Here is a 56,648-nt window from a genome sequence, read left to right on the forward strand (position 1 = left end):
CGCGCTGACCTTTGCCGCGCAGGAGCTCAACCGCTACCAGCACCTGGCTACCCAGGGCGCTGGCACCCTGCAGAACGCCCAGCAGGCGCGCTCGCGCGTCGACTCGGCGAAAGCCGTTCTAGAGAAGAACAAGGCCGCCGCGCTGGCTGCCCGCAAGCAGCTCGACGTGTTGCTGGCCCAGCAGGCCGAGGCTCTCGGCGCACTGAAGCGCGGCCAGGCGCAGTTGCAGCAGGCGCAACTGAACCTGTCGTACACCGAGATCCGCGCGCCCTTCGACGGCATGGTCGGCCGCCGCGCCGTGCGTGTCGGTGCCTACACCACGCCGGGCAATGCGCTCCTCGCGGTAGTGCCGCTGCAGAACGCCTACGTGGTCGGCAACTTCCAGGAAACCCAGCTGACCGACGTACAACCTGGCCAGGCCGTGGAGATCAGCATCGACACCTTCCCCGGCGAAAAACTGCGCGGCCACGTCGACAGCATCGCCCCGGCCACCGGCCTGAGCTTCGCGCCCATCGCCCCGGACAACGCCACCGGCAACTTCACCAAGATCGTCCAGCGCATCCCGGTGAAGATCGTCCTCGACGCCGACCAGCCGCTGCGCGACAAACTGCGCGTGGGCATGTCGGTGATCGCGCGGATCGACACCGGCAAGCACGCCAGCAATGAGCAGAAGGTGGCCGTGCAATGAACGCCGCCCGCACGCCCCCGTTCCCACTGGCGGGCCTTGCCCTGCTCGCGCTCGGCGCCTGCAGTGTCGGCCCGGATTTCCAACGCCCTGGCGATGCAGACGCGGTGAACTGGTCCACCCAGCGCGGCCAGGCGCCTAGCCAGGCGCTCAACGCGCCCATGGAAGCGCAATGGTGGACGCTGCTCGGCGACCCACAGCTGGATGACCTGCAACGCCGCGTGGCCGCCGCCAACCTCGACCTGCGCGAAGCCGACGCACGCCTGCAGCAGAGCCGGGCGATCCGCCAGGCGCTGGGCGGAGATGCCGTGCCCAATGTCGGCGCGGACCTGGGCTACCAGCGCAAGCGCAACAGCGAAGTGGGCCTGAACGACCCCTCGGGCGAAGCCGGCAAGGACAGTTTCAACCAGCTCGACGGCGGCTTCGACCTGTCCTGGGAGCTGGACTTCTGGGGCCGCGTACGCCGTGAACTGGAGGCCGCCGATGCGAACGTCCAGGCCACCGAGGAAAGCCGCCGCGACGTGCTGGTCTCGGTGCTCGCCGAGACCGCGCGCAACTACCTGCAACTGCGCGCCGAACAGGACCTGGAAGCCATTATCCGCAGCAACCTGGAGATCGCCCGGCGCAGCCTGGAGCTGACCCGCCTGCGCCGCGCCGATGGTGTCGCCACCGAGCTGGATGTCGCCGAAGCCCTGACCCAGGTCGCCAGCATCGAAGCGCGCCTGCCCGACAGCCAGAAGCACCAGGCACGGCTGATCAACGCCCTGGGCTATCTGCTTGGCGAGGCTCCCGGCGCGCTGCAGGCCGAACTCGCCCAGGCCAGGCCCGTGCCGCAGCCGCCGCGTGGCGTGCCGGTCGGACTGCCTTCGGAGCTGGCCCAGCGCCGCCCGGATATCCGTCGCGCCGAAGCCACGCTGCACGCTGCCACCGCCAGCATCGGCGTGGCCACGGCAGACTTCTACCCGCGCATCAGCCTCAACGGCAGCTTCGGCTTCCAGGCGCTGCAACTGTCCAACTTTGGCGACTGGAACAGCCGTACCTTCGGTATCGGTCCGAGCCTGTCGCTGCCGATCTTCGAAGGTGGCCGCCTGAAAGGCATGCTCGCCCTGCGCGAAGCGCAGCAACAGGAATCGGCCATCGCCTACCGCCGCACGGTGCTCAACGCCTGGCGCGAGGTGGACGATGCGCTCACCGACTACGCCGCCGACCAGCGCCGCCTGGCCAGCCTCGACACCGCCGCCGAGCATGGCCGCACCGCCCTGGCCAACGCCCGCGAGCAGTACAAGGCCGGCGCCGTGGACTTCCTCAACGTGCTCAGTGCCCAGCGCGAACTGCTGGCTACCGAGGAGCAACAGGTGCGCGGCCGCGAAGCCGTGGCGACCACGCTGGTGCTGCTCTACAAATCTCTGGGTGGAGGCTGGCAGCAAACCCCGAATTCCACAGCCTCCCTGTAGGAGCGAGCTTGCTCGCGAACCCGCATCACGCCGGAGCCTCAAGGTATAAAGCGTTCGCGAGCAAGGACTGGGCGTCCCCCTCGCTCCTACAAAAGGCGGTCGGTGCTGAAACGAAAAAGCCCCGCAGATGCGGGGCTTTTTTCTGGCTCGGCGATCAGGCCGCCGAGTCGGCGTCCGCCTTGCTGCGGCGCGGCTTCTTCTTGCCGGCCAGCAGATGCGAGAACACCGCGTGCAGGTCGCCGGAGGCGCCGTCCACGTCCAGGTTCAGCTTGTCGTCGATATGCGCCATGTGGTGCATCATCAAGGTCACGGCCTTTTCCTTGTCACCCTTCTCGATGGCGTCGAGGATCTCGTTGTGCTCGTCGAACGAGCAGTGCGAGCGACCGCCGCTTTCGTACTGGGCGATGATCAGCGAGGTCTGCGAGACCAGGCTGCGCTGGAATACCACCAGCGGAGCGTTCTTCGCCATCTCGGCAAGCTTCAGGTGGAACTCGCCGGAGAGGCGGATGCCCGCGCCGCGGTCGCCACGGGCGAAGCTGGATTGCTCCTGCTTCACCATGTCGCGTAGTTCGGCGAGGGTATCGCTGCTGGCGTTGTCCACCGCCAGCTCGGTGATCGCGCGCTCGACGGTGCGGCGGGCGAAGAGAATCTGCCGGGCTTCGTCGATACTCGGGCTGGCCACCACGGCGCCACGATTGGGACGCAGCAGGACGACCTGCTCGTGGGCCAGGCGCGACAGGGCGCGGCGGATGATGGTGCGGCTGACGCCGAAGATTTCGCCGAGGGCTTCTTCGCTCAGCTTGGTACCGGGCGCCAGGCGCTGCTCGAGGATGGCGTCGAAGATGTGCGCGTAGACGATCTCGTCCTGCGTGCCGCTGCGGGCCTTGCCATTGCGCGGCTGCTTCCTGATCTGTTGCAACTGGTCGGTCATCGGAGTCGAACCCTGCTCAGCCGGTGCGAACCGGCACGAAATCCGTGGGGGGCTGAAGTGAAACTGGCCGCGGGCCAGGCATGGGGCACAGTGTACACAAAGTGGCCACTATCGTGCAGCCGTCACGAACGACTCTCGATCGCTGCCAATGCCGCGCCATGCGTGGGATGAATCGTTTCCATCCTGCGACCATTCCGAGCCTTTTCTTGTAAAAATCTTTCATCCAGGCACTAAACATTATTTGAACTTTTTGTACACAACTGCATAATCGCGGCGTGACTTCCTGACCCAAAGGTCAACATTCACACCCTCACAACTCTTTCCGTTAGCGCAAGGGACGCAGGTGAACCAGCCGACGGCAAGGGACCAACAACAAGAGCGTTGAGGAGTACCGCTGTGGAAAGCACCAAACAAGAACAACAAGCCTTTGCATCCAGTCCCCCCGCCACCGGCCTGCTCGAACGCCTGTTCAAGCTCAGCCAGCATGGCACCACCGTGAAGACCGAACTCGCCGCGGGTCTCACGACCTTCATCACCATGGCGTACATCATCTTCGTCAACCCCAACATCATGGCCGACGCCGGTATCGACCATGGCGCCGCCTTCGTCGCGACGTGCCTGGCCGCGGCGCTCGGCTGCTTCCTGATGGGCCTGTATGCGAACTGGCCGGTGGGCCTGGCGCCGGGCATGGGCCTCAACGCCTTCTTCACCTACACCGTGGTCAAGACCATGAACTACAGCTGGGAGATCGCGCTGGGCGCGGTGTTCATCTCCGGCATCGCCTTCATGATCCTGACCTTCTCGCGCATTCGCGAATGGCTGCTCAACAGCATCCCGGTCAGCCTGCGCTTCGCCATGGGCGCCGGCGTCGGCCTGTTCCTCGGGCTGATCGGCCTGAAGACCGCCGGCATCGTGGTCGCCAGCCCCGCCACCCTGGTCCACCTGGGTGACCTGACCAGCCCCGGCCCGCTGCTTGCCGCGATCTGCTTCCTGATGATCGCGGTGCTGGAATACCGTCGTGTGTTCGGCGGCATCCTGATCAGCATCCTCACCGTCACCGTGGCCGGCATCGCCCTGGGTATCGTCCAGTTCGGCGGCGTGTTCTCCATGCCGCCGAGCCTGGCGCCGACCTTCCTGGCGATGGATATTTCCGGCGCGTTCAACGTGACCATGATCAGCGTGATCCTGGCCTTCCTCTTCGTGCACATGTTCGACACCGCCGGCACCCTGATGGGCGTCGCGCAACGTGCTCACCTGGTGCGTGAAGACGGCCGCATCGAGAACCTGTCGAAGGCGATGAAGGCCGACAGCACCTCCAGCGCTTTCGGCGCGGTGCTGGGCGTTCCGCCGGTAACCAGCTACGTGGAAAGTGCCGCGGGTGTCGCCGCGGGTGGCCGCACCGGCCTGACTGCCGTAGTGGTGGGCGTTCTGTTCGTCGCGGCGATGTTCTTCGCCCCGCTGGCCGGTATGATCCCCGCCTACGCCACCGCCGGCGCGCTGATCTACGTCGCCATGCTGATGATGGGCGGCATGGCCCACATCGACTGGAACGAGCACACCGAAACCATCCCGGCCATCGTCACCGTGATCATGATGCCGCTGACCTTCTCGGTCGCCGACGGCATTGCCCTGGGCTTCGTGACCTACGTGGCGATGAAGGTCTTCACCGGCCGCCACAAGGATGTGACCATCAGCCTCTATGCGCTGTGCGCGATCTTCGTGGCGAAGTTCATCTTCCTGTAAGACCCGCCCCTGCCCCATGAAGAAGGCCCCGATCAAGGGGCCTTTTTCATGGGGCAGGGATTTTCATGGGGCAGCGATCGTCGCTAGTGCGCGGAAGCAGGCAACGAGATCTGCACATTGAACTCCGAGCCCACGCCAGGCTGGCTCTTCACATCAATCTGCCCGCCCATCAATTCCACCAGGCTGCGGCACAATGCCAGGCCCAGGCCGGTACCTCCGCTGCGTACACGCTCGTCCTCCAATGGGAAGGAAAACGGCTCGAACAGGTGCTGCTGATCCTCAACCGAGATTCCCGACCCGGTATCGACGACATCGATCTCGACGTTGACCATCGCCGCTCCCTGCCCCCGCGCGCGCAACCGCACCAGCACCGTCCCGACCTCGGTGTGCTTCACGGCGTTATCCAGCAGGTTGAACATCACCCGGCGCAGTCGCTGCGGGTCGCCCCAGACGCGCGTCTGCAAGGCCAGGCCAAAATCGGTCTCCAGGCGGATTCCCTTGGCCCGGGCAGAATCTCCGATGAGCTCCAGTTGTCGTTCGAGCAATGTACGTACATCGATGTCCTCGGGCGCCAGCGGCAAGCGCCGGGACTTGGCGCGACTGAGCAACTGCAGGTCATCCAGCAGCGACAACAGGTTGCCGGTCAGCTTCAGCGCTACCGCCAGGGGTTCGTCACGCCGTGCCGAATCACTCTGGTTTCGCGCCAGTTCCAGCATCGCCAGGACATTCTGCAAAGGCCCCTGCAATTCGCTGCCCATGCCAGCCAGGAACTGGCTCTTGCCGCGGCTGATTGCATCGACCCGCGCGTTCGCGCTGCGCAGTTCGCGCACCAGTTCGTCGCGCCCGGTGACATTGATCGAGCCACACAACGCGCCCATCAGATTTCCCTCGCTGTCGCGGTAAGGCCGGACCCAATGCTGGTAGACCTCGCGCCCGTTCTGCGAGCGAAACTCCACATCCGCGTCAAAGGGCTCGCCACGACTGATCGCGTCCCGCAGTTGCCGGCCCAGCAGTTCTGCCTCGTGAGGGCTGGCGAACAATCCCAGGTCACCCACCATCTTGCCCACCACATCCTCCAACTGCAGCCCGAGCAGCTCCAGCGTATGGCGATTGCAGAACAGGATACGGCCATCGAGCCCCCGGACAGTCATGGGATGGGGCTGTGCATCGAGCATATTGCGCAGCAGCGCCAGCTCCTTCGCCTGCGCCGCCGACATGGGAGCCGGCTCCGCCATTGCGTCGGACGCATCGCCCTCCACCAACCCATGTCGGCGCCCGATATCCACCAGCTCGACCAGCGACTTGGCATGCAGCTTCTGCATCAGGCGCACTTTGTAGGTGCTCACCGTCTTGTCGCTGATCGACAACTGATCGGCAATGGCCACGTTGCTCAGCCCACCCGCCAGCAACTGCAGCACAGTCAACTCGCGGACCGATAGCTCCTTGAGCAAATCGCCATGGCCTACCTCCTCCGCCATAGCGACACTTCCCAGCGCATGACTGGGGAAATAGCTGTGCCCCTGGGCGATCGCCCGCACTGCCTCGCGCACTGCCTGGGGGTTCTCCTGCTTGCTGACGAAGCCAGCCGCACCCGCCGCCAGGCAACGACCGGCGAAATACTCCGAGTCACGCGAGGTCAGCACCAGGACCTTCACTGTCGCACCTTGCGCCACCAAGCGCTGGATGACCTCCAGACCACCGAGCCGGGGAATCGACAGCTCCAGAATCATCAGGTCGGGACGACAGGCACGCACCTGCTGCAATGCTTCAGGCCCATTGTCGGCCTCACCCACGACCTCATGCCGATCAGCCTCCATCATCAGCCGCAAGGCATGGCGTGTTACCGGCTGCTCGTCGACGATCAGAATCCTGCTCATGACATCCCTCGAAATAATAACTCCCTGATTTCTAGTTCAAATCCTCGAGTCGCGCCTGCCTGCGCGCTGGTAAAGCAGAGTTGCGCGCAAAAAAAAGCCCGCAGTGTGGGCGGGCTGAGGAAGACTCCACGAAGAGTCCGGGGGAAGACCGGGGCGGGGACTAGCTGCCCCGGTAAGTCGAATAGCTGTAGGGGGAGATCAGCAGCGGCACGTGGTAGTGGTCGCTTTCCGAAGCAATGCCGAAGCGCAGCACGACCTGGTCGAGAAACGCCGGCTGGGGCAGCTCGACACCACGGGCACGGTAGTAATCACCGGCATTGAACAACAGCTGGTAGACGCCGGCGCGGAAGTCGTCGCCCTGCAGAAGCGGCTCGTCGCAGCGACCGTCATCGTTGGTCACACGGGTGGCGATCAGCTCCAGCTGCTGGCCTTCGACGCGATACAGCTCGATCTTGATGCCGTGGCCGGGGCAACCGTGGGCGGAATCCAGTACGTGGGTGGTCAGGCGTCCCATGGGCTTATCGGTGTCTGCGGCGCAGCCGTCCGACACCTTCCTCCTCTGTCTTGTTGATGCGGATCGGCGGGTCACCTGGATGGCAGCCCGCGCGGTGTTTGGTTGCAGCGAATATACCCAGCAGCACGATTAATTGTATACAAAAAAGTGATTAAACTCTGCAAAAATGCCCTACCACCCCCTTTGGAACCCTGGCCTCCAAAGGCCGAAACCACTGCCCAGGCGCTTCCGAACTCAGCACACCGCGCGTCCGGAGCCCATCGAACGCTGACGAACGGAATGAAACGACCGTTGCGCAGATTGTATTTACAGACCGCCTAACATTTTGTATACAATGCAGCCATCAACGGCAGCGCACAGTCCACCGACCCGGCGCCGACCGCCAACCACAAGAAGGAACACTGCAGTGAGCGCTGACTACCCACGCGACCTGATCGGTTACGGCAACAACATCCCCCACCCGCACTGGCCGAACGATGCGCGCATCGCCCTGTCCTTCGTCCTCAACTACGAGGAAGGCGGCGAACGCAACATCCTGCACGGTGACGCCGAATCCGAAGCCTTCCTCTCCGAAATGGTCGCCGCCCAGCCGCTCAAGGGCGAGCGCAACATGTGCATGGAATCGCTGTACGAATACGGCAGCCGTGCCGGCGTGTGGCGCCTGCTCAAGCTCTTCAAGAAGTACGACCTGCCGCTGACCGTGTTCGCCGTGGCCATGGCCGCCCAGCGCCATCCCGAGGCGATCCGTCAAATGGTCGCCGACGGCCACGAAATCTGCAGCCACGGCTACCGCTGGATCGACTACCAGTACATGGATGAGGCGCAGGAACGCGAGCACATGTTCGAGGCCGTGCGCATCCTCACCGAGCTGACCGGCCAACGCCCGCAGGGCTGGTACACCGGCCGCCTGGGCCCGAACACCCGCCGCATCGTCCGCGAAGACGGCAACTTCCTCTACGACTCCGACACCTACGACGACGACCTGCCCTATTGGGACCCGGCGAGCACCGCCGAGAAACCGCACCTAGTGATCCCCTACACCCTGGACACCAACGACATGCGTTTCACCCAGGTGCAGGGTTTCAACAAGGGCGACGACTTCTTCGAATACCTCAAGGATGCCTTCGACGTGCTCTACGCCGAGGGCGCCGAGGGCGCACCGAAGATGCTCTCCATCGGCATGCACTGCCGCCTGCTGGGCCGTCCGGCGCGCATGGCCTCGCTGGAGCGCTTCATCCAGTATGTTAAAGGTCATGAAAAGGTGTGGATCGCCCGTCGCGTAGAGATCGCCAAGCACTGGCACGAGAAACACCCGTTCAAAGCGCAGGAGAACCAGGCATGAGCCGCTTCCAGACACTGACCCCGGCCAACCTCGACCGCGCCGCCTTCATCAACGCCTTCGCCGACATCTACGAGCACTCCCCGTGGGTCGCCGAGAAAACCTATGACCTGGGCGTCGATGACAGCCTGAACGACATCGAACTGCTACAGCAGCGCATGGCCGACATCCTTCTGTCCGCCAGCCACGACGCGCAACTGGCACTGATCAACGCGCACCCGGACCTCGCCGGCAAAGCTGCCGTGCGTGGCGAGCTGACCGCCTCCAGCACCGCCGAACAGGCCGGCGCCGGCATCCAGGATTGCACCGCGGAGGAGTTCGCCCGCTTCACCGAACTCAATGACGCCTACAAGGCCAAGTTCGGCTTCCCCTTCATCAAGGCGGTGAAGGGCAGCAACCGCCACCAGATCCTGGCCGCGTTCGAAGAGCGCATCCACAACACGCCGGAGCAGGAGTTCCAGACCGCCCTGGCGGAAATCAACAAGATCGCGATGTTCCGCCTGCAGCAGCTCTGAGCGAGCGGACCTTCACTCCCCTTCTCTCTGGAAGGGGTCCATGCGAACAACGAAATAAGAAGACCAGCCATGCGTACCCTGAAGATCGAGCCGTTGACCAAGGAAGCCTTCGCCCAGTTCGGTGATGTCATCGAGACCGAAGGCAGTGATTTCTTCATGATCAACAACGGCTCCACCCGCCGTTATCACAAGCTCGCCACCGTCGAAACGGCGCAGCCCGATGACAAGGCAATCATCAGCATCTTCAGCGCCGAATCCCTGGAGATGCCCTTGCGCATCCGCATGCTGGAGCGTCATCCGCAGGGCAGCCAGGCGTTCATCCCGCTGCTCGGCAATCAATTTCTGATCGTGGTCGCGCCAGTTGGCGATGTACCTGTATCGGGTCTCGCCCGCGCTTTCCTGTCCAACGGCAAGCAGGGCGTCAATTACCACCGCGGCGTCTGGCACCACCCGGTGCTGACGATCGAAAAGCGGGATGACTTCCTGGTGGTCGATCGCAGCGGTTCTGGCAACAACTGCGACGAGCATTTCTTCACCGAGGACGAACAGCTCCTCCTCGACCCCCAAGCAAACTAATAAGAGAGGCCCGCACACCGCGACGGCGGTATCCGGGCAAGAGGTAAAAAACTGTGGAAGCACATCTCATCGAATGGCTGAACCTGCTGGTCCGCTGGGTCCACATGATTGTGGGCATCGCCTGGATCGGCGCCTCGTTCTACTTTGTCTGGCTGGAGAACAACCTCAACCGCGCCAACCCGCGCGAGGGACTTTCCGGTGACCTCTGGGCGATCCACGGTGGCGGCATCTACCACCTGGAGAAATACAAGCTCGCCCCGCCGAAAATGCCGGACAACCTTCACTGGTTCAAATGGGAGGCCTACTCCACCTGGATGTCGGGTGTCTGCCTGCTGACCATCGTGTTCTACCTGAACCCGACCCTGTACCTGATCGCCCCGGGCAGCGACCTGGCTCCGGCCGCCGCCGTCGCTATCGGCATCGGCTCGCTGATCGCCGGCTGGTTCGTCTACAGCACCCTGTGCGACTCGCCGCTGGGCAAGAAGCCCGCCCTGCTCGGCGCCATCCTGTTCGGCCTGCTGGTGCTCGCCGCCTACCTGCTCAGCCAGGTGTTCAGCGGTCGCGGTGCTTACCTGCACGTGGGCGCCATCATCGGCACCATCATGGTGGGTAACGTGTTCCGCGTGATCATGCCGGCCCAGCGCGCGCTGGTTAAGGCCATCGAGGAAGGCCGCGAGCCCGACCCGGTACTGCCGGCCAAAGGCCTGCTGCGTTCGCGCCACAACAACTACTTCACCCTGCCGGTGCTGTTCATCATGATCAGCAACCACTTCCCGAGCACCTACGGCAGCCACTACAACTGGCTGATCCTGACCTGCATCGCGGCGTTGGCGGTGATCGTGCGTCACTACTTCAACACCCGCCACGAAGGCAACGGCATGGCCTGGGCCCTGCCTGCCGGCGCCGTCGGCATGATCGCCCTGGCCTTCGTCACCGGCCCGAACTGGCCGAGCAGCGATGCTTCTTCCAGCACCGCTCAGGCGCCGAAGGTCGAGTACCAGCCGCTGCCGGAAACCGCCATCGGCGGCAAGACCCCGGCCGAACGCGCCAAGGACGAGGAAGCCGCCAAGGCCGCCGCTGCCCAGCAGGCTCAGGCCGCCCCGGCCCAGGCATCCACCGCAGGTTCGACCGAAGGCTTCGACAAGGTCCATCACGTCATCCAGGAACGCTGCGCCGTGTGCCACTCGGCCAAGCCGACCAGCAACCTGTTCAGCACCGCGCCGGCCGGCGTGATGTTCGACACCCCGCAGCAGATCCAGCAGCTCGCCCCGCGCATCCAGGCGCAGGCCGTGGCCTCGCAGGTAATGCCGCTGGGCAACATCACCCAGATGACCCCGGAAGAGCGCAAGCTCGTCGGAGACTGGATCTCCAAGGGCGCCCAGGTTAATTGAGCCTGCGGCACGGCCAGGAAAACCGCACCTTCGGGTGCGGTTTTTTTATGCCCACGAAATGCCCGACACGCACCTCCTGTAGGAGCGAGCTTGCTCGCGAACACAACATCCCGACGCACCGGAACGACAGGAAGCACATCCATTCGCGGGCAAGCTCGCTCCTACGAAAAGCGCCCCCCCTGAAACAAAAAATGTAGTCCACTCGACCAATGGCTACAAAAACACCAAAGCCAGAGAACACGCGCCCTAGAGCCCTGCAGCACCATAGAGACGAAACGTGACCAGCGAGTTGTATACAAAAATCGATTGAACGTAATACACATCGCGTTTATAAAGTCCCGCACCGCTTCACCCGCTCGGCCCCGGGGGTGAGATCGGCCAGTACTTCCCGGTTGTCGTGCCCGTCCGGCAACCAGCGACTGACAACAATAAAAACCGAGGTGTTGCATGTCCGTGGTAACTGAGCGCTCCCATACCGGCTCGCCTGTCGACCAGCGTTTGCCCTTGCTGCAGCTGCTGCTGGTCGGCTTCCAGCACGTTCTCCTGATGTATGGCGGCGCCGTCGCCGTCCCGCTGATCGTCGGCCAGGCCGCCGGTCTGTCCCGCGAGGAAATCGCCTTCCTGATCAACGCCGACCTGCTGGTCGCCGGCATCGCCACGCTCGTGCAATCGCTCGGCATCGGCCCGGTGGGCATCCGCATGCCGGTGATGATGGGCGCCAGTTTCGCCGCCGTCGGCAGCATGGTCGCCATGGCCGGGATGCCCGGCGTGGGCATGACCGGCATCTTCGGCGCCACCATCGCTGCCGGCTTCTTCGGCATGGTCATTGCGCCGTTCATGAGCCGCATCGTGCGCTTCTTCCCGCCACTGGTGACCGGTACCGTCATCACCTCCATCGGCATGTGCCTGTTCCCGGTGGCCATCAACTGGGCCGGCGGCGGCAAGGCGGCAGCCAACTTTGGCGCCATCGAATACCTCGCCCTGTCATCCTTCGTGCTGGCGGTGATCCTGCTGATCAACCGCTTCCTGAAAGGTTTCTGGGTCAACGTCTCGGTGCTGATCGGCATGCTGCTGGGCTACATCATCGGCGCCAGCATGGGCATGGTCAGCCTCGACGGCATCGAGCAGCGCCCCTGGTTCGACGTGGTCACCCCGCTGCACTTCGGCGCCCCGGAATTCCACCTCGCGCCGGTGCTGTCCATGTGCCTGGTGGTGGTGATCATCTTCGTCGAGTCCACCGGCATGTTCCTCGCCCTGGGCAAGATCACCGAGACCGAAATCTGCCCCAACCGCCTGCGCCGCGGCCTGCTGTGCGATGCCGGCGCGTCCTTCATCGCCGGTTTCATGAACACCTTCACCCACTCCTCCTTCGCCCAGAACATCGGCCTGGTACAGATGACCGGCGTGCGCAGCCGCTACGTCACCGCCGCTGCCGCGCTGTTCCTGATCGCCCTGTCGCTGCTGCCCAAGGCCGCCTTCCTGGTCGCCTCGATTCCGCCGGCGGTGCTCGGCGGTGCCGGCATCGCCATGTTCGGCATGGTCGCCGCCAGCGGCATCCGCATCCTCCACGAAGCGGACATCGTCGACCGCCGCAACCAGTTGCTGGTGGCGGTGAGCATCGGTATGGGGATGGTGCCGGTAGTGCGTCCGGACTTCTTCGCCGCCCTGCCCCAATGGATGGAGCCGATCACCCACAGCGGCATTGCGATGACTGCGATCTGGGCCGTGGTGCTGAACATTCTGTTCAACATCCTCGGCGAGCAAGGCCGCGACGCCCTCTGCGGGCATCACTGAAACCCTTTCGCGGGCGTCTCCCGGACGCCCGCACCAAGCCGCGTCCTACTCCTTCGCGGCTTTTTTATTTCGGCGGCGCAAAGTAGGAACAAGCTTGCTCGCGAACCAAACTCCGCGGCGAGGCTGTTCGCGAGCAAGCTCGCTCCTACAGGATGGCATGTATCCGAGCACTCAGGCTTCCGGACGGTAGCCCAGGCGCAAGCCGCCCCATTGGCGCCCACGCACGTAGATCGGCACCGAAAGGTCGTGCATCAGCTCGCCGGTATCACGGCAGTAGGTCTGCAACAGCATCGGCTGGTTATGGCTGCCACAGCGCACGCCAGTACGGTCGTTGAACAGGCGCTTGCTGCGACTCTTGAGCATGTCCACCTGCAGATCGCCGCAAGGCGGATGGCTGAACGCCTGGTTGTGCGTTGGCACGTAACCTTCAGCGGTGCAGGCGATGGCGAAAACCAGCCCTTCATGGCGTTGCAGCAGGTCTTCCTGGATACGCGGCAGCACCTCGTCGGTGTAGCGGTCGAAGCGTGTGCGGAACTTCTGCGGGCGGGTGCCGGGCAGCGGTTGGTAATCGCGGTCGAACAGGTCCTCGGAGCCGATCCGCCCGGTGTCGATATCCGTCTCGAAACGCGCGCCGATAGCCTGCGCACCCGCGCGGGCGAGGTCATAGATGCGCTGGTGATAATCATCCAGCGCGACTTCGGCCAGCCGCTCGCTGATCATCTCCGCCTGGGTTTCCAACTGCACCGCCGCGTCCGCCAGCCGGTGCGTCTGCTCGTCGCTGGCGCGCAAGTCACCGCGCACCTGCTCGACGGCGGCAAACAGGCTGTCCAACTGGTTGCGATTGATCTCCGCGCCTTCGGCGATCTCGGTGATCTGGGTTTCCACGGTAGCGGCCAGCCCGGCGATGTCCTGCAACTGACGCCCCGTGCTCTCCACCTGGCTGACACCCAGGCCCAGGTCATCGGTGAGCTGGCGGATCTGCTCCACCACTTCGCCAGTCTGGCGCTGGATATCCTCGACCATCTGCCCGACCTCGTCGGTGGCCTCGGCGGTGCGCCCAGCCAGCCCGCGGACCTCCTCGGCCACCACGGCAAAACCACGGCCATGCTCGCCCGCCCGCGCCGCCTCGATGGCCGCGTTGAGCGCCAGCAGGTTGGTCTGGCTGGCAATGGACTGGATCACCTGGGTGACGCGCTGGATCTCCTCGCTGCGGGCATTCAGCGTCTCGATCAGCGCGCGACTGGCGCTGGCACGCTGGCTCAACTGGTGCATGCGCTGGATGGCCGCCTGCAGCTCTCCACGCCCGGCATCGCTGCCGGCGCGCGCCAGGGTTGCGGCCTCTTTCGCCTGGCGCGCCAGGTTCGACGTGGCGCGCTCGGTGTGGATCATCACCTCGGCGCTGCCGACGATCTGCTCGGCGGCCACTACCTGGGATTCCAGCTTCTCCACCAGGCGCTGCACCGAGTAGGAAACACCGGCGGCGGACAGAGCATTGCGGCTGGTCCCCTGGGACAGCTCGCGGGTCAGCTCGGCGACATCCGGCAACACCGCCAGCGCACCGGCGGCCGCGGTCTTTTCGCGAATGAACCAGGGCCCCCAGAGCAGCCCCGCCGCGAGCAGCAGGCACAACGACAGCGGCCAGCCGCCCAGAGCCTGGGCAATGAACAGCAGCACCAGGCCGCAAGTCTGCAGGGTAAGGATGAGGACGATACGCGGACGCGCGATATCCATGGCGGCAGCTCTCTTCTGGCGGGCCCGACCGCAGAGCAGCAGGCATGCTGCCGGGGAGCCCGATTATTCTTGTCAGAGCCATTAGGCCGCCTGCTTCTCGCGACGGCTATCGTTCCTTAGTGGTAGATACGACGCTGCTTGAGTCGCTACAGACAGCTGCGAGCCGCCTGCGTAATCGCATCGTCCGGGCTCGGCGCGTTGCGGCGATACAGCGCCACGTCGCTGCCTTTGTCTGCCGCTGTCGTCTCCAACAGCACCTCGGCGGTATCGCCCGCGGTGGCCGGCACCAACAGCCGATAGCCGAAACGGATTTCCTTCACCGTCGCCGAGGCGCGAATTGTCTGCCACTTCGGCAGCAGGCAGGTCATATAGACCGAAGGCGACTTTCCGCTCTCCAGCCGCAATGCCGGCGCCTCCTCCTTCAGCTTGCCCGGCGAGGTACAGGCGGCCAGCAGGATCAACGGAAGCGTCAGCAATAGGGGTTTCATCGGGTGAAATCCTTCTGTCAGGAACCCAGAGGGTAGCAGCTGAGCTGGCACTGACCGCCCTGTCAGATCAATCCCGACCTCGACCGCCTGCCGGTTTCCGTGCGCTGGGCGGGCAACCCCGGTAAAATCTCCGCCCTTTCCGCCGGCGCGAGCGATTTCGCGCTCCTTGCGAAGCCAGATACGACGTACCGATGACCATTGCCGCACCGACCGCCACCAACCGCCCCGAGCCCTCCCGCCGCTTCAGCGTGGCGCCGATGATGGATTGGACTGACAGACATTGTCGGTATTTCCTACGCCAGCTTTCCAGCCACGCACTGCTCTACACGGAGATGGTCACCACCGGTGCCATCTTGCACGGCGATGCTGCGCGCTTCCTGCGCCACGACGAGAGCGAGCATCCGCTGGCGCTGCAACTGGGCGGTAGCAATCCGGCAGAACTGGCTGCCGCGGCGAAGATGGCCGAGGCGGCCGGCTACGACGAGGTGAACCTGAACGTCGGCTGCCCCAGCGACCGCGTGCAGAACAACATGATTGGCGCCTGCCTGATGGGCCATCCGGCGCTGGTGGCGGACTGCGTGAAGGCCATGCGCGACGCCGTGTCGATCCCGGTGACGGTCAAGCACCGCATCGGCATCAACGGCCGCGACAGCTACGAAGAGTTGTGCGACTTCGTCGGCCAGGTCCGCGATGCCGGCTGCCGCAGCTTCACCGTGCACGCACGCATTGCCATCCTCGAAGGCCTGTCGCCCAAGGAAAACCGCGAAATTCCGCCGTTGCGCTACGACATCGCCGCGCAACTCAAGCGCGACTTCTCGGAACTCGAGATCGTCCTCAATGGCGGTATCAAGACCCTGGAGGAATGCCGCGAGCACCTGCAGGTGTTCGATGGCGTGATGCTCGGCCGCGAGGCGTACCACAACCCCTACCTGCTCGCCCAGGTGGACGCCGCGTTGTATGGCTCGCAGGAACCGGCCATCACCCGCGCCGAGGCCCTGGCGCGGATGCGCCCGTACATCAAGCGGCACATCGCCGAGGGCGGCGCGATGCACCACGTGACCCGCCATGTCCTGGGCCTTGCCCAGGGTTTCCCGGGCGCGCGGCGCTTCCGCCAGTTGCTCTCGGTGGACGTTCACAAGACCAAGGATTCCCTCGGACTGCTCGATCAGGCCGGAGAACTTCTCGCCGGTCATTGAGTCCCGTTGAGCGTTGCATCGCCCTCGGGTAAGGTCGATGCACTCTCTATGGAAGACGCGCCATGACCTCCAAGCTGGAACAACTCAAGCAGTACACCACGGTTGTCGCCGATACCGGCGATTTCGACGCCATTGCCCGCCTGAAGCCGGTGGATGCCACCACCAACCCGTCCCTGCTGCTGAAGGCCGCCGCCCTGCCCCGCTATACCGAGCACCTTGCCCGCGCCACAGAGGGCGCGCAGGGTGACGCGGGCCTCGCCTGCGACCGCTTCGCCGTCGCCGTAGGCAAGGACATCCTGGGTGTGATTCCGGGGCGCATCTCCACCGAAGTGGACGCCCGCCTGTCCTTCGATACCGAAGCCACTCTGCAGCGCGCCCACCGCCTGATCGACCTGTATGACCAGCACGGTATCGGCCGCGACCGCGTGCTGATAAAGATCGCTTCCACCTGGGAAGGCATCCGCGCCGCCGAGCAACTGGAGCGCGAAGGCATCCAGACCAACCTGACCCTGCTGTTCTCCTTCGCCCAGGCGGCAGCCTGTGCCGATGCCGGCGTATTCCTGATCTCGCCCTTCGTCGGGCGCATCTACGACTGGTACAAGAAGGCCAACAACCGCGATTACGTAGGCGCGGAAGACCCGGGCGTACAGTCCGTCTCGCGCATCTACCGCTACTACAAGGCCAACGGCTACGAGACGGTGGTGATGGGCGCCAGCTTCCGCAATCTCGGCCAGATCGAACAACTCGCCGGCTGCGACCGCCTGACCATCAGTCCGGACCTGCTGCAACAGCTGGCCGATGCCCAGGGCGAACTGCCGCGCGCGCTGCAACCCGGCGGAGGCGAAGCGCGCCAGGTGCTGGACGAGAGCGCCTTCCGCTGGCAGATGAACGAAGACGCCATGGGCACCGAGAAGCTGGCCGAAGGCATCCGCCTGTTTGCCCGCGACCAGGAAAAGCTCGAGGCACTGCTCGCCGACCGTTGAAAACTGCGGACGAGCAAATGCAAACCGGCGCCCCAGGGCGCCGGTTTGCATTGGGGCTCATCGAATCAGTGGCGCTCTAGCGCGCTCACCAGGTCGTGGAAGGCCTCGCGGTTGGTCTCGTTCAGGCCCATCAGGATACGGTGGGCTTCAAGCACCTTGCCGCGCACCACCTCCTCGGACTGGTCCTGGGGAGGCAGATCGGTCAGGCAATCCGAGCACGGAATCGGGCGATCGACGATGTTGAACACCTGATCGAAGCCCATCGACTGCAGCAGCCGGGTGATGTCCGCGTTGGTGGTGACCAGCGTGGGCAACAGACCGACCTTCTGCCGCGAGAGAATCGACAACTTCGCCAGGAGGCCCAGCGTGGTGCTGTCGATGCTTTGGGTTTCCGTGAGATCGATGATGATCGCCGAGAAATTCAACGCGGCGAAGATTTTTTCAATGGTGGCATCCAGCGCCGAACACAGGGTCAGTCGGACTTCGCCCACGAACTTCAGGACAAATGAGCCATCCTGCTCGGCGAACTGGATTTTACCGGTACTCATGCAAGGTTCCTGCTCAACACCAGCAAGGCAATATCATCCGGCATCTCGGACAACTTGGCCAGTCCGAAGACTTGACGCAGGCCATCCAGAGTTCCGCCGGCGGCGACGACCTGCTCGGGCAGGGCCGTCTCCTTTTCCTTCAGCGTAGCCCCCGGAAGGACGTCGAGAATTCCGTCCGAGAACAGGGAAAGGCTGAAGGACTTGGGTAGATCGAGGACATGATCCTCGTAAGTCGCTTCGTCAAACAGCCCCACCGGCAGGCCGCGGCCATCCAGGTAACGGGCTTCGCCATCGACGTAGAGCACCGGCAACGGCAGGTGACCGCCGATACTGTAGGTCAGACGATCGGTCTCCAGGTCGATCACGCCGCCGAGCATGGTCACGTGCTTGCCCAGGTTGCAGTTGATCAACCCGCGGTTGATGTGACCGAGGACGTCCGACGGCTTGAATTCCGGCAACATGTCGTTGCGCTTGGATTCGTAGAGCAGCCGGGTGGTCATGAACTTCAGCAGCACGGTCACGAAGGCGGACGAAGCGCCGTGGCCGGAGACGTCGGCCAGGTAGAAGCCGATGCGCCGGGCATCCACGCGGAAGTAGTCAACGAAATCCCCGGAGAGGTACAGCGACGGGATGATCTGGTGAGAAAACACCAGCCCTTCTGACTCCCACGGGGTTTCCGGCAACATGTTCATCTGCACCTGGCGACCGGCATTCTGGTCTTCCTGGAGCAGGTTCAGGCTGGCCTGCAACTCGCGGTTGGCGGTTTCCAGCTTCTCGCGGTAGCGGCGGTTTTCCGAGCGCAGGAAGGCGCGGTCCAGGGCCCGGCGGACCGAATGCTCCAGGACGGCGAGGTCTTCCAGCGGCTTGATCAGGTAGTCGGCGGCGCCCAGGCGCAAGGCCTCGACGGCATCGCTCATGACGCCGGCACCGGACAGCACGATCACCGGGGTTTCCACCGCCATCTCGCTGACGCGACGGATCAGCTCGAGGCCGTCCATCTGCGGCATGCGCAGATCGCAGATCACCAGGTCAGGGAGTTCGTGCTCGAAGACTTTCAGGCCTTCCAGGCCGTTGGTGGCCTGTGTGACCTTGAATCCGCTGTCTTCCAGGTAGGCGGCGAGGCTTTCGCGGACGACGTCGTCGTCATCGATAATCAGCAGCGAGGCACTGGCTTTGTGCATGGGTCATCCAGGCAAACGGCGCCGGGGTTGTGGTTTGGCGCTCATTCTAGGGAACAGCGGCGCGGGTCGGTCGCGACAAGGCGCAGACACTACTCCCATCCGCTCAAGGGTTCAAGCAGGCGCCGCCCGCGCCACGAATGGCGCGGGCTGGAGGACAGGAATGGCCTGCGCGCAAGGCGGATCAGAAGTCGTCTTCGACCTCGCCGTCCTTGACCTTGAACTCGCGGTTCTGCAGGTAGGCGTTGCGGATGAAGGTGTATTTGTCGCCGCTGATCAGCTTCTCGGACTTGAGCAGGTCGGCACGGGTATCGACCACGTTGACGCCGCGCAGGCTGTTACGCACCGATACATTATCGATGTAGGGGTACGGGCCGGTGTAGGCGTCCGGGATCAGCGAAGGGGCATCGCGCAGGGTGCTCGGGCCCAGCAGCGGCAGCATCACATAGGGGCCGCTGCCCACGCCGTAATGGCCGAGGGTCTGGCCGAAATCTTCGTCGTTGCGGCGCAGGCCCATGTGGGTGGCGACGTCGATGAAGCCAGCCAGGCCAAAGGTGGTGTTGAACAGCAGGCGGCTGGTGTCGACGCCGGCGTCGCGGAATTTCAGCTGCAGCAGGTCGTTGACCAGGTTCTTCACGTCACCGATGTTGCCGAAGAAGTTGTGCACGCCATCCTGCACGACATTCGGGGTGACGTACTGGTAACCCTGGGCCAGCGGCTTCAGTGCGTAGGTGTCCAAGGTGTCGTTGAAGGTGAAGATCGGGCGGTTGACGCTTTCCCACGGGTCGTCTTCGCTGGCGGCCTGGGCCAGGAACGGGATCGTGGCAAGGCCGGCGGCGGCGAGCAGGCTGAAGCAGCGTTTCGTCCATTGGACGCCTAGTGGGCGCATCGGGAATTCTCCAGTGAATGTCTTTCGGGCCAGCCATGGCGGCCCCGCTATGCGGGCAGAGTATATAGAGGCGCAACGGTTTTGCAGACCCGGCGCGATCTCGCAGGATTTCGATTCGAGATCACGACCTGCCGTTTCGCTTGGTCCCAGTTGAAAGCATAGTGCCAGTTCAGTCCGGATACCGTGCGTCGATGACAATTTCCAATGCATCGGAACGCCAGAACTCCTGATCCCACTCCACCAGCCGGCCGTCCTCGATATAGCTGGCGCGCTCGACGTACAGGCCTGGCGAGCCCGGCGTCAGTTGCAGCGGCGTCGCGCGCGCTTCCACCAGCGCCGTGGAATGCATGGCCAGCTCGGACCGCGACAGGCTCAGGCCCAGTTGTTCGCGCATGACGCGGGTGAGCGAGGTATCCAGGCCATGGTCGAGCAAGCCCGGGCACCAACTCGCATCCAGGCTGATTTCCTCCAGCATTACCGGGCGCTCGTCGACCCAGCGACGGCGCAGGATGTGGATCACCTCGGCCTCTTCGTCCAAGCCCATGCGGCGCGCCAGGACTGGCCCTGCCATCCGACGCTCGGCGGTAAGCACCTCGGTGCGCGGCACGCGCCCCTGGGCCTGGACGTAGTCCATGAAGCCCGTCGTGCGGGTCGGGTTGTAACGGATACGCGGTGGCGAGACGAACCAGCCACGGCGGTTCTCGCGGTACAGCACGCCTTCGGTCTCCAACTGCTGCAAGGCCTCGCGCAGGGTTACGCGGGTGCAGTTGAAGCGCTCGGCCAGCTCGCGCTCCGCGGGCAGGCGTCCAGTCAGGGCGGCGCTGGCGATGTCCTGCGCGAGCTGGTCGCGAATGCGCAGGTAATGAGGCATGAGGTCGACCGGCATGGGCATCTTCCGCAGAAAGGCGCGGCGATTATAGCGAGACGGCGGCGGACTTCATCGGACCGTCACATTGCCCCGCTAGTCTGGCCTAGACCAATTATCAGAAAAGCCCACCATGCCTGCGACCGCCGACCTTCCGCGCTTCACGACCCTGCTGTTCGGACTCACGGGCGATCTGGTGGACTTCGGCGCAAGGACGCTGCCGGTAGCCCTGCAACGCACGTGCCCCGATTGTCCGCCGGAACGCTTGGCCAGCGCTCTCGCCCTGCCCCCGCAGGAGGCCCTGGAGCTAGCCCTGGGCCGCCGCGCCGAGCCCCAGGAACGCAGCCGCTTCCAGGCTGCGCTGGACGACGCAGCGCAGGTTCACGCCGAGGCCACACCCGGCGCCCTGGACGCCCTGCAGGCGCTGCACCAGCGCGGCGTGCCCTGCGCCTGGCTCGATGAGCTGCCCACTGCCACGGCTCAACATCTGGCTGCCGCACTGCACGACCACCTCGCCACCGGACTGGAGGTAGCCGGCCGCCAATGGCCCGCGCCGGACTCCTGCTGGCAGGCGCTGATGCAACTGGACAGTCCGCACCTGGACGGCTGCGTGCTGGTCAGCGGCCAGCCGCGCCTGCTCCAGGCGGGCCTCAATGCCGGCCTGTGGACCATTGGACTGGGCGCCAGCGGCCCGCTGTGCGGCCATGCACCGGGAGACTGGGATGCCCTTGGCAACCTGGACCGCGACCGCCTGCGCGCCCAGGCGACGCTGGGCCTGTACCGCCTCGGCGTGCACTCGGTCATCGATCATCTGGGCGAGCTGGACTCCTGCCTGCAGGACATCGCCGGCCGCCGCCTGAAAGGAGAAAAACCATGAAGCACGAGCGCCATCGCTTCCTCGACGAACTGGCCGAGCGCTTCGCCAGCCACGGCGCCGAGCCTTACGGCGAGGCCGTCAGCCAGGCCGAGCATGCGCTGCAGTGCGCCACCCTGGCCGAACGCGCAGGCTGTTCCGACAGCCTGGTGATCGCCGCCCTGCTCCACGACATCGGCCACCTCTACGAGGACCCGGAACTGATCGAGGAACAGGACCTGCGCCATGAAGAGTTCGGCGCCAGCCTGCTGCGCGAGCTGCTGCCCGAATCCGTCTGGCAGCCGATCCGCCTGCACGTTGCCGCCAAGCGCTACCTCTGCGCGGTCGATCCGGCGTACCACGCCGGCCTGTCCTGGGCCTCGCGGCAGAGCCTGGCGCTGCAGGGCGGGCCGTTCGACGAGCGCGGCGCCAGCGCCTTCCTCAACGCGCCCTTCTCCCAGGACGCACTGACCTTGCGCCGCCTGGACGACCTGGGCAAGGACCCGGCCATGCGCACGCCGGAGCTGGAACACTTCTTCCCGCTGCTCGAACGCCTCCTGCGAGTTGATCGGCATCAGGCAAGGGTGCGCGCGGCGAGTTAAGCTCAAAGGCATGGCGATGGACCTTTTCCCTGTCGGGCGAGGTCCATCTTTGGGTACGTACCGCAGAAGGACACCACCATGCCGACACAACGCCTCCAGGAAGAACTCCAGGCCCTGCGCGACCAGCTGGAACGTCAGCCGCCGCTGAACGCGGAAGAGCGCGAATCGCTGCAAGCCCTGATCAAGGACATCGAACTGCAGCTGGCCAACGAAGAGGCGCTGGCCGACGAGACCCTGATGGACAACGTCAACCTGGCTGTGGAGCGCTTCGAGGCAAGCCATCCGACACTGGCCGGCACGCTCCGCTCCATCGTGCAAAGCCTGGCGAACATGGGGATCTGAGCCCGGCTTTTGCGCCCAGCAGACATGAAAAACCCGGCTTCGGCCGGGTTTTTCGTATCTGCGTTTTACTGCCACCTTACTGACGCACCAGGCGGCGATTATCCGGCTGCACGGCGTCACTGCTGCGGTAGGGGTTGATGTCCAGCCCGCCGCGGCGCACATAGCGTGCGTAGACGGTCAGGCGGGTCGGCTGCAGCAGACGCTGCAGGTCGAGGTAGATGCGCTCGACGCACTGCTCGTGGAAGTCCTGGTGCTGGCGGAACGAAACCACGTAGGCCAGCAGGCTCGCGGCATCCAGCGCCGGGCCGGTGTACTCCACGACCAAGGTGCCCCAATCCGGCTGGCCGGTGACCGGGCAGTTGGATTTGAGCAGATGGCTGTAGAGCACTTCGTCGGCGCGACGGGTGTCGTCGCAGCGCAGCAGTTCCGGGCGCGGGTGGTCGTAGCTGTCCACGGCAAGGTCCAGGTCGTCGATGCAGGTACCCTCGACCACGGCCACACCCTCGCTCGCCACGTCGTCCAGGCTACGCACGCGCACGCCGACTGGCGCCCCGGCGGCGGCGGACAGGTCGCGCTCCATCACCGCGCGCACGGCCTCGAAGCTGTCGAAGGCGGTCTGGTTCAGCGAGTTGAGATAGAGCTTGAAGGACTTGGATTCGATGATATTCGGCGACTGCGCGGGAATGGCGAATTCGCCGATGGCCACCACCGGCTTGCCCGAGGCGGTCAGCCAGGACAGCTCGTAGCAGTTCCACAGGTCCACGCCCTGGTAGGGCAGCGTTTCGGCGGTCAGGCCCAGCTCCGCCCACTTGGTGGTGCGGGAGATCGGGAACAGCAATTCCGGCGCGTAGGTGGAGACGTATTCGCTGGATTTGCCCAGGGGCGAGTGTTCGGCGGGATGCTGCATGGAAAGACCTGCTGGATCGGCGATGCGGACGGTGGCGCGAGGCGGCGAGTGTATACAAATCCGCCTCGTCTTTCAGCAGCCGGCGGACGAGCCGGCCGCCGCACCCCGGCGTGTTCGCTGATTCCCCGTAGGAGCGAGCTTGCTCGCGAACCACCCAGGGACCGAGCCCACCGGGACGTTCATTCGCGAGCAAGCTCGCTCCTACGAAAAGCGTCAGAACCACATCCGCACACCCGCGACCCAGTAGCCCTCCTCGTCATCCTCGCCCTCGGCGCGGGCAATATCGCCGCTGCGGCCGTAGGTCTTGCTCCAGACGTAGCCGAAGTACGGCGCGAATTCCCGGCGCACCTCGTAGCGCAGGCGCAACCCGGCCTCCAATTCGCTACCGCCGGCGCCCACGCCAATGTCGCGATCATCGGCCAGCGCCAGGTTGTATTCCAGCGAAGGCTCGAGGATCAGGCGCTGGGTCAGCAGCAGTTCGTACTCGGTTTCCAGGCGCAGTGACGGATCGCCGCGTTCGCTGAGGAACAGGTTGGCGTCCACCTCGAACCACTGCGGCGCCAGCCCCTGGATGCCCAATACCGCATACGTGCGCGACGGCCCCGGCTGGTCGTCATGGCGCACACCCACCTGCCAGTCCCAGAAGTCCGCGACCATGCGCTGATAGAGCAGTTGCACCTCGTTGTCGGTGGTCGGGCCGCCGGCGTCGCGCTCGCCTTCCAGCTTGAGGCGCAGCTTCTGATAATCGCTGCCGTACCAGCCCTGGGCTTCCCAACCCAGCGCCTGGTCGTTGCCGTGGAAGCGGCTTTCCAGGCGCTGGATCAGCAGCGAGCCCATGGGCATGTCGTCCATCTCGGCACTTTCGGCGGGCAAGGCCAGGCCCAGGGTCGCCGCGCAGGCCACCGTTGCTATGCGTTTCATGGCGGTTCCTCAGAGGCTGGCGCTGGCGGGAGCCGGCTCGACTATGACCTTGCGCATCATGCCGGCGGCCATGTGGTAGATCAGATGGCAGTGGAAGGCCCATTCGCCCAGGGCATCGGCGGGCACGTCGACGTCCAGGGTGCTGCCCGGCGCCACGCTGACCACATGCTTGAGCGGGTTGAAGCGGCCGTTGCCCTTGTCCAGTTGCATCCACATGCCATGCAGGTGCATGGGGTGGGTCATCATGGTGTCGTTGACGAAGCGGATGCGTACGCGCTCGCCGTAGGTCAGGCGGACAGGTTCAGCCTCGGAGTACTTCCTGCCGTCGATGGACCAGAAGTAGCGTTCCATGTTGCCGGTCAGGCGGAACTCGATGGTGCGGTCCGGCGCGCGGTAGTCGGCATAGGGGCGCATGGCCTTGAGGTCCGAGTAGACCAGCAGGCGATTGCCCGGCTCGGCCGGTTGCGGCGTCAGGCCACTGCCCGGTGCGTAGTCGGATTTCGGCGCGGCCATGCTCGAGTGATCCATGCCGGCCATCTGCGAATGATCCATACCAGCCATGCTGGAGTGATCCATTGCCGCCATGTCCGTGCCTTTCGACTCAGCCATCGCCATGCCGCTGTGGTCCATTCCTTCATGGTTCATACCCATGTCGGCCATGCTCAGCAGCGGTCGTTCGCGCAGCGCGGGCACCGCGGCCACCAGACCTTCGCGGGGTGTGAGGGTGGCGCGAGCGTATCCGCTGCGGTCCATCGCCTCGGCGAAGAAGGTGTAGGCGCGGTCCTCCTTCGGCTGGACTATCACGTCATAGGTCTCCGCCACGGCGATACGCAGTTCGTCCACGCTAACCGGCTGCACATCGTTGCCGTCGGCCTGCACTACGGTCATTTTCAGGCCGGGAATGCGCAGGTCGAAGTAGCTCATGCCCGAGCCGTTGATGATGCGCAGGCGCACGCGCTCGCCGGGCTTGAACAGGCCGGTCCAGTTCTGCTCGGCGTCCTGGCCATTGACCAGGAAACGGAAGCCGGTGATGTCGGCGATGTCCGTTGGCGTCATGCGCATGCCGCCCCAGTCCAGGCGGTCGCGCAGGGTCGCCATGAAGCCATTGGCGCTGGATTCGGCGATGAAATCACCCAGCGTGCGCTGGTTGCGGTTGTAGTAGTCGCTCTGTTTCTTCAGGTTGGCGAACACGGTTTCCGGCCGGGTGTCGTGCCAGTCGGCCAGCAGCAGGGTGTACTCGCGGTCGTAGCGGTATGGCTCGCGCGCTTTTGGCTCGATCACCAGCGGGCCGTACAGCCCCTCGATCTCCTGGAAGTCGCTGTGGGCGTGGTACCAGTATGTGCCGGACTGTTTCACGGTGAAGCGATAGGTGAAGGTTTCGCCGGGCTTGATGCCGGGGAAGCTGATCCCCGGCACGCCGTCCTGGGTGTAGGGCAGAATCAGCCCGTGCCAGTGCAGCGAGGTATCGCGGTCGAGGCTGTTGGTGACGCGCAGCTCGACGTCCTCGCCTTCCTTGAAGCGCAGTTCGGGCGCGGGCGTCTGCCCGTTTACCGTGAGCGCCTTGCGAGCGCCGTCGGACAGCTTCAGCTCGCCCTCGCCAATCGTCAGGTCATACACGCCCGCCTGCACCATCAACGGTGCCAGCAGCAGCGCCCCCAGAGCCCATTCCCTTGCGCGGATCATCGCAGCGCTCCCGCTCAGGGCTTGACGGTCAGTTTGCCGACCATGCCGGCCTGGTAGTGCCCCGGGATGTTGCAGGCGAACTCCAGGCTGGTGGCCTTGCTGAAGGTCCAGGTCAGCTCGGCGGTCTTGCCGGGCTCGACCAGCACGCTGTTGGGGTCGTCGTGCTTCATCATCGGCATATCGCCATGGCCCATCTTGCTATGGTCCATCTTGCTATGGCCCATGGAGCCGGGGTCCATCTTGCTCATGTCGTGCATGCCGGTGGGGGTGAGCATCCCCGAGTCCATCATCTGCTGCATTTCCTTCTGGTGACCGGCGTGCATGGCGGCGCTGCCCAGGTTGAACTCGTGCAGCAAGCTGCCAGTGTTGTGGATGACGAAACGCACGGTCTCGCCCGGCTTCACGTCGATGCTTTCCGGCTCGAAGAACATCTCGCCCAGCTTGATCTCCACGGTGCGGGTGGCCTGGGTAGCCTTGGCCGGCTTGCCGAAGTCATAGTCGTGCCCGGCATCGGCCAGGGCCGGCAGGCTGATGGCGGCGGCAAGGCCGAGGGCGGAAACTTGGAGCAGATGGCGCAGGGACATGGCGAATCTCCTTTCTGGAATGTTGGCCATGGTCGCTGTCGGCGGCTGAGGGTTACCTGTCGGGAAGATTACAACTCTGTCAGCTTGGCGCTCACCCGCCTGGCACGGGGTATAAAGAGGGCGAAAAAAAGCCCGCCGAAGGGCGGGCAAGGGGCAGCACGATGAATCGGATTCAGCAGGCCTGGCGCGCCGTGGCGGCCTGTTCCTGCATGCGCTGGAAGGTGATGTCCCCTCCTCCGTCGGCCAGGACCGGCGTAGCGGGGAAGAACAGCACGGCAAACAGCGTGGAGATGATCAGGTGCATGGTGGGCTCCTCGATGGCGCTGGAGAATGAACACATCGCCAGTGTGCAATGCCGACCCTGTCAGTTCGCTGACCGCCCCATTACCCTGATGACAGCCGCGCCCCAAAGCACCTGAATGGATATCCGGATGAAACTCCTCATCGTCGAAGACGAACCCCGCATCGGCCAATACCTGCGCCAGGGCCTCAGCGAGGCCGGCTTTGCCGTCGACCTGAGCGCGGACGGTGACGAAGGCCTGCAACTGGCCCTGGCCGGTGAACATGACCTGCTGATCCTCGATGTGATGCTGCCCGGCCGCGACGGCTGGCAGATCCTCCAGGCAGTTCGCCAGACCGGCAGCGCCGTACCCGTGTTGTTCCTCACCGCCCGCGATGCCGTGGAGGACCGCGTGCGCGGCCTGGAGCTGGGTGCTGACGATTACCTGGTGAAGCCCTTCGCCTTCGTCGAACTGCTCGCCCGCGTGCGTACTCTGCTGCGCCGCGGCGGCCAGCAGTTGCAGGAAACCACCCTGCAACTGGCCGACCTCGAACTGGACCTGCTGCGCCGCCGCGTGCAGCGCGCCGGCAAGCGCATCGACCTGACCGCCAAGGAGTTCGCCCTGCTGGAACTGCTGCTGAGGCGCCGCGGCGAGGTGCTGCCCAAGTCGCTGATCGCCTCCCAGGTGTGGGACATGAATTTCGACAGCGATACCAACGTCATCGAAGTCGCCATCCGCCGCCTGCGCGCCAAGGTCGACGACGACTTCCCGCAGCGCCTGATCCACACCGTGCGCGGCATGGGCTACGTGCTGGAAGAGCGTGAAGCATGAGCGCCCGCCTGTCCCTCGGCCTGCGCTTGAGCCTGCTGTTCGCCGCCTGCACCGCCGCCGTGTCGCTGATGGCGGGCATTGTTTTCAGCCGCGCCAGCGAGGCGCATTTCATCGAGCTGGATCAGCAACTGCTGAGCGGCAAACTGGCGATCTTCCGCGATGTCCTGAAGGATGTCGGCAGCGCCGACGAACTTGCCCCGCACAACGCCGAACTGCGCCGCGAACTGGAACGCCATCCCGACCTCGGCCTGCGCCTGCAAGGCGCTGACGGGCAACGCTGGTTCTGGCAACTGCCGACGATGAACATGGCCAGCGACGAACCTCCTGCCTACCGCGAACTGCAAGCGCCATTGAATGCCGAGCGATCCGACGGCCCGCAACTGACGCTGATCCTCGACATCACCCACCACCAGCATTTCCTGCAGCGCATGCAGCGGCTGATCTGGATGACCATGGGCTTCTCCGCCCTGGCCACCGCGCTGCTCGGCGCCTGGGCCGCCCGCGCCAGCCTGAAGCCTCTGCGGCGCATGAGTGAAGTGGCGGCACAGGTCAGCGCGCACTCGCTGACCACTCGCCTGGATGCCGGGCAGATGCCGCAGGAACTGCGCGGTCTGGCCGGCGAGCTGAACGCCATGCTGGCGCGGTTGGAAGAAGCCTTCCAGCGCCTGTCAGCCTTCTCCGCCGACATCGCCCACGAGCTGCGCACGCCGCTCACCGGGCTGCTGACCCAGACACAGGTGGTGCTGTCGCGCACGCGCAGCCTGGAGGAATACCGCGAGGCGCTGCACGGCAACCTGGAAGAGCTGGAGCGGCTCACCGCGATGGTCAACGACATGCTGTTTCTGGCCAAGGCCGACCACGGCCTGCTCACGCCCAATAGCCAGCCGCTGGCGCTAGCCGGCGAGGTGGACGAGTTGCTGGAGTTCTACGGGCCATTGGCGGAGGAGAAGTCGATTCGCCTGGAGCGTGATGGAGAGCTGTCCGTACAGGGCGACCGTGCCTTGCTGCGCCGGGTGCTGGCCAACCTGCTGGACAACGCGCTGCGCTTCACCCCGGACGGCGGGCAGATTCGCGTGCGCCTGGAACCGGACCGCCTGAGCGTGGAGAACCCTGGCCGGGAAATTCCCGCCGAGCGCCTGCCGCGCTTGTTCGATCGCTTCTACCGCGCCGACCCTGCTCGCCGCGAAGGCCAGGGCGAACATGCCGGATTGGGGTTGGCTATCTGCCGGTCCATCGTGCGGGCCCATGGCGGGGAGATTCGCTGTGAGTCGGCCGACGGGTGGACGCGGTTCGTTATCGAGTTTCCGAAAAGCCACTCCCTGTAGGAGCGAGCTTGCTCGCGAACAGGTTCACCGGCAGCTCTCGCGCTGGGCGGTTCGCGAGCAAGCTCGCTCCTGCAAGAGCCGGGTCCCGCTGGGGAATCAGATTTGCCTACCCCAAAAAGAAAAAAAAGGCCCCAACCGGGGCCTTTTTCATCAGCGCAACGAGCCGCTCACTGGCGCATGCCGCGCCCACTCACCAGCAGGCGCACGCAGAAGACGTACAGCAGCACGGTCGCCACCAGCATGAAGATCACCGCCGTGCCGATGCGGATGTCGGACACGCCGAGGATGCCGTAGCGGAAGGCGTTGACCATGTGCAGGATCGGATTGGCCAGCGACACCGTCTGCCAGAACGGCGGCAGCAGCGTGATCGAGTAGAACACCCCGCCCAGGTAGGTTAGCGGCGTCAGCACGAAGGTCGGGATGATCGAGATGTCGTCGAAGTTGCGAGCGAACACCGCATTGACGAAGCCGCCCATGGAGAAGATCGCCGCTGTCAGCACCACCACCAGCACGGTGATGCCCAGGTGGTGGATCTGCAGGTCGGTGAAGAACAGCGACAGGATGGTGACGATCACGCCCACCGCCAGGCCGCGCAGCACGCCGCCGCAGACGAAGCCCAGGAGGATAGTGTGCGGCGATACCGGCGAGACCAGCAGCTCCTCGATGTTGCGCTGGAACTTGCTGCCGAAGAAGCTCGACACCACGTTGCCGTAGGAGTTGGTGATCACCGACATCATGATCAGCCCCGGCACGATGTACTGCATGTAGGTGAAGCCGCCCATGTCGCCGATCTGCCGGCCGATCAAATTGCCGAAGATGACGAAGTACAGAACCATGGTGATCGCTGGTGGCAGCAGGGTCTGCGGCCAGATGCGCAGGAAGCGGCGGACTTCGCGGTAGACGATGGTGTTCAGGGCGACCCAGTTGGCGCGCAGTTCGTGACTCATACCGCCACCTTCGACAGATTCTTCTCCACCAGCGACACGAACAGTTCCTCCAGGCGGTTGCTCTTGTTGCGCAGGCTCAGCACCTGATGGCCCTGGGCATTGAGCTGCACGAACAGGCCGTTGATGCCCAGCGACTTGTCCACCTGCACTTCCAGGGTGTGGTCATCCACCAGGCGCACCGGATAGCCATCGAGCTTCGGCGCCTCGCTCAGGGTGCCTTGCAGGTCGAGGTAGAAGGTCTCCACGTGCAGTTTGCTCAGCAGCTTGCGCATGCTGGTGTTCTCCACGATGGTGCCGTGGTCGATGATCGCGATGTTGCGGCACAACTGCTCGGCTTCCTCCAGATAGTGCGTGGTGAGGATGATGCTGATGCCTTCGCCATTGAGCTCGGTGAGGAAGTTCCACATCGAGCGGCGCAGTTCGATGTCCACGCCGGCGGTGGGTTCGTCGAGGATCAACAGGCGCGGCTCGTGTACCAGTGCCCGGGCGATCATCAGACGGCGCTTCATGCCGCCGGAGAGTTCGCGGGAAGCGGAGTTGCGCTTGTCCCACAGGCCCAGCTGGGTCAGGTATTTCTCGGCGCGGCCCTTGGCCACGCTCATCGGGATGCCGTAGTAGCCGGCCTGGGTGACGACGATGTCGAACACCTTCTCGAACTGGTTGAAGTTGAACTCCTGGGGCACTACGCCCAGGCAGCGCTTCAAACCGTACGGGTCCTTGTCCAGGTCATGGCCGAACACGTTCACTGTGCCGCTGGTCTTGTTCACCAGGGTGGAAAGGATGCCGATGGTGGTGGATTTGCCGGCGCCGTTGGGGCCCAGCAAGGCAAAGAAATCGCCCTCGGCGACGTCCAGATCGATGCCCTTGAGGGCCTGGAAGCCGTTGCCGTAGGTCTTCGTCAGTTGACGGATGGACAGCGCGGAACTCATGGTTTTTCCCGTTGAAAGTCGGTGGAAAGACGCATGTCTTTGGAAAAAGGCCTGCTTGATAAGGGTACGCCGCGAGGATTGCAACCTCTGCGGCACGCGCAGGCATTCAGGTCAGATCGGTCATCACTGCGTCACGGTAGGCCGGGCGCGCCTTCAGGCGCTCGTACCAGGCCGCGAGATGCGGCTGTGCCGGGCGCTCGATGGGCATTTCGAACCAAGCATAGATGAAGCAGCCCAGCGGAATGTCACCGATACCGAATTGTTCGCCGGTGAGGTACGGCTGTTTCGCCAGGGTCGCTTCGGGAATGGCCAGCAGGTTGGCGCAGATGTCGATGGCGGCCTGGATGGCGGCCACGTCGCGCTGCTCCGGCGGCGTGCGCACGGTTCCCCAGAACACGGTGCGGAACGGCGTGGCGAGGGACGAGGTGGTCCAGTCCATCCATTTCTCGGCGCTGGCGCGCTGCTGCAGGTCCTGCGGATACAGGTCCGGGGCGTAGCGCGCGGCAAGGTAGCGGACGATGGTGTTGGACTCCCAGAGCACGAAGCCGTCGTCGTCCAGGGTCGGCACCACACCGTTGGGGTTCAGCGAGCGGTAGGGCTCGTCGTTGACCAGGCCGAAAGCGCCGCCAGCGTCGATCCGTTCATAGGCCAGACCGGCCTCTTCCGCGCACCAGAGCGCCTTGCGCACGTTGGAGGAATTCTTCCGGCCCCAGATCTTGAGCATGCTGCGCCTCTCTTGTTGTCGTCATCGGATGAAGCCACGGCTTGAAGACGTGACTTCGGATGACGGCACCCTACCGGCAACGGCGCGAGGAAAAAAGACACAGCTACTGATGGTCACTATCGATTGCGTTCATGCTTTAGCGGCTTCGCTGCGCATGTCGCCCTGCAGCGGCGCGTCCTCGCCCATGAACAGGTGCGGGTAGCATTGCTTGAGGTAGCCGAAGAAGAATTCCTCGGGTACGTCGGGGAACTGGCCGTGGTCGCGCAGGTACTCCATGTGCCGCTCACCGTCGCGGTTGAACGGGTGGAAGACGCTGTCGGTGCGCCCGTCGAACTCCAGCGGCAGCACGCCGAAGGCCTCGCACAGGCCGATGTCGAAGGCCGGCGTAGCCTTGACCCAGCGCCCCTCGAGGAACAGCTCGGTGTAGCCGTGCATCGCGAACACTTCGCTGCGCAGCAGTTCCAGCAGGCGCGGCGTAGCCAGGTGGTTCTTCACGTCGGCCAGTCCGATGCGCGCGGGGATGCCGCAATAGCGGGCGCAGGCCGCCAGCAGCGTGGCCTTGGGCACGCAGTAGGACTGCCCGGTTTCCAGCGCATGGCTGGCCTTGAGCGTCTGCGGGTCGCGGCTGAACACGTACGGGTTGTAGCGAACCTTGTCGCGCACCGCGTAATACAGCGCCACCGCCTGCTCCAGCGGGGTGCCGCCGTCGCCACGGTGATTTAGAGCGAACTCGATCACCCCCGGGTGGTCACTATCCACGAAGCGGCTGGGCTTGAGGTATTGCTGCATGGCGCTGTCTCCGGGCTGGTCGTCCTTGATGTCGCCACCAGTCTAACCAGCCGGATCGGCTACCCGACAAGGCGATCCGGCCAAGCTGTCCGGCCATGCGGCCATCGGTCCGATTCGCCCAGCTAAGCTTCCGTTGCAAGGTGGAGGGGCCCCGACCGGGAACACCTGCCGCCATGTTCGCGCACTCTCGTCACCAAGCCCGCCACGGCCTGCGGTTGCCGGAGCTGGCTGTCATGGAGGAATCCGCATGCTGCTCGTCTGGTTACTCGTCCTGATCCTCGGCGTTGCCTGGCTCGCGCACCGCCGCGCCGCGCCCCTGAAGGCACTTGGCATCGTCGCCGTGTACCTTGCATTGATGAGCCTGTTCAGCCACGCCCACGGCTGGATGGTGCCGTTGTGGCTGCTCTGGGCGGTGGTCGCGGTGACCATTCTCGCCACCGACCTGCGCCGCAGCCTGTTCACCTCGCGGCTGTTCGCCTGGTTCAAGAAGACCCTGCCGCCGATGTCCGAGACCGAACGCGAGGCCATCGAGGCCGGTACCGTCTGGTGGGATGGCCAGCTGTTCAGCGGCCGCCCGGACTGGCACACCCTGCTGGCCTACCCCCGTGCGCAACTGACCGAGGAGGAGCAGGCGTTCGTCGACGGTCCCACCGAGCAGCTCTGCGCGATGATCAACGATTACCAGGTCGGCAAGGACATGGACCTGCCGCCCGAAGCCTGGGCCTACATCAAGAGCCAGGGCTTCTTCGGCCTGATCATTCCCAAGGAATATGGCGGCAAGGGCTTCTCCGCCTTCGCCCACTCCCAGGTGGTGATGAAGCTCGCCACCCGCAGCGGCGACCTTGCCTCTACGGTGATGGTGCCCAACTCCCTCGGCCCGGCCGAACTGCTGCTGCACTACGGCACCGACGCCCAGCGCCAGCGCTACCTGCCGCGCCTGGCCACTGGCGACGAGATCCCCTGCTTCGCCCTGACCAGCCCGCAGGCCGGTTCCGATGCCGGCGGCATGACCGACGTCGGCGTGGTCTGCAAGGGCCAGTGGGAAGGCCAGGAAGTCATCGGCCTGCGCCTCACCTGGGAGAAGCGCTACATCACCCTCGGCCCGGTGGCCACCCTCCTCGGTCTGGCCTTCAAGTGCCATGACCCGGACCACCTGCTGGGCGAGGAGGAAGACCTCGGCATCACCCTGGCGCTGATCCCCACCGATACCGACGGCGTGCAGATCGGCCGCCGCCACGTACCGCTGGGCGCCGCCTTCATGAACGGCCCCAACTCCGGCAAGGATGTTTTCGTGCCGCTGGACTACATCATCGGCGGCCAGGAGATGATCGGCAAAGGCTGGATGATGCTGATGAACTGCCTGTCGGTGGGCCGCTCCATCTCCCTGCCGGCAGTCGGCACCAGCGCCGCCAAGGCTGGCAGCTACGTCAGCGGCCGCTACGCCCAGGTGCGCGAGCAGTTCAACGTGCCGCTGTCGGCCTTCGAAGGCATCCAGGAAGCCCTCGCCCGCATCGGCGGCAATGCCTGGATGATGGACAGCGCACGCATCCTCACCGCCAACGCAGTGGACCTGGGCGAGAAGCCCTCGGTGCTCTCGGCCATCCTCAAGTACCACCTCACCGAACGCGGCCGCGAGTGCATCGCCCACGCGATGGATATCCATGGCGGCAAGGGCATCATCCTCGGCCCGAACAACTACCTGGGCCGCTCCTGGCAGGCTGCGCCGATCTTCATCACCGTCGAGGGCGCCAACATCCTCTCGCGCAATCTGATGATCTTCGGCCAGGGCGCCATCCGCTGCCATCCGTACGTACTCAAGGAAATGGAGCTGGCCCGCCGCGAGGATCAGGACCAGGCCGAGCGCGAGTTCGACGAACTGCTGCTCAACCACATCGGCTTCGCCGTCAGCAACGCCGCCAGCAGCCTGTTGCTGGGCCTGGGCTTCGGCAGCTTCGACCAGGTGCCGGGGGACCGTATCAGCCGTCCGTACTACCGTGCGCTGAACCGCCTCGCCGCATCCTTCGCCCTCCTCGCCGACTTCAGCATGATGATGCTCGGCGGCGAGCTGAAGCGCCGCGAACGCCTGTCCGCGCGGCTGGGCGATGCGCTCAGCCACCTGTACCTCGGCTCCGCCGCACTCAAGCGCTATCACGACCTGGACAACCCGGACTACCTGCACCCGCTGCTGCACTGGGCCATGGAGGAGAACCTGGAGAAGGCCGAAGCGGCGCTGGCCGACCTGATCGACAACTTCCCCAACCGCGCCTTCGCCTGCCTGCTGCGTGTGCTGGTGCTGCCACTGGGTCGTCGCCACCGTGGCCCGAGCGACGCGCTGGACGCCGAGATTGCCCACATCCTCGGCCGCCCGCTGAGCGACCCGGCATTGCAGGCAATCCTTGCCGGCGCCCACCTGCCCACGGGCGCGGATGATCCGGTGGCCAAGCTCACCACCGCCTACGACCAGCTTGCCGTCGCTGCACCCTTGCAGAAGAAGCTGCACAAGGCCCTCAAGGAGCATGGCGTGGCGCCCAAGCCGGGGCAGTCGCCCATCGACGCAGCCCTCGAGGCTGGCATGCTGGAAGCGGCCGAAGCGCAAACCCTGCACGCCGCCGAACGCGCACGCCGCGCGGTGATCGACGTGGACGACTTTTCCAAGGAAGAACTGACTGGGAAACACCCCGTCCACGAAGAGGCACGCACGGAGAAACCGGCCCGCAAGCCGACCACCTCGGCGGAGTAACTGTCACGCTTCACGCACGGGGCGCCTTCGGGCGCCCTTCTTTTGTCCGACGCAAAGCAATGCCGGTTCGGGCTATCGGGTGCACACTGCAGCAATCACCGCAATGGAGAACCGCACCATGCGTCGATCCCTGCTTCTCGTCCTGGCAATGGTGCTGGTTGGCAGCGCCCAGGCCGACCCCTGGCTCTACCCCAGCCGGCAACGCCCGGCGCCGCCACCCAGCCCGGTCATCGACCCAATCCAGCAACAGCAGGACAGCCTGCGCCGCCAGCAGCAGCTGCGGCAAAACCAGCTGGACAGCCAGCGCCTCAACTACGAGGACCAGCGCCTGCAGATGCAGCAGCAGGACCTGCAGCGCCAGCAGGACAACCAGCGGCGCTGGAACGAGCAGCGGCGGCAGAGCGACCAGATGATCCAGCGGCAGAAGAGCGACCTGCAGCAACAGCAGTTGCAACAGCAGCAGCGCATCATCGACCAGCAGCGCCAGCAGATCGACAACCAGCGCCGGCAGATCCAGATGCGCCCGCTCCGCTGATCGACCCGGCGGCAGCAGCGGCGAAACCCGATATACTCCCCGGCCGTTTTAATCCAGCTCCAGAGGAACTCCCATGGCCAGTGCCTATCTCGACCACCATATCGCCCTGCTCAACCACCTGCGCATGATTCTTGGCGCCCTGGGTGAAGCCGAGCAGGTACCCGAGGACAACCACGGCCTGTTCCTCGAGCGCTTCGACGAACTGCTGGCGGAACTGCCGCGCGACCCGGAAGGCGCTCAGTACCTGGGCCAGGACCTGATCAGCCAGATCTTCCACCGCTACCCGCAGATCGCCCACCTGATCCCGCGCGACCTGCTGTGGTTTTTCGGCGGTGACTGCCTGCACTACATGCCCGACGAAGAGCTGCAGATGTACCAGCAGTTGGACGAGCGTCGCTTCGAGGCCGAGGAGAACGGCGAGCCCTTCGACTGGAACCGCGAGAAGCAGGTCCTAGCCCTGCCGGACGACGCGCCGAAGCACTGATACAAACCGCCAGAATGAAAGAAGCCCGCATGATGCGGGCTTTTTCATGGGCGTTCCCCGGCGATTTGCTTCTTCTCCCGGCAAATGCCGATCTGTCTACCTCCCGTCGGCAAGCGCTGCGTTGCAGCCCGCGCGCCGCCTGCCCTTGCCTTCCGGACTAGTCCAAAACTCCCAGGCCGCCTGGGAGTATCGGCCGATGCGCATTCCGGGGGCCGTCCCCATAGTCGTGGCATGTAGCAGTAAAAGGCCAGCAGTCGAGGTCTGGCCACCACGCATGGACATGCACGGGAGAACATCATGACCATCCATAAGAAAATTGCGCCGCCAACGCGCCCCACCGCAGATGACACCAGCGCCCCATCCGTCACCACCGACCAGAACGATTACGCCCCCGGCAGCACTGCCACCATCACCGCCAGCGGCTTTGCTGCCGGCAGCACCGTGAAGATCGAGGTGGACCACGCCACCAGCCCCGGCGCCGACGGCATATGGGGCACCGCGGACGACGTACTCAACACCAACGCCGGTGCCGGCCACGATCCCTGGTACGTGACCGACGGCGGCGCCGGCGACCTGGACGGCCAGGTCAACGGCAGCGTCACCACTTCCTGGTACGTGGACCCGGACGACTCGGCCGGGGCGCGATTCCTGCTCTCCGCCTCCAGCGGCGGCGCTACGGCAACCGCCACCTTCACTGACGCCGGCCCCACCGTCGTGGCGACCGGCGTGACCGTTACGGTCGACGAAACTGCCGGCCTGCAGAACGCCACGGCAAGCCCCAGCCCGGCAGGCGACGCGAATGACAACGACATCCTCCTGGCCTCCCTGCCGGCCGCGTTCACCGCCCGTCTCACCGCCCTCGGCGCCGGCACCGCCTCGGGTGCCGCCCTGAGCGGCTACACCGGCGCGGCCGGCAACACTGGCAGCAATGCCTTCACCATCAGCGCGGCACCCGGTGGCGCCATCACTGACATCCTCTTCACCGGCAGCAATGGCGCGCCGCTCAATGGCCTGGACAGCGGCCTGGACACCCTCGCCGGCGTCGACATCCTGCTCTACACCGACAGCACCAACAACAACGTGCTCGTCGGGCGTGCCGGCAGCGCTTCAGGCGCCATCGTGTTCGCCGCCTACATCGAGGAAACCGGCTCGCCGGTCAGCGGCGGCAAGATCTGGACGGTGGAATACCAGCCCCTCAAGCACCCCAACGGCAGCAACCCGGACGATGCCCTCGACCTGCTGAACAAGGTCTACATCGGCACCAGCCAGGACCTGACCTTCAGCCTGGCCGACGCCCCATCCGGGCAGAACCTGTTCCTGATGTTCACCACGGCGAACCCGACTACGGTCACTGAAAACGGAGTGGTGCGTATCACCGACCCGACCATCATCGCCACCGGCAAGGACCCGGCCAACCAGTCCACCGGCGCCAACATCACCACCGGCGATACCATCAACACCAGCCAGGCTGGCGGCCCGACCACCTTCGGCACCAACAACCAGATGATCGTCGAGCAGGAAGGCATCCGCTTCACCTTCGTCACCGGTGCCCGGCAGAACGTGACCATTCCCAACCTGGACCAGAATGAAGCGGACATCGAAGCGAACATCGACTTCACCCAGATGTTCAACGCCAAGACCGCCAGCTTCGATGTGGTGCAGCTGCAGAGCGGCAAGAGCGCCATCGTCAAGATCAGCGCCTTCAGCACCGCCGCCGAATCAGGTACGAACTTCATCGACGGCTATGCCGGCGACACCGCCATTGCCATCACCAACGTCCGGGTCATCAATATCGCCACCAACGCGGTGGTGGAAAACTCCAACGGCACGGTGAACGATCCGACCATCGCCATCACCTTCAACGGCGGCGTGGCGACCATCACCGGTGTGCTGGCCGGCTACAAGATCGAATACACCACCACGGCGGACCACAACCGTGTGCTGGTCGAGAACGGCGCGGCGGTCGACGCCAAGGGCAATGACCACGCCGACTTCGACATCGGCGGCTTCAAGTTGCTGCAGGTGTCCACGGCGACGGCGGAAATCGGCTCGAAAATGATCTTCGAGGACGACGGCCCGAGCATCAGCACCACCGGCACCGAACCCACACTGACGGTGGACGAAACCGTCCTCGCCACTGATGCCAGCCAGAGCTTCGCCGCCAACTTCACCTCGGCCTTCGGGGCCGACGGCGCGGGCACCCTGACCTACGCGCTGAGCGTGATTGCCGGCGCCTCCGGGCTGACCGACACCGCCACCGGGCAGGCCGTGAACCTCTCGGTCAACAACGGCGTCGTCGAAGGCCGCACGGCCTCCAGCAACGACCTGGTGTTCACCGTCAGCGTCGCCGCCAACGGCACCGTCACGCTCGACCAGATCCGCGCCGTGGTCCACCCCGACACCAACGATCCGGATGACTCGAAAACCCTCACCTCCGACGACCTGGTGAAGCTCACCGCGACCAAGACCGACGGCGACGGCGACAGTGCACAGGCCACCCTGAACATCGGCCAGAATCTGGTGTTCAAGGATGACGGCCCGAGCATCAGCACCACCAGCACCGAGCCCACGCTGACCGTGGACGAATCCGCCCTGGCCAGCGACGCCAGCCAGAGCTTTGCCGCCAACTTCACCTCCGCCTTCGGCGCCGACAATGCCGGCACCCTGACCTATGCGCTGAGCGTGATCGCCGGCGCCTCTGGGCTGACCGACACCGCCACCGGGCAGGCGGTGAATCTGTCGGTCAATGCCGGCGTGGTCGAAGGCCGCACGGCGGTCAGCAACGACCTGGTATTCACCGTCAGCGTGGCCGCCAACGGTACCGTGACGCTGGATCAGATCCGCGCCATCGTGCATGCCGACACCAGCAATCCGGATGACTCGCGCACACTGACCTCCGACGACCTGGTGAAACTCACCGCGACCAAGACCGACAAGGACGGCGACAGCGCCCAGGCCACACTGAACATCGGCCAGAACCTCGTCTTCAAGGACGATGGGCCGAGCATCAGCACCACGGGCACCGAGCCGACCCTGACCGTGGACGAATCGGCCCTAGCCACCAACGATACCCAGGGCTTCGCCGCCAATTTCACCTCGGCCTTCGGCGCTGACGGCGCAGGCACCCTGACCTATGCGCTGAGCGTGATCGCCGGCGCCTCCGGGCTGACCGACACCGCCACCGGGCAGGCGGTGAACCTCTCGGTCAACAACGGCGTCGTCGAAGGCCGCACGGCGGTCAGCAACGACCTGGTGTTCACGGTGAGCGTCGACACCACCGGTAACGTCACCCTCGACCAGATCCGCGCCGTGGTCCACCCCAACACCAGCGATCCGGATGACTCGAAGACCCTCACCTCCGACGACCTGGTGAAACTCACCGCAACCAAGACCGACAAGGACGGCGACAGTGTCCAGGCCACGCTGAACATCGGCCAGAACCTGAACTTCAAGGATGACGGCCCGAGCATCAGCACCACAGGCACAGAACCCACGCTGACAGTGGACGAATCCGCCCTGGCAACCGATGCCAGCCAGAGCTTCGCCGCCAACTTCACCTCGGCCTTTGGCGCCGACGGCGCGGGCACCCTGACCTACGCGCTGAGCGTAATCGCCGGAGCCTCCGGGCTGACCGACACCGCCACCGGGCAGGCCGTGAACCTCTCGGTCAACAACGGCGTCGTCGAAGGCCGCACGGCTTCCAGCAACGACCTGGTGTTCACCGTCAGCGTCGCCGCCAACGGCACCGTGACGCTGGACCAGATACGCGCCATCGTGCACGCCGACACCAGCAATCCGGATGACTCCCGCACGCTGACCTCCGATGACCTGGTGAAACTCACCGCGACCAAGACCGACAAGGACGGCGACAGTGTCCAGGCCACGCTGAACATCGGCCAGAACCTGAACTTCAAGGACGACGGCCCGAGCATCAGCACCACCGGCACCGAGCCCACGCTGACGGTGGACGAATCGGCACTCGGCACCGATGCCAGCCAGAGCTTCGCTGCCAACTTCAGCTCGGCCTTCGGCGCCGATGGCGCGGGCACCCTGACCTATGCGCTGAGCGTGATTGCCGGTGCCTCCGGGCTGACCGACACCGCCACCGGGCAGGCCGTGAACCTCTCGGTCAACAACGGCGTCGTCGAAGGCCGCACGGCTTCCAGCAACGACCTGGTGTTCACCGTCAGCGTCGCCGCCAACGGCACCGTGACGCTGGACCAGATACGCGCCATCGTGCATGCCGACGCCAGCAACCCGGATGACTCCCGCACGCTGACCTCCGACGACCTGGTGAAACTTACCGCGACCAAGACCGACAAGGACGGCGACAGTGCCCAGGCCACGCTGAACATCGGCCAGAATCTGGTGTTCAAGGACGACGGCCCGAGCGTCAGCCCCACCGGCACGGAACCGGTGATGACCGTGGATGATTCCGACCTCAGCACCAACTCGCTGAAGGCCTTCTCCGCCAACTTCAACTCCTCGTTCGGCGCCGACGGAGCCGGCACCCTGACCTACACCCTGGGCTGCGTCTCGGGGGCCTCCGGGCTGACCGACACCGCCACCGGCCAGTCGGTGCTGCTCTCCCTCAACGGCACGGTGGTCGAAGGCCGTTGCGCCGTCAGCGGCGACCTGGTCTTCACCGTCAGTGTCAATGCCAACGGTGACGTCACCCTCGATCAGTTGCGCGCCATCGTCCACGACAACACCAGCGATCCCGATGACTCCAGGACCCTGAGTTCGGACAGCCTGGTAACCCTGACCGCGACCAAGACCGACAGGGACGGCGACAGCGCCCAGACGACGCTGAACATCGGCCAGAACCTGATCTTCAAGGATGACGGGCCGAGCATCAGCACCACCGGCGTCGAACCGACCCTGACGGTGGACGAAACCGTGCTCGCCACCAACGCCACGGCGAACTTCGCCGCCAACTTCACCTCAGCGTACGGCGCCGACGGAGCCGGCACCCTGACCTACACCCTGAGCGTGGTCGCCGGGCCTTCCGGCCTGGTCGACACGGCGACCGGCCAGGCGGTGAACCTGTCCGTCAACAACGGCGTGGTGGAGGGTCGCACCGCAGTCAGCAATGCACTGGTGTTTACCGTCAGCGCAGCCAGCAACGGTGACGTCACCCTCGACCAGTTGCGCGCCGTGGTGCATGCCAATACCAGCAACCCTGACGACAGCAGGACTCTCAGCGCGGACAACCTGGTGAAGCTCACCGGGACCATCACCGACAAGGATGGCGACAGCGCCCAGGCCACGCTGAACATCGGTCAGAACCTGATCTTCAAGGATGACGGACCGTCGCTGGCCTTCGGCAACATCGTCGGCACCGGCAGCACCCTGGCGCAGACCGGCTACTGGGACCATGCCTTCGGCGCCGACGGCAGTGGTGCTGCGGGGCTGGATATCGTCCTGGCGAACGGGCAGTTCACCCTGGTGCGGCCCAACGGCACCACCACCACCGGGACCGGCACGCTCACCGAGCAGTCGCCGTCGCCGGACGCCAACGGCGCGTACCACTTCGCGGGCACCCTCACCGGGGACTTCGACAACAATGCCAGCACCGCCAACACCAGCGTGGACTACACCCTGACGGCCCTGGCGGATGGCACCTACACCCTCGACCTGGTGCAGGGCTTCAGCTCGACACTGGTGCTGAGCACCGCCAACGGCCAGCTCGGCGCCGGCGGCCCGGACCCGGTGCAGACGCTGACCATCGGCACTGACGCCGTGGTCTTCTTCGCCGCCAAGGCGCTGGCCCCGCAGACGGGGGCAAACAGCATCCTGACCGGTATCGGACAGGGCGCGACCGACCCCACCGAAGTGCAACTGCAGACCAACCCGCTGCCGTCATACATCGACGACCAGAAGGCCCTCAATGTCAGCACTTCCGGCATCGGCGTGAAGAACAACGTCCTCCAGGGCAGCGGTGCCGGCATTACCGCCGGTGACGACAGCTTCGTCGCCAACCCGCAGACCCTGCTGACCTCGGTGAAGGTCTTCATCGACAACTCGGTGGGTGGCTACGACCCGGCGACGGAGTCCCTGTATTACGTCGCCTACTACGACGACGGCACGACGTCAGGCGCGCCGATCAAAGTGCTGGCGGCCAACCTGCAGAATGAGACTGGCGGGCAGAAGTCCTTCACCGTGCAGACAGTCGCCGGCAAGATGATCGACGCCATCCAGCTGACCATGGCCGAAGGCATGATCAAGGTCCCGACCATCCAGTTCATCCGGCAGGTCGAGAACCTGGCCAGCGACGTCAAGCTGTCGTTCAACGCCACGGTGACCGACGGGGACGGAGACACCGCCACCAGCTCCTTCACCACCAACCTGTTCGCCAACAAGGCCGCGGGCGGGACCTTCGATTACGTGCTGGCGGGCGTGACCGGCACCCGTGAGGCCTTCAACGTCGACCTGGCCCGCGCCGAGAACAAGTACCAGGTCACCGGCTTCGACACCGCCGGCCAGCGTGACAAGCTGGTCCTCAACGGCGACGCCAGCTCCACCGTGCAGAACATCGACAACAGCGGCGCCGACAGCATCGTGACGATTCACGAGACCGGCGGGCAACTGACGACCATCACCCTGGTCGGCGTCGATATCCTCAACACCGACATCGTGCACGGCAGCGCCACCTAGTTCGCACGCGGGAAAGATGAGGGGGTGGTGTGGAAACCACCTCCTCATCGCTTTTAGAGCGGGGGAAGCAGACCGCCGTCATCGCGGGGCGATACGTCAGTTATTGCGCAGCGACGACCCGTTGCCCTGCTGCGTGCGGTCGAGCTCCACCCAGGCGGATTCCGGCGGCTCTTCGCTGCCGCCGAGCCCGTGCTTGAGCGCATACATCAGCAGGTCCATGCGGTTGATCAGGTTGAGCTTCTGGTAGATGTTGCTCAGGTGGTTGTGCACCGTGTGCTCACTGATGCCCAGGCGCTCGGCGATGCTCATGTACTTCGCCGACGGGTCCTCGACGATGGCGCTGATCAACTCCCGTTCGCGCAGCGTCAGCCTGGCCTGTTTGGCCTGCTCGTGATTGCACCGGAGCGGCACATGCCCGCTGGCGGCATAGCCGGAAAGCCCACCCGCCCAGGCGCGGTCCAGGCCGATATCACGGTGGTGAACATTGACGATGGCCTGGATGATCGACTCGGTCGGGTCTTCCGCCAGGACGATGCCGCGCGCGCCCGCCTCTATCGCCTGGGCAACCGGGACAGCCTCGTACAACCCCTTGAGCACCAGCACCTTCATCTCTGCGCTGCGGGTCAATTCACCCATCACTTCCAGCGGGTCGAGGGCATCGGGAAAGAAGCTGAAGAAGATCACGTCGGGGCTCTGCTGGTCAGCCAGGTCGAGCGCGTAGGTGTAGGTCGTGGCCTGGCCACTGACCTCCATGTGCGGCTTCCTGGCGTTGATCAGGTCGTGCAAGCCGATCAGGACCAGCGGGCGGCAGTCGATCAGCATCACCCGTATCGTTTTTCCGTGGTCAGACATGGCTTTCTGACCCCCTCTGCAAATGGACTCGCGCGCTCCTTTCCATCGGCGTTTTTCTCACCGGGCCACAGCGATTGGAAGAAAGGCGAAAGCGCCGACAGGTTGTGGCAGTACCAGACCCGGAGCTGGCGAATGGGGACTTCTTTGGCGCGGGCGAGGCCTCCACCCATTCGGTCAAGATAGGATTCCCCGGGCCGGGAAGAGCCATCGCGACGGCATGAGTACGAATATCTATCAACAAGTTGCACATGGCGCTGTGCTCCCTGGACCGGTCACCTGAGTCTAGGTCAGCCCGGTCCGCTACCCGCCTGGCCATCCGTCGACCAGCGGTTCGATTTGGCGGCAGACGGTAGCGCCCGCCCTTCCCTTCCCCGCGCGACAAACCTCGTCAGATCAATGAGTTGGATGCGTCTACGGCACGCCTGAGCCATCATCCGGCCGCAACCGGAATCGTCAATTAAACGACGAATGGCTTGGGGAGAATCACCTTAGGCAAAATCTCGTCAAAATCTCGTCAAAACTGACACCTGACAACCCGTAAAGGCGTGCAAAGACGACGGCCGGCAGCACGGTCTCCGTGTTCCGGCCGACGGTAATCGAACAGGGAGGCAGGGGCTGCTGGGCGCGCCGCACCCCTCCTGGGGAAATCAGGGGCGCGAGAAGTCCGTACTGGAACTGCCCGGGCTCAGCCAGCCATTGACGCTCTGCACACTCTCGATCGGCGGCTTGCCCGCCCAGCGATTGAGGGTGAAGACATTGCTGAGAAACTCGTACTGCGTCTTCAGCAGGTCCCGCCGCGCGCGGAACTCATTGCGCACCGCGGCGAGCACATCCACCGCGTTGACCATGCCGTAGCCCAGCGCCTTCTCCGCCGATTCCCGCGACTTGTGCGCGGAAACCAGGGCCAGGCGGTTGGCCTGGATCTTCTCGCCGTTGGAGTTGGCCGTGAGGTAGGCGCTGGTGATCTCCTTGACCACCCGCCGGCGGATTTCCTCTAGCTGCTCCTCGGCCACCAACTGGTCCTGATACAGGCCGCGTACCCGCGCCGAGGTGGAGCCGCCACTGTAGATCGGTACCTGCAGACCGACCCCGGCGACGTAGCTGTCGGTGCGCGGCGCCAGGGAGTTGTTGTAGCCCTCGTTGGTCTGCTGTGCGCTGAGGTTCAGGCTCAGCGTCGGGTAGTGTCCGCCCTTGCCGCTGCGCAGTGCCGCCTCCGCCGCCTCGACGCCACTCTGCCGCGCCTTGAGCGCCGGGTTGAGTGCGATGCCGTCGCGCACCCAGTTCTCCAGGCTACGCTCCATGACCTGCAGGCGCACATCATCACGGACCCGGCTGAGCCGTTCCTTCACCGGCCGCCCGACGATCTCCGCCAACGCTTCGCGGCTGATGATGGCCTGGTTGCGCGCCTCCAGCTCCTGCGCCGCGAGCAGGTCCACCCGCGCCTGCAGGTCGAGCTGGTCGGTCACCAGGGCCAACTGCTTGGCGTACAGGGCATTGACCCGGTCCAGACTCTCCTGGGTGGTACGGCGCTCGGCGATCACCAGCTCCAGTTCGTCTTCGGCCGCCAGCGCGGTGAAGTAACGCCGCGCCAGCTCGACCGTGGCTTCCGCCTGAGCATCCAGCGCCTCATTCTCCGATTGCGCGGCCATGCTCTTGAACTTCTGGTAGTTCTCCCAGGCCGCCTTGTTGTAGAGGTACTGGCGCAGCACCAGGCTGTAGTTCTCGCTGTCGTAGCTCTCGTCGATGAAGTCGTTACGCTGGTGGATCTGGTTGGTTCCGGCGTTGAGCGACAACTGCGGCAGCAACACACCCATGGCCTCGCGCTGGTACTCCTTGCCCGCCTGCGCGTGGGCATAGGAGGCCAGTATCTGTGGGTCCTCCAGCCGCGCCTCGTGGTACAGGTGCAGCAGGTCGGTGGCATCGTCGGCAACACCGACCCCGCTGGATGCCTGCGCCGCTGCCGTTCCCGCCGCCAGCATGAGCGCACCCGCCAGCCAGATGGAAGATGCGTCCATGGTCATTCCTCGATCATCGATTGGGAAAGGGCGTTGCGCGCCGGCTGCATCAGGTACTGCAACAACGTGCGTTGCCCAGTGATGATCAGCACGTCCGCCGGCATGCCCGGCAGCAGCTTGCGCTCGCCCAGCGTGCGGGCCCCTTTTTCCGTGACCCGGACCCGCGTGAGGTAATAGGCGGCATTGGTCTTTTCACTGACCAGGCGGTCCGCCGAGACATTGATGACCTCGCCCTCGATCACCGGCGTGGTCGCACTGTTGAAGGCGCTGAAGCGGATATCGGCGCGCTTGCCGATGGCCACGCGGTCGATATCCACCGGCGGCACCTGGGCCTCGATGACCAGCTCGGACACCGAGGGCACGATATCCAGCAGCGGCGTCGCCGGCCGCACGACGCCTCCGACGGTATGTACCGTCATGCCGATCACCATGCCCGCGTCGGGCGCGCGGATGACGATGCGACCGAGGCGATCCTGCAGCGACGAGCTCTTTTCCCGCAGGTCGTAGATGCGCGTCTGCACCTCGGCCAGTTGCTTGGCGACCTCTGAACTGAAGTCCTTGTCGATCTGCAGGATCTGCAGCTGCGTTTCGTTGATCTGCAGGCGTGTGCGATTGATGCTGGAGCGGTGATCGGCGACTTCCGCGCGGATCATCCCCAGCTTGCGCTGCTGCTCCAGCAGGCGCTGCTTGTCGACGTACCCTTGCTTGAGCAGGTCGGACAGCTCGCCGATCTCGCCGCTGTAGGAGTTCGCCAACTGGACCTTCGCGCCGATCATCGATTGCAGCCCGTCGATCTGCTGGTTCAACTGGCCAATGCGCTCGCGCAGCACCGATATCTGTCCCTGCCGCGAACCCTGGCGGGCGTTGAACACCTGGGTCTCGCTCTGCCGCGCCTCTTCGCCGCGCGGGCTGGCCAGATCGCCGACACCGTCGAAGTCAATCGTCGCCTGGGCGTCGCGCTCGGCCTTCAACCGCGCCTCCATGGCTTCAGCCGCGATCAGTTGACTGCGAGTCATCTCGAACTCAAAGCGCAGCTGGGCATCGTCGAGCACGATCAGCGGATCGTCGCGCCTGACGATATCGCCGTCATGCACCAGCACTTCCTTGACGATGCCGCCTTCGGGATGCTGCACGGTCTTGCGGTAGGCCTGCACCGTCACTACCCCCGGCGCGTAAACGGCACCATCCAGCGGTGCCAACGCAGCCCAGGTGCCGAACAGGCCGAAAGTCACCGTGACGATGACCAACCCCAGGCGGCGGACCTTGACGTCCGAAACCGGCAAATCGGCGAAGCTTTCAATTGGATGACTGGGCATCGACGTCACCCTTGCGGGTATCCACAGGAGCGATGCTGGCGCCGGCCGGCATTGGCCGCTGCTGCACCTGTTGCTGCTGTTTGGCGGTGAGTTCGGCCAGAACCTGGTCGCGGGAACCGTAGAGCGTGACGGTGCCATCGTTCATCAACATCAACCGGTCGAGCTGCGCAACCAGGTTGGTGCGGTGGGTGATGACGAAGACAGTCGCGCCGGTCTGCTTGAGCTGGTGGATGGCCGCTGCCAGGGCTCGATCACCGACGTCGTCGAGATTGGAGTTGGGCTCGTCCAGTACGATCAGCCGCGGGCTGCCGTACAACGCTCGGGCCAGGCCGATGCGTTGGCGCTGCCCGCCGGAGAGCATCAGCCCTTCACTACCGATGACGGTGTCGTAGCCATCGGGCAGCAGCAGGATCATTTCGTGGACGCCGGCAATTTTCGCCGCCTGGATGACCTTCTCCGAATCCACTTCGTTGAATCGGGCAATGTTCTCGCCGACGGTGCCCTCGAACAGCTCAATGTCCTGGGGCAGGTAACCAATGTGCGGGCCGAGGTCATGCTTGTTCCAGGTGCTGATGTCCGCGCCATCCAGCCGGACCACTCCGTGCAGTGGCGGCCAGACGCCCATCAGCGCCCGCACCAGGGTCGACTTGCCCGCCGCGCTCGGCCCGATGATGCCCACCACGCAACCGGCGGGCACGCTGAAGCTGATGTTCTTGATGATCGGCGTCATCGAGCCCGGCGCCGTGACCACCAGGTTTTCTACCTGGATATGTCCCTGGGGCGCCGGCAACGGCATGCGCTCGGGTTGCGCCTGCAGCTTGTCGAGGATGTCGTTGAGCCGGTTGTACTGGGAGCGGGCCGAGATGAAGCCCTTCCAGCTGCCGATGATCAGGTCCAGTGGCGCCAGCGCCCGCCCCAGCAGCACGGCGCCGGCAAACACCATGCCCGGCCCCACCTGGTGATCCACCGCCAGATACGCGCCCAACCCCAATACCAGCGACTGCACCAACAGGCGGAAGGTGCGCGAAAGCGTGCTGATCACCGCGCCCTTGTCGCTGGCCAGTGACTGCAGCAGCAACACGCCACGCTGCCGCGCGCCCCAGCGGTCCATCAGGGTTTCCAGCATGCCCATGGACTCGATGACTTCGGCGTTGCGCAGGTTCTTGGTGGTGTAGAGCGTCGCCGAGATGTGCTCCTTGTTGGCCTGCGCCAGGGCCGGCGCGGTCAGCTTCTCGTTGATGAGCGCGAGCACCAGCAGCAGGATGGCGCTGCCCACCGCCACCCAGCCCAGCCACGGGTGGAAGAGGAACATCACCGCGATATAGATGGGCAGCCAGGGCGCATCGAAGAATGCGAACAGCCCGCTGCCGGCGAGAAACTGGCGCAGGCCGGTCAGGTCGTTGAGCGGCTGCGCCGAGGCGTCCATCCCGCCGCTGTGGAGCGCGCGTTTGAAACTGGCCTTGTAGACCTGGCGGCTGAGCAACACATCCAACCGCGTGCTGACCCGCACCAGAATCCGCGAGCGGACCCATTCCAGGGAGCCGAGCGTGATCACCAGCAGGGTCATGATCAGCGTCAGCATGGTCAACGTGGTCAGGCTGCCGCTGGTGATCACCCGCCCGTACACTTGAAGCATGTAGAAGGTCGGCACCAGCATCAGCGCATTGATGAACAGGCTGAAGAAACCCACGAACAGGAAGCTCTCACGGCAAGCCTGCAGCGCACTTCGAAGGCTTTCTTCGGAGGTATTTCGCATGGAAACCTCTGCTCGAGAGGCCAACCTGAGAGGAGCTTAGATCAACGAAAATGGCGATGTGCGGCCAATGGCCATGCCACTTTCCGCGCCGCGCTACGCCCGTGAAGAACTCGTGAAGAATTCGTCGAACCGATGTTTTACGACTGATGAAGAACCCTCCGCCAAAGGCTCTAGGACGTGCCCCTGAAGCACCGAAGCCTTCGCTCAGGCGCCTCCGGGAAAAATCCGATCACCGGCTAACGGCATCGAATCCCAGCCATGAAAAAAGCCCGCAGCGAGGCGGGCTTTTCAAGCTGGCGTTGCTGCTCGATCAGCGCTCGGAAGCCCCCGACAAACCCCAGGGCTGGCAGCACCTTGGCTGGCAGGCGGCGCGAACAGCCGAACGTGCCGGGTCAGGGTGTCGTCGAAGTCGAAAACCAACAGGAGACAGACTCCGGCCGCACGCTGCAGCCATCGCCCGCCACTCGCGATAGAGCGGCATCGGGAAAGGCGGGTAAGGCGGCCGAAATTTTCACCGCACAAACGAAAACGCCGTCCTGATGGACGGCGTTTCGATTCTGGAGCGGGAAACGAGACTCGAACTCGCGACCCCGACCTTGGCAAGGTCGTGCTCTACCAACTGAGCTATTCCCGCATCAACTTGTTGCAACCTTCAGCTTTCGCCGAAGGGTAACGCCATTTCATCTTTCGTTCACCGCCTCGGCGATGATCGAGAATCTGGAGCGGGAAACGAGACTCGAACTCGCGACCCCGACCTTGGCAAGGTCGTGCTCTACCAACTGAGCTATTCCCGCAATGGCGTCCCCTAGGGGACTCGAACCCCTGTTACCGCCGTGAAAGGGCGGTGTCCTAGGCCACTAGACGAAGGGGACGCGGCCCGGAACTTAACATCTTTCCGACTTCGCCGTTCCGGCAAGTTCTGCGTTTCGCGTCGAAGTGGCGCGCATTCTATGGAGGCTTTGTTAGGTCGTCAACCCTTGAAAGAAATATTTTTTAAATCAAAGACTTCTGAGTAAAAACTGAGCTGCCGCTATCAGCAGTATCACTAAGACATTACACTCGCGGAAAAACATCCGGAGCACTCCACGGTGTCGCCAATCGTCATTACGGTCCTGGTTCTCGTCGGTATCGCCCTGCTGGTCGCCATCGGCTACATCAATTATCTGGTGGAAAACCGCAAGCTGGAGCAGGCGCGCCTGAAGGCCGATCTGTCCGACCGCTGCCGGCGCTGCGCCGATGTTTCCGAATCCCTGCCCGGCCAGTTCATGTCGCCGGCACTGAAGCTGCTGCTCAGCGGCTTCGAGCTGAGCCTCAGCGAGCGACTGCTGGCCGTGGACAAGCAGAACGCCGCGCTGAAGCAGCGCATGGAAGAGCTGCGCGCCCTGGTCGCCAAGGGCGAGTCCATCCCGGTCAAGAACCCGCCGCAACCAATTCTCACCGAGGCCAAGGCCAAGGACGTGCGCTTCCTCTTCGAAGCACTGCACGCCCAGCTCACCCGCTGCGCCCAGGACAACATGCTGCCGCGGGTCGAGGCGCAGAAGTGGGTCAAGGAGATCCGCCACCTGCTCGCCCTTCTTCATATAGAGTTCTTCGGCAACCTCGGCCAGCAGGCGCTGCAGCAAGGCCAACCGCGCCAGGCACGCCTGGCCTTCGAGCGCGGCGTGCAGTACCTGCAGAAGCAACCGGAGATCGGCCGCTACCAGGCGCAGCTCAGGCAGATGGAAGCCCAGCTGGCCCACGCCAACGCCCTGGTGCTGGAAACCTCCCAGCCCGCTGCGGATGAACAGAGCGAACTGGGCGATGGCCTGAAAGCGCTGGACGAAGACGATATCTGGAAGAAGAAGAACCTTTACGACTGATCCGTCGTCGAACCATCACCCCCGGCAACCTTCGCCCCAGGAGCCTTGCATGAGCCTCGTCGTCTTCGGCGCACCGCTGTCCCCCTTCGTTCGCAAAGTCCGCCTGTTCGCGGCCGAGAAAGGCATCGACTACCAGTTGGAGAACGTCAACCCGTTCAACCAGCCGGACTGGTATCGCGAACTCAACCCGCTGCGCCGCGTGCCGGCCATCCGCGACGGTGACCTCACCCTCGCCGACTCCAGCGTCATCTGCCATTACCTGGACGAGCGCGACCCTCAGCGCGCCCCGCTGTGCGGCGAAGGCGCCCAGTCGCGTGCACGCATCAACTGGCTGGAAAAATACGCCGACTACGAGCTGGCTCCGCTGACCACCTTCACCGTGTTCCGCAACCGACTGCTCAAGCCGCTGATGGGCAAGGTCTGCGATGAAGTGGCGGTGAAAGGCGCCATGCAGGAGAAGCTCCCCGAGCACTTCGACTACCTGGAGAAGTGCCTGGGCGAGCAGCAGTGGTTCGTCGATGACCGCTTCAGCCTCGCCGACATCGCCATCGCCTGCCAGTTGGTGAACCTGCGCCACGGCGAGGAAGAGCTGGACGCCCAGCGCTGGCCAAAGCTGGCCGCGCATTTCCAGCGCACCCTGGCGCGCCCTGCCCTCGCCACGATTCTCGAAGGCGAGCTGCAGATCATCGCCAAGATCATGGCCAAGCGCTGATCGGCGTCGGAAACGAAAAAGCCCCGCCTAGGCGGGGCTTTTTCATGGCTACGGGTCAGCAGTCGGAGAGGCGCAGGAAAATCTCCGCCAGACGCTCGATGCCAGCCTGGTCCTCTTCACTGAAGCGGCCGACCTTCGGGCTGTCCAGATCCAGCACGCCGATCAGGCGGCCATCTTTCACCAGCGGTACCACCAGTTCACTGTTCGACGCGCTGTCACAGGCGATATGGCCGGGGAACGCGTGCACGTCCTCGACGCGCTGGGTTTCACGGGTACGTGCCGCGGCGCCGCATACGCCCTTGCTGAAGGGAATACGCACGCAGGCCACCTTGCCCTGGAACGGGCCGAGCACCAGCTCTTCGTTGCGGTTCAGGTAGAAACCGGCCCAGTTCAGGTCCTGCAGCTCGTTGAACAGGAACGCGGAAAACTGCGAGGCGTTGGCAATGAAGTCGCGCTCGTCGGCGAACAGCGACTCCGCCTGGGCGGCCAGCAGCGCATAGCCGCCAAGGCCGGCGCCGGCCTGTTGCAGATCGATCATGGGGTGTCTCCTTCCAGCAATTGTCGGCCCACCCAGTAGCGGGCGAATTGATAGGCACAGCGGCCATTACGGTTGCCGCGCCCGAGCGCCCAGCGGATGGCTTCCTTCTCCAACGCCTCGTCCCAGCTCCAGGCGGCGAGCCCGGACTTCTGCGCGAGCAACTCGACCCAGTGGCGCACCACGCTGAGGAAGTGCTCCTGGGTGAAGGGATAGAAGGACAGCCACAGGCCGAAACGGTCGGACAGGGCGATCTTGTCTTCAACGGCTTCATTGGGGTGCAGCTCGCCGTCGACCATCTTCCAGTTCTCGTTGTCGCTCTGCTTCTCCGAGACCAGATGACGGCGGTTGGAGGTGGCATAAAGCAGCACGTTGTCCGGCGCCTGCTCCAGCGAGCCGTCGAGCACGCTCTTGAGGACGCGAAAATCACCTTCGCCGGCATCGAACGACAGGTCATCGCAGAACAGCACGAAGCGCTGCGGCAAACCCTGGATCTGCTCGACCACGCGCGGCAGGTCAGCCAGATGGTCGCGCTCAATCTCGATCAGGCGCAGCCCTTCGCTCGCCATCTCCGCCAGCAAGGCGCGCACCAGCGAGGATTTGCCGGTGCCACGGGCGCCCCACAGCAACGCGTGGTTGGCCGGCTGGCCGGCCACGAACTGCCGGGTATTGCGCTCCAGCTGCTCGCGCTGCTTGTCGACGCCCAGCAGGTCGTCCAGGCGCAGGTCGAGGCTGACCTTCAGCGGCTGCAGGTAACCGCCGCGGCCGTCGCGGTGCCAGCGCGCCGCCAGGCTGTGCTGCCAGTCCACCGTTTCGCGAACGGCTGGCAGCAAAGGTTCCAGACGCGCCATCAGCGCTTCGGCGCGGGCGAGAAAATCGTTAAGACGGGAATCCACGCGAGTCTCCATATTCTCCGGCTCGGTTCTTCGGGTTCAGAACCGGGAATTTCTTCATCTTCGGACTATCCCGACAGACGGTTCCGATGGGCTATGCTACGCCGCAGGAAAGCTTCTGCGAGGCGACGCTCCGCAACCATGGATATTGCGCTCACACATCGCCTCTCGTTCAAGCAGGCCAGCCTGACGGTGCTGGTGGCGTTCATCCTGGGCACCTTGCTCAGCCTCATCCAGGTAGGCGTCGATTATGCCAGCCAGGACGCCTCCATCAACCGCGAAGTGCGCGCCCTGCTGGACGTCAGCCACAACCCCGCCGCACGTATCGCCTACAACATCGACGCCGAACTCGCCCAGGAACTGGTCGTGGGCCTGCTGCGCTCGCCCGCCGTGATCCGCGCCGAGATCATCGACAACGCAGGCGTACCGCTGGCCAGCGCCGACCGGCCGCCGGCGGAAAGCCACCTGCGCGGCCTGAGTGATTTCCTCTTCGGCCAGCAGCGCACCTACGAGGAGCCACTGTTCGTCGAACACGCCCCGGCCGAGTCCCTCGGCGTGCTGCGCCTGGAAATCGACACCTTCGTCTTCGGCAACGACTTCCTGCGCCGCGCCGGTGTGACCCTCATCTCCGGTTTCGTCCGCAGCCTGATGCTCTCGCTGATCCTGCTGGTGCTTTTCTATGCGCTGCTGACCAAGCCGCTGGTAAGCCTGATCGATGCCCTCTCCCGCCATGACCCGCGCTCGCCCTCGCGCCTGCGCCTGCCCTGCCCCCGCGGTCATGAGCGCGACGAGATCGGCGTATTGGTGGAGGTCACCAACCGCCAGCTCAATCGCATCTCGGTGGAAATGGAACAGCGCCGTGAGGCCGAAGACCGCCTGACCCAGTACCTGGAAGAACTGGAAAGCATCGTTGCCGCGCGCACTGCCGAACTGAAGGCAGCCAACGCGCGCCTGACCCTGTCCAACCAGGAGCTGGAGCAGGCACGCCAGAATGCCCTGGCCATGGCCCAGGCACGCGGCAGCTTCCTGGCCAACATGAGCCACGAAATCCGCACCCCGCTCAACGGGTTGCTGGGCATGCTCGGCCTGGCGCTCGACGGCCCACTCACCGCCGAACAACGCCAGCAGCTATCCATCGCCCACGACTCGGGCAAGGTGCTGGTGGACCTGCTCAACGACGTACTCGACCTCTCCAAGTTCGAGGCTGGCCAACTGGAGCTGGAACAGATCCCTTTCGACCTCGGCACCCTGGTGGAAGACACTGCCAGCCTGCTGTCGCAGAACGCCGGCCCCGCCGTGGAACTCACCTGCCTGATCAGCCCGCAACTGCCGGCACAGTTTTCCGGCGACCCGACGCGAGTGCGCCAGGTGGTCAGCAACCTGCTGTCCAACGCCCTCAAGTTCACTCGCCTGGGCCGTGTGGATGTGCACGTCGAGCCGCTGAGTGCCGAAGCCCGGGATCAAGGTGTGCGCATTAGCGTGCGCGATACCGGTATCGGCGTGGCGCCCGAAGCGCTGCAGAAGATCTTCCAGCCCTTTACCCAGGCCGACGCCGGCATCGCCCGCCAGTACGGCGGCACCGGGCTGGGCCTGGCACTGACGCGCAAGCTCTGCGAGGCGATGCAGGGTGAATTGAGCGTCACCTCCGAGCCGGGCCTGGGCAGCGAATTCATCGTCACCCTGCCGCTGCAGCCCCAGCAGCCGGCACAAGCGCTGGCAAAACTGCACGGCAAGCTCATCGTGCAGTGCGCCGCCAGCAGCGGACTCGCGGCACTGCTGCAGAACTGGCTGCCGGAATGGGGTGTGGATTACCAGCGTCTGGACATCGATGCGAGCCTGGCCGGCGTGGAGCTGGACGCGCTGCTCTCGGACTGCCCGGATTGCCTGATAGGCCTGCGTCGCAACGTCAGCAAACCGGTACTGCTGGTGACGGCTTACGGCAACTTCCTCGAACCCGAACTCACCCAACGCCTCGCGCCGCTGCGGCAACTGGCCCGACCGTTGTCCCGAGCTGTGCTCTACCAGGCGCTGAAACAGGCCTTCGAGCACCAGCCACAGCCTTCGGCGAATGCGCCGGGCGCCGCTCTCCAGGAGCAGTTCTCCGCCCGCGTACTGCTGGTGGAAGACAACCCCGTCAACCAACTGGTCGCCCGCGGCCTGCTACAGAAACTGGGTTGCCAGGTGGACATCGCCATCAACGGCGAAGAGGCGCTGAAGCAGCTCGACGTCGCCGAATTCGACCTGGTGTTGATGGACTGCAACATGCCGGTGATGGACGGCTACCAGGCCACCCGCGCGATCCGCGAGAGCGGCCGCTGGCCAGAGCTGCCGGTGGTCGCCCTGACCGCCAACGCCCTGCCGGAGGAACGCGAGCGCTGCCGCGCTGCCGGCATGGACGATTACCTGGCCAAACCTTTCCATCGCGACGAGTTGGCGGCCATTCTCGAGCGCTGGGCCGGGCAACGCGCCCGCGCCTGAATCAGGCGTCCAGCCTCACCAGTTGCAGCAGCAAACTGTCGAGCTGCTCGCGCAGGCCGTCGGTGACACTCAGGTCGATGCCGCTGCGGCACAGCAGCTCCTCGCGCAGCGGCAACACTTTCTCGCGCAATGCCATCCCCTCCGACGTCAGCCCCAGGTGCACTTCGCGCTCGTCATGCTGCGCCCGGCGGCGCTGCACCAGTCCCAGTTGCTCCAGACGCTTGAGCAGCGGCGTGAGGGTGCCGGAATCGAGCATCAGGCGCTCACCCAGCGCCTTCACCGAAGGCTGCTGCGGCGCCTCGGCCTGCCACTCCCATAGCACCAGCATGGCCAGGTACTGCGGGTAGGTCAGGCCGAGCGCCTCGAGCATCGGCCGGTAGCCTCGGATGACCGCGCGGGACACGGCGTACAGGCGAAAGCACAGCTGATTGTCCAGCTGCAGTTCGGCCGGCAGGGAGACAGCTTCTTTCATCACAGCAGCGCTTCGATCTCAGCGGAGAGTTGCTCAGGCTTGGTGGTCGGGGCGAAACGCTTGATGACCTTGCCATCCTGGCCGATCAGGAACTTGGTGAAGTTCCACTTGATGCCCTGGCTGCCCAGCAGACCGGGGGCGCGCTTCTTCAGTTGCACGTAGAGCGGGTGAGCCTCGGCGCCATTGACGTCGATCTTCTTGAACAGCGGGAAGCTCACGCCGAAGTTCAGCTCGCAGAACTGCGTGATCTCCCCTTCATTGCCCGGCTCCTGCTTGCCGAACTGATTGCAGGGAAAGCCCAGCACCACCAGGCCCTTGTCCTTGTACTGCCGCCAGAGTTTTTCCAGCCCCTTGTACTGCGGGGTGAAGCCGCACTGGCTGGCGGTGTTCACCACCAGCAGGGCCTTGCCGCCGAAGTCGGCGAGGGTCTTCTGTTCGCCCTTGATGGTGGTCACGGGAATGTTCAGCAGTGCGTCGCTCATCGGACATGGCTCCGGGGATAGTGGGAAATAAAAGAATAGTGATCAATCAAATTGCATGCAATTCAATTGGTCACAAATCACCCACTGAATGCCCCGTTATCAGGATTCCCCTGTAGGAGCGAGCTTGCTCGCGAACGGCCTTTCTGGCGGCAATGGTGCTAGGCGGGTTCGCGAGCAAGCTCACTCCTACGAAGAGCCCCAAAAAAGAAAAGCCCGCCGGATGGCGGGCCTTGGGGTCACTCTTTCGGCACCAGTTTCAACGACGCCGAGTTGATGCAGTAACGCAGCCCGGTCGGCCGCGGGCCGTCCGGGAAGACATGGCCCAGATGCGCATCGCACTTGCCGCAGCGCACTTCGATGCGGTGCATGCCGTGGCTGAAGTCTTCCAGCTCCTTGACCACCTCGCCATTCACCGGCTGGAAGTAGCTCGGCCAACCGCTGCCCGAA

General features: G+C 64.7%; 50 protein-coding genes and 3 tRNA genes (2 of these 53 running past the window's edge). 23 read left to right on the plus strand and 30 right to left on the minus strand.

The window, feature by feature from the left end; translation table 11 throughout:
* A protein-coding gene (locus ACNFH5_RS18670) for an HlyD family secretion protein (RefSeq protein WP_416748454.1) crosses the window boundary here: on the plus strand, positions 1–688 show its 3' portion. 380 nt of this gene lie to the left of the window's left edge; 688 of the gene's 1,068 nt are visible here — the last part of the coding sequence; its start codon lies beyond the left edge, outside the window; the stop codon is at positions 686–688.
* Positions 685–2,139 (plus strand): efflux transporter outer membrane subunit, encoded by a 1,455-nt coding sequence (locus ACNFH5_RS18675; protein WP_416748456.1) that lies wholly within the window; start codon positions 685–687, stop codon positions 2,137–2,139. The genes ACNFH5_RS18670 and ACNFH5_RS18675 overlap by 4 nt, the downstream gene beginning before the upstream one ends.
* Before the next feature lie 154 nt (positions 2,140–2,293).
* Here the strand turns inward: ACNFH5_RS18675 and ACNFH5_RS18680 are convergent, their stop codons facing one another.
* Positions 2,294–3,070, minus strand: coding sequence for a GntR family transcriptional regulator (locus ACNFH5_RS18680; protein WP_017517526.1), 777 nt, complete (start codon positions 3,068–3,070; stop codon positions 2,294–2,296).
* Positions 3,071–3,466: 396 nt separating this feature from the next.
* On the opposite strand from ACNFH5_RS18680, the gene ACNFH5_RS18685 reads away from it, so the two are divergent.
* On the plus strand, positions 3,467–4,813 hold the full coding sequence (locus ACNFH5_RS18685) for an NCS2 family permease (protein WP_348586734.1): 1,347 nt from the start codon (positions 3,467–3,469) through the stop codon (positions 4,811–4,813).
* An 83-nt stretch (positions 4,814–4,896) separates the two neighbouring features.
* Here the strand turns inward: ACNFH5_RS18685 and ACNFH5_RS18690 are convergent, their stop codons facing one another.
* Together ACNFH5_RS18690 and uraH are read right to left on the minus strand one after the other, a co-directional pair.
* The gene (locus ACNFH5_RS18690; protein ID WP_416748459.1) at positions 4,897–6,690 is read right to left on the minus strand and encodes an ATP-binding protein; all 1,794 of its coding nucleotides are present in this window, start codon (positions 6,688–6,690) and stop codon (positions 4,897–4,899) included.
* Between the two features lie 160 nt (positions 6,691–6,850).
* On the minus strand, positions 6,851–7,204 hold the full coding sequence (uraH, locus tag ACNFH5_RS18695; RefSeq protein WP_205336430.1) for a hydroxyisourate hydrolase: 354 nt from the start codon (positions 7,202–7,204) through the stop codon (positions 6,851–6,853).
* Between the two features lie 406 nt (positions 7,205–7,610).
* Between uraH and puuE the strand changes: the two genes are divergently transcribed.
* The 5 genes from puuE (at position 7,611) to ACNFH5_RS18720 (ending at position 12,819) form a co-directional block, all read left to right on the plus strand.
* Positions 7,611–8,546 carry an allantoinase PuuE gene (puuE, locus tag ACNFH5_RS18700; protein WP_416748461.1) on the plus strand — a complete coding sequence of 312 codons (936 nt, stop codon included), beginning with the start codon at positions 7,611–7,613 and terminating at the stop codon, positions 8,544–8,546.
* Positions 8,543–9,058 (plus strand): 2-oxo-4-hydroxy-4-carboxy-5-ureidoimidazoline decarboxylase, encoded by a 516-nt coding sequence (gene uraD, locus ACNFH5_RS18705; RefSeq protein ID WP_416748463.1) that lies wholly within the window; start codon positions 8,543–8,545, stop codon positions 9,056–9,058. Before puuE ends, uraD begins: the two co-directional genes overlap by 4 nt.
* Before the next feature lie 69 nt (positions 9,059–9,127).
* The gene (locus ACNFH5_RS18710; RefSeq protein ID WP_416748465.1) at positions 9,128–9,634 is read left to right on the plus strand and encodes an ureidoglycolate lyase; all 507 of its coding nucleotides are present in this window, start codon (positions 9,128–9,130) and stop codon (positions 9,632–9,634) included.
* 53 nt (positions 9,635–9,687) lie between these two features.
* Positions 9,688–11,025, plus strand: coding sequence for a urate hydroxylase PuuD (locus tag ACNFH5_RS18715; protein ID WP_416748467.1), 1,338 nt, complete (start codon positions 9,688–9,690; stop codon positions 11,023–11,025).
* Between the two features lie 447 nt (positions 11,026–11,472).
* Positions 11,473–12,819, plus strand: coding sequence for a nucleobase:cation symporter-2 family protein (locus tag ACNFH5_RS18720; RefSeq protein ID WP_416748469.1), 1,347 nt, complete (start codon positions 11,473–11,475; stop codon positions 12,817–12,819).
* A gap of 171 nt (positions 12,820–12,990) precedes the next feature.
* On the opposite strand, the gene ACNFH5_RS18725 is transcribed toward ACNFH5_RS18720, so the two are convergent.
* Both ACNFH5_RS18725 and ACNFH5_RS18730 read right to left on the minus strand, forming a co-directional pair.
* Positions 12,991–14,550, minus strand: a complete 1,560-nt coding sequence (locus ACNFH5_RS18725; RefSeq protein ID WP_416748471.1) for a methyl-accepting chemotaxis protein — start codon at positions 14,548–14,550, stop codon at positions 12,991–12,993.
* A 146-nt stretch (positions 14,551–14,696) separates the two neighbouring features.
* Positions 14,697–15,038: a hypothetical protein gene (locus ACNFH5_RS18730; protein ID WP_416748473.1), complete on the minus strand. Its 342-nt coding sequence runs from the start codon at positions 15,036–15,038 to the stop codon at positions 14,697–14,699.
* Between the two features lie 191 nt (positions 15,039–15,229).
* Between ACNFH5_RS18730 and dusA the strand changes: the two genes are divergently transcribed.
* Both dusA and tal read left to right on the plus strand, forming a co-directional pair.
* Complete coding sequence (gene dusA / locus ACNFH5_RS18735) at positions 15,230–16,234, plus strand: tRNA dihydrouridine(20/20a) synthase DusA (RefSeq protein ID WP_416748475.1); 1,005 nt, start codon at positions 15,230–15,232, stop codon at positions 16,232–16,234.
* 62 nt (positions 16,235–16,296) lie between these two features.
* Complete coding sequence (gene tal, locus ACNFH5_RS18740) at positions 16,297–17,217, plus strand: transaldolase (protein ID WP_416748477.1); 921 nt, start codon at positions 16,297–16,299, stop codon at positions 17,215–17,217.
* A 65-nt stretch (positions 17,218–17,282) separates the two neighbouring features.
* Here tal and rssC read toward each other — a convergent pair whose 3' ends face one another.
* From rssC to ACNFH5_RS18760, 4 genes are all read right to left on the minus strand, one after another.
* Positions 17,283–17,765: an anti-sigma factor antagonist RssC gene (gene rssC / locus ACNFH5_RS18745; RefSeq protein WP_017517513.1), complete on the minus strand. Its 483-nt coding sequence runs from the start codon at positions 17,763–17,765 to the stop codon at positions 17,283–17,285.
* Positions 17,762–18,946, minus strand: a complete 1,185-nt coding sequence (rssB, locus tag ACNFH5_RS18750; RefSeq protein WP_416748479.1) for a two-component system response regulator RssB — start codon at positions 18,944–18,946, stop codon at positions 17,762–17,764. Before rssB ends, rssC begins: the two co-directional genes overlap by 4 nt.
* Before the next feature lie 181 nt (positions 18,947–19,127).
* Complete coding sequence (locus ACNFH5_RS18755; protein WP_416748481.1) at positions 19,128–19,832, minus strand: VacJ family lipoprotein; 705 nt, start codon at positions 19,830–19,832, stop codon at positions 19,128–19,130.
* A 169-nt stretch (positions 19,833–20,001) separates the two neighbouring features.
* Positions 20,002–20,718, minus strand: a complete 717-nt coding sequence (locus ACNFH5_RS18760) for a UTRA domain-containing protein (RefSeq protein WP_416748483.1) — start codon at positions 20,716–20,718, stop codon at positions 20,002–20,004.
* A gap of 112 nt (positions 20,719–20,830) precedes the next feature.
* Here ACNFH5_RS18760 and ACNFH5_RS18765 point away from each other — a divergent pair, with 112 nt between their 5' ends.
* The 3 genes from ACNFH5_RS18765 to ACNFH5_RS18775 all read left to right on the plus strand — a co-directional run bounded on the left by ACNFH5_RS18765 (position 20,831) and on the right by ACNFH5_RS18775 (position 22,494).
* A complete protein-coding gene (locus ACNFH5_RS18765; protein ID WP_416748485.1) occupies positions 20,831–21,574 on the plus strand; it encodes an HAD family phosphatase in 744 nt (247 codons plus the stop codon).
* Entirely contained in the window at positions 21,571–22,152 is a 582-nt protein-coding gene (locus tag ACNFH5_RS18770; RefSeq protein WP_236170775.1) for a phosphonate degradation HD-domain oxygenase, read from the plus strand. Before ACNFH5_RS18765 ends, ACNFH5_RS18770 begins: the two co-directional genes overlap by 4 nt.
* A 78-nt stretch (positions 22,153–22,230) precedes the next feature.
* On the plus strand, positions 22,231–22,494 hold the full coding sequence (locus tag ACNFH5_RS18775; protein ID WP_024763885.1) for a DUF4404 family protein: 264 nt from the start codon (positions 22,231–22,233) through the stop codon (positions 22,492–22,494).
* 76 nt (positions 22,495–22,570) lie between these two features.
* On the opposite strand, the gene queF is transcribed toward ACNFH5_RS18775, so the two are convergent.
* The 5 genes from queF to ACNFH5_RS18800 all read right to left on the minus strand — a co-directional run bounded on the left by queF (position 22,571) and on the right by ACNFH5_RS18800 (position 26,893).
* The gene (queF, locus tag ACNFH5_RS18780) at positions 22,571–23,401 is read right to left on the minus strand and encodes an NADPH-dependent 7-cyano-7-deazaguanine reductase QueF (RefSeq protein ID WP_416748488.1); all 831 of its coding nucleotides are present in this window, start codon (positions 23,399–23,401) and stop codon (positions 22,571–22,573) included.
* 213 nt (positions 23,402–23,614) lie between these two features.
* The gene (locus ACNFH5_RS18785) at positions 23,615–24,322 is read right to left on the minus strand and encodes a copper resistance protein B (protein WP_416748490.1); all 708 of its coding nucleotides are present in this window, start codon (positions 24,320–24,322) and stop codon (positions 23,615–23,617) included.
* A gap of 9 nt (positions 24,323–24,331) precedes the next feature.
* The gene (locus ACNFH5_RS18790; protein ID WP_416748492.1) at positions 24,332–26,005 is read right to left on the minus strand and encodes a copper resistance system multicopper oxidase; all 1,674 of its coding nucleotides are present in this window, start codon (positions 26,003–26,005) and stop codon (positions 24,332–24,334) included.
* Between the two features lie 14 nt (positions 26,006–26,019).
* A complete protein-coding gene (locus tag ACNFH5_RS18795) occupies positions 26,020–26,589 on the minus strand; it encodes a plastocyanin/azurin family copper-binding protein (RefSeq protein ID WP_416748494.1) in 570 nt (189 codons plus the stop codon).
* 172 nt (positions 26,590–26,761) lie between these two features.
* On the minus strand, positions 26,762–26,893 hold the full coding sequence (locus ACNFH5_RS18800) for a co-regulatory protein PtrA N-terminal domain-containing protein (protein ID WP_416748496.1): 132 nt from the start codon (positions 26,891–26,893) through the stop codon (positions 26,762–26,764).
* A 127-nt stretch (positions 26,894–27,020) separates the two neighbouring features.
* Here ACNFH5_RS18800 and ACNFH5_RS18805 point away from each other — a divergent pair, with 127 nt between their 5' ends.
* Complete coding sequence (locus tag ACNFH5_RS18805; protein WP_416748498.1) at positions 27,021–27,701, plus strand: heavy metal response regulator transcription factor; 681 nt, start codon at positions 27,021–27,023, stop codon at positions 27,699–27,701.
* Positions 27,698–29,026, plus strand: a complete 1,329-nt coding sequence (locus tag ACNFH5_RS18810) for a heavy metal sensor histidine kinase (protein ID WP_416748500.1) — start codon at positions 27,698–27,700, stop codon at positions 29,024–29,026. The genes ACNFH5_RS18805 and ACNFH5_RS18810 overlap by 4 nt, the downstream gene beginning before the upstream one ends.
* Positions 29,027–29,193: 167 nt before the next feature.
* Here ACNFH5_RS18810 and ACNFH5_RS18815 read toward each other — a convergent pair whose 3' ends face one another.
* The 4 genes from ACNFH5_RS18815 to ACNFH5_RS18830 all read right to left on the minus strand — a co-directional run bounded on the left by ACNFH5_RS18815 (position 29,194) and on the right by ACNFH5_RS18830 (position 32,415).
* Positions 29,194–29,973 (minus strand): ABC transporter permease, encoded by a 780-nt coding sequence (locus ACNFH5_RS18815; RefSeq protein WP_024763878.1) that lies wholly within the window; start codon positions 29,971–29,973, stop codon positions 29,194–29,196.
* Positions 29,970–30,902 (minus strand): ABC transporter ATP-binding protein, encoded by a 933-nt coding sequence (locus tag ACNFH5_RS18820; protein ID WP_416748502.1) that lies wholly within the window; start codon positions 30,900–30,902, stop codon positions 29,970–29,972. Before ACNFH5_RS18820 ends, ACNFH5_RS18815 begins: the two co-directional genes overlap by 4 nt.
* Positions 30,903–31,008: 106 nt before the next feature.
* Positions 31,009–31,626 (minus strand): glutathione S-transferase, encoded by a 618-nt coding sequence (locus ACNFH5_RS18825; RefSeq protein ID WP_416748504.1) that lies wholly within the window; start codon positions 31,624–31,626, stop codon positions 31,009–31,011.
* A gap of 129 nt (positions 31,627–31,755) precedes the next feature.
* Positions 31,756–32,415 (minus strand): transglutaminase-like domain-containing protein, encoded by a 660-nt coding sequence (locus ACNFH5_RS18830; RefSeq protein ID WP_416748506.1) that lies wholly within the window; start codon positions 32,413–32,415, stop codon positions 31,756–31,758.
* A gap of 247 nt (positions 32,416–32,662) precedes the next feature.
* Here ACNFH5_RS18830 and ACNFH5_RS18835 point away from each other — a divergent pair, with 247 nt between their 5' ends.
* From ACNFH5_RS18835 to ACNFH5_RS18850, 4 genes are all read left to right on the plus strand, one after another.
* A complete protein-coding gene (locus ACNFH5_RS18835; RefSeq protein WP_416748508.1) occupies positions 32,663–35,155 on the plus strand; it encodes an acyl-CoA dehydrogenase in 2,493 nt (830 codons plus the stop codon).
* A gap of 118 nt (positions 35,156–35,273) precedes the next feature.
* Entirely contained in the window at positions 35,274–35,690 is a 417-nt protein-coding gene (locus ACNFH5_RS18840; RefSeq protein ID WP_416748510.1) for a PA2816 family glutamine-rich protein, read from the plus strand.
* 73 nt (positions 35,691–35,763) lie between these two features.
* Positions 35,764–36,174, plus strand: a complete 411-nt coding sequence (locus ACNFH5_RS18845) for a PA2817 family protein (RefSeq protein WP_416748512.1) — start codon at positions 35,764–35,766, stop codon at positions 36,172–36,174.
* 297 nt (positions 36,175–36,471) lie between these two features.
* Positions 36,472–42,831, plus strand: a complete 6,360-nt coding sequence (locus tag ACNFH5_RS18850; RefSeq protein WP_416748514.1) for a DUF5801 repeats-in-toxin domain-containing protein — start codon at positions 36,472–36,474, stop codon at positions 42,829–42,831.
* Positions 42,832–42,927: 96 nt separating this feature from the next.
* Here the strand turns inward: ACNFH5_RS18850 and ACNFH5_RS18855 are convergent, their stop codons facing one another.
* The 4 genes from ACNFH5_RS18855 to ACNFH5_RS18870 form a co-directional block, all read right to left on the minus strand.
* Positions 42,928–43,683 (minus strand): LuxR C-terminal-related transcriptional regulator, encoded by a 756-nt coding sequence (locus tag ACNFH5_RS18855; protein WP_416748516.1) that lies wholly within the window; start codon positions 43,681–43,683, stop codon positions 42,928–42,930.
* Between the two features lie 647 nt (positions 43,684–44,330).
* Positions 44,331–45,698 (minus strand): TolC family outer membrane protein, encoded by a 1,368-nt coding sequence (locus ACNFH5_RS18860; RefSeq protein WP_416748518.1) that lies wholly within the window; start codon positions 45,696–45,698, stop codon positions 44,331–44,333.
* Between the two features lie 2 nt (positions 45,699–45,700).
* The gene (locus ACNFH5_RS18865) at positions 45,701–47,014 is read right to left on the minus strand and encodes an HlyD family type I secretion periplasmic adaptor subunit (RefSeq protein ID WP_416748520.1); all 1,314 of its coding nucleotides are present in this window, start codon (positions 47,012–47,014) and stop codon (positions 45,701–45,703) included.
* Entirely contained in the window at positions 46,995–48,770 is a 1,776-nt protein-coding gene (locus ACNFH5_RS18870; RefSeq protein WP_416748522.1) for a type I secretion system permease/ATPase, read from the minus strand. The genes ACNFH5_RS18865 and ACNFH5_RS18870 overlap by 20 nt, the downstream gene beginning before the upstream one ends.
* Positions 48,771–49,028: 258 nt before the next feature.
* On the opposite strand from ACNFH5_RS18870, the gene ACNFH5_RS18875 reads away from it, so the two are divergent.
* Positions 49,029–49,310 carry a hypothetical protein gene (locus tag ACNFH5_RS18875; RefSeq protein ID WP_416748524.1) on the plus strand — a complete coding sequence of 94 codons (282 nt, stop codon included), beginning with the start codon at positions 49,029–49,031 and terminating at the stop codon, positions 49,308–49,310.
* An 18-nt stretch (positions 49,311–49,328) separates the two neighbouring features.
* On the opposite strand, the gene ACNFH5_RS18880 is transcribed toward ACNFH5_RS18875, so the two are convergent.
* From ACNFH5_RS18880 to ACNFH5_RS18890, 3 genes are all read right to left on the minus strand, one after another.
* Positions 49,329–49,404, minus strand: a tRNA-Gly gene (locus tag ACNFH5_RS18880).
* An 84-nt stretch (positions 49,405–49,488) separates the two neighbouring features.
* Positions 49,489–49,564 (minus strand) — tRNA-Gly (locus ACNFH5_RS18885).
* 2 nt (positions 49,565–49,566) lie between these two features.
* A tRNA-Glu gene (locus tag ACNFH5_RS18890) sits at positions 49,567–49,642 on the minus strand.
* Positions 49,643–49,858: 216 nt separating this feature from the next.
* On the opposite strand from ACNFH5_RS18890, the gene ACNFH5_RS18895 reads away from it, so the two are divergent.
* Together ACNFH5_RS18895 and ACNFH5_RS18900 are read left to right on the plus strand one after the other, a co-directional pair.
* Positions 49,859–50,629, plus strand: coding sequence for a hypothetical protein (locus ACNFH5_RS18895; RefSeq protein WP_416748526.1), 771 nt, complete (start codon positions 49,859–49,861; stop codon positions 50,627–50,629).
* A gap of 49 nt (positions 50,630–50,678) precedes the next feature.
* Positions 50,679–51,341 carry a glutathione S-transferase family protein gene (locus tag ACNFH5_RS18900; protein ID WP_416748527.1) on the plus strand — a complete coding sequence of 221 codons (663 nt, stop codon included), beginning with the start codon at positions 50,679–50,681 and terminating at the stop codon, positions 51,339–51,341.
* A gap of 55 nt (positions 51,342–51,396) precedes the next feature.
* On the opposite strand, the gene ACNFH5_RS18905 is transcribed toward ACNFH5_RS18900, so the two are convergent.
* Together ACNFH5_RS18905 and ACNFH5_RS18910 are read right to left on the minus strand one after the other, a co-directional pair.
* Positions 51,397–51,879 (minus strand): GAF domain-containing protein, encoded by a 483-nt coding sequence (locus ACNFH5_RS18905; protein ID WP_416748529.1) that lies wholly within the window; start codon positions 51,877–51,879, stop codon positions 51,397–51,399.
* Entirely contained in the window at positions 51,876–52,772 is an 897-nt protein-coding gene (locus tag ACNFH5_RS18910) for an ATP-binding protein (RefSeq protein ID WP_416748531.1), read from the minus strand. The genes ACNFH5_RS18905 and ACNFH5_RS18910 overlap by 4 nt, the downstream gene beginning before the upstream one ends.
* Positions 52,773–52,865: 93 nt before the next feature.
* Here ACNFH5_RS18910 and ACNFH5_RS18915 point away from each other — a divergent pair, with 93 nt between their 5' ends.
* Positions 52,866–55,247: an ATP-binding protein gene (locus tag ACNFH5_RS18915; protein WP_416748533.1), complete on the plus strand. Its 2,382-nt coding sequence runs from the start codon at positions 52,866–52,868 to the stop codon at positions 55,245–55,247.
* 1 nt (position 55,248) lies between these two features.
* Here the strand turns inward: ACNFH5_RS18915 and ACNFH5_RS18920 are convergent, their stop codons facing one another.
* The 3 genes from ACNFH5_RS18920 to msrB form a co-directional block, all read right to left on the minus strand.
* Positions 55,249–55,719, minus strand: coding sequence for a MarR family winged helix-turn-helix transcriptional regulator (locus tag ACNFH5_RS18920; RefSeq protein WP_416748535.1), 471 nt, complete (start codon positions 55,717–55,719; stop codon positions 55,249–55,251).
* Positions 55,719–56,201 (minus strand): glutathione peroxidase, encoded by a 483-nt coding sequence (locus ACNFH5_RS18925; protein WP_017516977.1) that lies wholly within the window; start codon positions 56,199–56,201, stop codon positions 55,719–55,721. The genes ACNFH5_RS18920 and ACNFH5_RS18925 overlap by 1 nt, the downstream gene beginning before the upstream one ends.
* 236 nt (positions 56,202–56,437) lie before the next feature.
* Positions 56,438–56,648: the 3' portion of a peptide-methionine (R)-S-oxide reductase MsrB gene (gene msrB, locus ACNFH5_RS18930; RefSeq protein ID WP_416748537.1), read on the minus strand. It continues 185 nt past the right edge of the window; the window shows 211 of its 396 coding nt (coding positions 186–396); its start codon lies off the right edge, out of view; its stop codon occupies positions 56,438–56,440.

Source organism: Pseudomonas sp. NY15435 (assembly GCF_048068295.1).
In the GTDB taxonomy this organism is placed as follows: Bacteria; Pseudomonadota; Gammaproteobacteria; order Pseudomonadales; family Pseudomonadaceae; genus Pseudomonas.

Coding starts and splice junctions, on each gene's coding strand:
- ACNFH5_RS18790 (WP_416748492.1), bottom strand. CDS start 26,005: ATGATCCGCGCAAGGGAATGGGCTCTGGGGGCGCTGCTGCTGGCACCG.
- ACNFH5_RS18925 (WP_017516977.1), bottom strand. CDS start 56,201: ATGAGCGACGCACTGCTGAACATTCCCGTGACCACCATCAAGGGCGAA.
- ACNFH5_RS18850 (WP_416748514.1), top strand. CDS start 36,472: ATGACCATCCATAAGAAAATTGCGCCGCCAACGCGCCCCACCGCAGAT.
- ACNFH5_RS18835 (WP_416748508.1), top strand. CDS start 32,663: ATGCTGCTCGTCTGGTTACTCGTCCTGATCCTCGGCGTTGCCTGGCTC.
- ACNFH5_RS18775 (WP_024763885.1), top strand. CDS start 22,231: ATGCCGACACAACGCCTCCAGGAAGAACTCCAGGCCCTGCGCGACCAG.
- ACNFH5_RS18765 (WP_416748485.1), top strand. CDS start 20,831: ATGCCTGCGACCGCCGACCTTCCGCGCTTCACGACCCTGCTGTTCGGA.
- ACNFH5_RS18710 (WP_416748465.1), top strand. CDS start 9,128: ATGCGTACCCTGAAGATCGAGCCGTTGACCAAGGAAGCCTTCGCCCAG.
- ACNFH5_RS18690 (WP_416748459.1), bottom strand. CDS start 6,690: ATGAGCAGGATTCTGATCGTCGACGAGCAGCCGGTAACACGCCATGCC.
- ACNFH5_RS18900 (WP_416748527.1), top strand. CDS start 50,679: ATGAGCCTCGTCGTCTTCGGCGCACCGCTGTCCCCCTTCGTTCGCAAA.
- ACNFH5_RS18870 (WP_416748522.1), bottom strand. CDS start 48,770: ATGCGAAATACCTCCGAAGAAAGCCTTCGAAGTGCGCTGCAGGCTTGC.
- ACNFH5_RS18920 (WP_416748535.1), bottom strand. CDS start 55,719: ATGAAAGAAGCTGTCTCCCTGCCGGCCGAACTGCAGCTGGACAATCAG.
- tal (WP_416748477.1), top strand. CDS start 16,297: ATGACCTCCAAGCTGGAACAACTCAAGCAGTACACCACGGTTGTCGCC.
- ACNFH5_RS18720 (WP_416748469.1), top strand. CDS start 11,473: ATGTCCGTGGTAACTGAGCGCTCCCATACCGGCTCGCCTGTCGACCAG.
- ACNFH5_RS18755 (WP_416748481.1), bottom strand. CDS start 19,832: ATGCGCCCACTAGGCGTCCAATGGACGAAACGCTGCTTCAGCCTGCTC.
- ACNFH5_RS18815 (WP_024763878.1), bottom strand. CDS start 29,973: ATGAGTCACGAACTGCGCGCCAACTGGGTCGCCCTGAACACCATCGTC.
- ACNFH5_RS18760 (WP_416748483.1), bottom strand. CDS start 20,718: ATGCCGGTCGACCTCATGCCTCATTACCTGCGCATTCGCGACCAGCTC.
- ACNFH5_RS18795 (WP_416748494.1), bottom strand. CDS start 26,589: ATGTCCCTGCGCCATCTGCTCCAAGTTTCCGCCCTCGGCCTTGCCGCC.
- ACNFH5_RS18860 (WP_416748518.1), bottom strand. CDS start 45,698: ATGGACGCATCTTCCATCTGGCTGGCGGGTGCGCTCATGCTGGCGGCG.
- ACNFH5_RS18840 (WP_416748510.1), top strand. CDS start 35,274: ATGCGTCGATCCCTGCTTCTCGTCCTGGCAATGGTGCTGGTTGGCAGC.
- ACNFH5_RS18770 (WP_236170775.1), top strand. CDS start 21,571: ATGAAGCACGAGCGCCATCGCTTCCTCGACGAACTGGCCGAGCGCTTC.
- uraD (WP_416748463.1), top strand. CDS start 8,543: ATGAGCCGCTTCCAGACACTGACCCCGGCCAACCTCGACCGCGCCGCC.
- ACNFH5_RS18855 (WP_416748516.1), bottom strand. CDS start 43,683: ATGTCTGACCACGGAAAAACGATACGGGTGATGCTGATCGACTGCCGC.
- ACNFH5_RS18810 (WP_416748500.1), top strand. CDS start 27,698: ATGAGCGCCCGCCTGTCCCTCGGCCTGCGCTTGAGCCTGCTGTTCGCC.
- ACNFH5_RS18800 (WP_416748496.1), bottom strand. CDS start 26,893: ATGCACCTGATCATCTCCACGCTGTTTGCCGTGCTGTTCTTCCCCGCT.
- ACNFH5_RS18730 (WP_416748473.1), bottom strand. CDS start 15,038: ATGAAACCCCTATTGCTGACGCTTCCGTTGATCCTGCTGGCCGCCTGT.
- rssC (WP_017517513.1), bottom strand. CDS start 17,765: ATGAGTACCGGTAAAATCCAGTTCGCCGAGCAGGATGGCTCATTTGTC.
- uraH (WP_205336430.1), bottom strand. CDS start 7,204: ATGGGACGCCTGACCACCCACGTACTGGATTCCGCCCACGGTTGCCCC.
- ACNFH5_RS18725 (WP_416748471.1), bottom strand. CDS start 14,550: ATGGATATCGCGCGTCCGCGTATCGTCCTCATCCTTACCCTGCAGACT.
- ACNFH5_RS18845 (WP_416748512.1), top strand. CDS start 35,764: ATGGCCAGTGCCTATCTCGACCACCATATCGCCCTGCTCAACCACCTG.
- ACNFH5_RS18865 (WP_416748520.1), bottom strand. CDS start 47,014: ATGCCCAGTCATCCAATTGAAAGCTTCGCCGATTTGCCGGTTTCGGAC.
- rssB (WP_416748479.1), bottom strand. CDS start 18,946: ATGCACAAAGCCAGTGCCTCGCTGCTGATTATCGATGACGACGACGTC.
- ACNFH5_RS18820 (WP_416748502.1), bottom strand. CDS start 30,902: ATGAGTTCCGCGCTGTCCATCCGTCAACTGACGAAGACCTACGGCAAC.
- ACNFH5_RS18680 (WP_017517526.1), bottom strand. CDS start 3,070: ATGACCGACCAGTTGCAACAGATCAGGAAGCAGCCGCGCAATGGCAAG.
- dusA (WP_416748475.1), top strand. CDS start 15,230: ATGACCATTGCCGCACCGACCGCCACCAACCGCCCCGAGCCCTCCCGC.
- ACNFH5_RS18675 (WP_416748456.1), top strand. CDS start 685: ATGAACGCCGCCCGCACGCCCCCGTTCCCACTGGCGGGCCTTGCCCTG.
- ACNFH5_RS18905 (WP_416748529.1), bottom strand. CDS start 51,879: ATGATCGATCTGCAACAGGCCGGCGCCGGCCTTGGCGGCTATGCGCTG.
- ACNFH5_RS18830 (WP_416748506.1), bottom strand. CDS start 32,415: ATGCAGCAATACCTCAAGCCCAGCCGCTTCGTGGATAGTGACCACCCG.
- ACNFH5_RS18825 (WP_416748504.1), bottom strand. CDS start 31,626: ATGCTCAAGATCTGGGGCCGGAAGAATTCCTCCAACGTGCGCAAGGCG.
- ACNFH5_RS18875 (WP_416748524.1), top strand. CDS start 49,029: ATGAAAAAAGCCCGCAGCGAGGCGGGCTTTTCAAGCTGGCGTTGCTGC.
- queF (WP_416748488.1), bottom strand. CDS start 23,401: ATGCAGCATCCCGCCGAACACTCGCCCCTGGGCAAATCCAGCGAATAC.
- ACNFH5_RS18915 (WP_416748533.1), top strand. CDS start 52,866: ATGCTACGCCGCAGGAAAGCTTCTGCGAGGCGACGCTCCGCAACCATG.
- ACNFH5_RS18805 (WP_416748498.1), top strand. CDS start 27,021: ATGAAACTCCTCATCGTCGAAGACGAACCCCGCATCGGCCAATACCTG.
- ACNFH5_RS18785 (WP_416748490.1), bottom strand. CDS start 24,322: ATGAAACGCATAGCAACGGTGGCCTGCGCGGCGACCCTGGGCCTGGCC.